Annotated in this window: 54 protein-coding genes (2 of these 54 running past the window's edge); 36 read left to right on the top strand and 18 right to left on the bottom strand. The window is 63.6% G+C overall.

The features are described 5' to 3' along the window. Positions 1–152, bottom strand: partial view of a CAP domain-containing protein gene (locus EN845_RS03050; protein ID WP_127869699.1) — the start only. The gene continues 364 nt to the left of window position 1, outside the view; the window shows 152 of its 516 coding nt (coding positions 1–152); it begins with the start codon at positions 150–152; its stop codon lies off the left edge, out of view. Positions 153–230: 78 nt separating this feature from the next. Next, on the bottom strand, positions 231–1,454 hold the full coding sequence (locus EN845_RS03045; protein WP_127278890.1) for a TadE/TadG family type IV pilus assembly protein: 1,224 nt from the start codon (positions 1,452–1,454) through the stop codon (positions 231–233). A gap of 251 nt (positions 1,455–1,705) precedes the next feature. Between EN845_RS03045 and EN845_RS03040 the strand changes: the two genes are divergently transcribed. Together EN845_RS03040 and EN845_RS03035 are read left to right on the top strand one after the other, a co-directional pair. After that, positions 1,706–2,530, top strand: coding sequence for a DUF2189 domain-containing protein (locus EN845_RS03040; protein WP_127869698.1), 825 nt, complete (start codon positions 1,706–1,708; stop codon positions 2,528–2,530). A 4-nt stretch (positions 2,531–2,534) separates the two neighbouring features. Next, the gene (locus EN845_RS03035; protein ID WP_245511621.1) at positions 2,535–3,443 is read left to right on the top strand and encodes a dienelactone hydrolase family protein; all 909 of its coding nucleotides are present in this window, start codon (positions 2,535–2,537) and stop codon (positions 3,441–3,443) included. Between the two features lie 12 nt (positions 3,444–3,455). On the opposite strand, the gene EN845_RS03030 is transcribed toward EN845_RS03035, so the two are convergent. Together EN845_RS03030 and EN845_RS03025 are read right to left on the bottom strand one after the other, a co-directional pair. Then, complete coding sequence (locus tag EN845_RS03030) at positions 3,456–4,088, bottom strand: LysE family translocator (protein ID WP_127278888.1); 633 nt, start codon at positions 4,086–4,088, stop codon at positions 3,456–3,458. Between the two features lie 121 nt (positions 4,089–4,209). Continuing rightward, complete coding sequence (locus EN845_RS03025) at positions 4,210–6,195, bottom strand: TadE/TadG family type IV pilus assembly protein (protein ID WP_189522862.1); 1,986 nt, start codon at positions 6,193–6,195, stop codon at positions 4,210–4,212. Between the two features lie 260 nt (positions 6,196–6,455). Between EN845_RS03025 and EN845_RS03020 the strand changes: the two genes are divergently transcribed. Together EN845_RS03020 and EN845_RS03015 are read left to right on the top strand one after the other, a co-directional pair. Continuing rightward, a complete protein-coding gene (locus EN845_RS03020; RefSeq protein ID WP_127869697.1) occupies positions 6,456–7,316 on the top strand; it encodes a TIGR01459 family HAD-type hydrolase in 861 nt (286 codons plus the stop codon). A gap of 6 nt (positions 7,317–7,322) precedes the next feature. Further along, entirely contained in the window at positions 7,323–8,303 is a 981-nt protein-coding gene (locus tag EN845_RS03015; RefSeq protein WP_127869733.1) for a bifunctional riboflavin kinase/FAD synthetase, read from the top strand. A 31-nt stretch (positions 8,304–8,334) separates the two neighbouring features. On the opposite strand, the gene EN845_RS03010 is transcribed toward EN845_RS03015, so the two are convergent. Beyond that, positions 8,335–8,889, bottom strand: a complete 555-nt coding sequence (locus EN845_RS03010; protein WP_127869696.1) for an HdeD family acid-resistance protein — start codon at positions 8,887–8,889, stop codon at positions 8,335–8,337. A 219-nt stretch (positions 8,890–9,108) separates the two neighbouring features. Here EN845_RS03010 and EN845_RS03005 point away from each other — a divergent pair, with 219 nt between their 5' ends. The 3 genes from EN845_RS03005 (at position 9,109) to EN845_RS02995 (ending at position 14,197) form a co-directional block, all read left to right on the top strand. Beyond that, positions 9,109–9,879 (top strand): MipA/OmpV family protein, encoded by a 771-nt coding sequence (locus EN845_RS03005; RefSeq protein ID WP_245511620.1) that lies wholly within the window; start codon positions 9,109–9,111, stop codon positions 9,877–9,879. A 284-nt stretch (positions 9,880–10,163) separates the two neighbouring features. Next, positions 10,164–13,148, top strand: coding sequence for an isoleucine--tRNA ligase (ileS, locus tag EN845_RS03000; RefSeq protein WP_127869694.1), 2,985 nt, complete (start codon positions 10,164–10,166; stop codon positions 13,146–13,148). Positions 13,149–13,519: 371 nt separating this feature from the next. Then, positions 13,520–14,197 carry a hypothetical protein gene (locus EN845_RS02995; protein WP_127276750.1) on the top strand — a complete coding sequence of 226 codons (678 nt, stop codon included), beginning with the start codon at positions 13,520–13,522 and terminating at the stop codon, positions 14,195–14,197. A gap of 36 nt (positions 14,198–14,233) precedes the next feature. On the opposite strand, the gene EN845_RS02990 is transcribed toward EN845_RS02995, so the two are convergent. After that, entirely contained in the window at positions 14,234–14,683 is a 450-nt protein-coding gene (locus EN845_RS02990; protein WP_127276748.1) for a nucleoside deaminase, read from the bottom strand. Between the two features lie 180 nt (positions 14,684–14,863). Between EN845_RS02990 and EN845_RS02985 the strand changes: the two genes are divergently transcribed. From EN845_RS02985 to EN845_RS02965, 5 genes are all read left to right on the top strand, one after another. Next, a complete protein-coding gene (locus EN845_RS02985; RefSeq protein WP_127869693.1) occupies positions 14,864–16,954 on the top strand; it encodes a pseudouridine synthase in 2,091 nt (696 codons plus the stop codon). Beyond that, positions 16,951–17,505 (top strand): 16S rRNA (guanine(966)-N(2))-methyltransferase RsmD, encoded by a 555-nt coding sequence (gene rsmD / locus EN845_RS02980; RefSeq protein WP_127276744.1) that lies wholly within the window; start codon positions 16,951–16,953, stop codon positions 17,503–17,505. The genes EN845_RS02985 and rsmD overlap by 4 nt, the downstream gene beginning before the upstream one ends. Before the next feature lie 119 nt (positions 17,506–17,624). After that, positions 17,625–19,013, top strand: coding sequence for a pitrilysin family protein (locus tag EN845_RS02975; protein ID WP_127869692.1), 1,389 nt, complete (start codon positions 17,625–17,627; stop codon positions 19,011–19,013). 2 nt (positions 19,014–19,015) lie between these two features. Then, positions 19,016–20,392, top strand: a complete 1,377-nt coding sequence (locus tag EN845_RS02970) for a pitrilysin family protein (RefSeq protein ID WP_127869732.1) — start codon at positions 19,016–19,018, stop codon at positions 20,390–20,392. Next, positions 20,389–21,255 carry a patatin-like phospholipase family protein gene (locus tag EN845_RS02965; RefSeq protein ID WP_127276737.1) on the top strand — a complete coding sequence of 289 codons (867 nt, stop codon included), beginning with the start codon at positions 20,389–20,391 and terminating at the stop codon, positions 21,253–21,255. Before EN845_RS02970 ends, EN845_RS02965 begins: the two co-directional genes overlap by 4 nt. A gap of 81 nt (positions 21,256–21,336) precedes the next feature. On the opposite strand, the gene efp is transcribed toward EN845_RS02965, so the two are convergent. After that, entirely contained in the window at positions 21,337–21,906 is a 570-nt protein-coding gene (gene efp / locus EN845_RS02960) for an elongation factor P (RefSeq protein WP_127276735.1), read from the bottom strand. A gap of 186 nt (positions 21,907–22,092) precedes the next feature. On the opposite strand from efp, the gene epmA reads away from it, so the two are divergent. After that, positions 22,093–23,139 carry an EF-P lysine aminoacylase EpmA gene (epmA, locus tag EN845_RS02955; RefSeq protein ID WP_127276733.1) on the top strand — a complete coding sequence of 349 codons (1,047 nt, stop codon included), beginning with the start codon at positions 22,093–22,095 and terminating at the stop codon, positions 23,137–23,139. 26 nt (positions 23,140–23,165) lie between these two features. Here the strand turns inward: epmA and EN845_RS02950 are convergent, their stop codons facing one another. Then, a complete protein-coding gene (locus EN845_RS02950) occupies positions 23,166–23,582 on the bottom strand; it encodes a VOC family protein (RefSeq protein WP_127276730.1) in 417 nt (138 codons plus the stop codon). 174 nt (positions 23,583–23,756) lie between these two features. Here EN845_RS02950 and EN845_RS02945 point away from each other — a divergent pair, with 174 nt between their 5' ends. The 6 genes from EN845_RS02945 to lpxK all read left to right on the top strand — a co-directional run bounded on the left by EN845_RS02945 (position 23,757) and on the right by lpxK (position 29,349). Then, a complete protein-coding gene (locus EN845_RS02945) occupies positions 23,757–25,100 on the top strand; it encodes a TldD/PmbA family protein (protein ID WP_127869691.1) in 1,344 nt (447 codons plus the stop codon). Next, on the top strand, positions 25,087–25,890 hold the full coding sequence (locus tag EN845_RS02940; protein ID WP_127280826.1) for a 3'(2'),5'-bisphosphate nucleotidase CysQ: 804 nt from the start codon (positions 25,087–25,089) through the stop codon (positions 25,888–25,890). The genes EN845_RS02945 and EN845_RS02940 overlap by 14 nt, the downstream gene beginning before the upstream one ends. Positions 25,891–25,966: 76 nt before the next feature. Continuing rightward, positions 25,967–26,212 (top strand): DUF4170 domain-containing protein, encoded by a 246-nt coding sequence (locus EN845_RS02935; protein WP_015318348.1) that lies wholly within the window; start codon positions 25,967–25,969, stop codon positions 26,210–26,212. 5 nt (positions 26,213–26,217) lie between these two features. After that, the gene (locus tag EN845_RS02930) at positions 26,218–27,009 is read left to right on the top strand and encodes a lysophospholipid acyltransferase family protein (protein ID WP_127280825.1); all 792 of its coding nucleotides are present in this window, start codon (positions 26,218–26,220) and stop codon (positions 27,007–27,009) included. Further along, positions 27,006–28,322 carry a lipid IV(A) 3-deoxy-D-manno-octulosonic acid transferase gene (waaA, locus tag EN845_RS02925; protein ID WP_127869690.1) on the top strand — a complete coding sequence of 439 codons (1,317 nt, stop codon included), beginning with the start codon at positions 27,006–27,008 and terminating at the stop codon, positions 28,320–28,322. Before EN845_RS02930 ends, waaA begins: the two co-directional genes overlap by 4 nt. A gap of 1 nt (position 28,323) precedes the next feature. Then, entirely contained in the window at positions 28,324–29,349 is a 1,026-nt protein-coding gene (lpxK, locus tag EN845_RS02920; protein ID WP_127869689.1) for a tetraacyldisaccharide 4'-kinase, read from the top strand. Here lpxK and EN845_RS02915 read toward each other — a convergent pair. Beyond that, positions 29,346–29,579, bottom strand: coding sequence for a DUF2093 domain-containing protein (locus EN845_RS02915; protein WP_127278225.1), 234 nt, complete (start codon positions 29,577–29,579; stop codon positions 29,346–29,348). The two genes, lpxK and EN845_RS02915, sit on opposite strands and share 4 nt — an antisense overlap. Before the next feature lie 114 nt (positions 29,580–29,693). Between EN845_RS02915 and EN845_RS02910 the strand changes: the two genes are divergently transcribed. Then, positions 29,694–30,287, top strand: a complete 594-nt coding sequence (locus tag EN845_RS02910) for a hypothetical protein (RefSeq protein ID WP_127278226.1) — start codon at positions 29,694–29,696, stop codon at positions 30,285–30,287. 112 nt (positions 30,288–30,399) lie between these two features. Here EN845_RS02910 and EN845_RS02905 read toward each other — a convergent pair whose 3' ends face one another. Then, positions 30,400–31,326 (bottom strand): LysR substrate-binding domain-containing protein, encoded by a 927-nt coding sequence (locus tag EN845_RS02905; protein WP_127278227.1) that lies wholly within the window; start codon positions 31,324–31,326, stop codon positions 30,400–30,402. A gap of 91 nt (positions 31,327–31,417) precedes the next feature. On the opposite strand from EN845_RS02905, the gene EN845_RS02900 reads away from it, so the two are divergent. Together EN845_RS02900 and EN845_RS02895 are read left to right on the top strand one after the other, a co-directional pair. Continuing rightward, the gene (locus tag EN845_RS02900; RefSeq protein ID WP_127869688.1) at positions 31,418–32,311 is read left to right on the top strand and encodes a DMT family transporter; all 894 of its coding nucleotides are present in this window, start codon (positions 31,418–31,420) and stop codon (positions 32,309–32,311) included. Between the two features lie 134 nt (positions 32,312–32,445). After that, a complete protein-coding gene (locus EN845_RS02895) occupies positions 32,446–33,207 on the top strand; it encodes a hypothetical protein (RefSeq protein ID WP_127869687.1) in 762 nt (253 codons plus the stop codon). A 22-nt stretch (positions 33,208–33,229) separates the two neighbouring features. Here the strand turns inward: EN845_RS02895 and mutL are convergent, their stop codons facing one another. After that, entirely contained in the window at positions 33,230–35,119 is a 1,890-nt protein-coding gene (gene mutL / locus EN845_RS02890; protein WP_127278230.1) for a DNA mismatch repair endonuclease MutL, read from the bottom strand. A gap of 68 nt (positions 35,120–35,187) precedes the next feature. Beyond that, the gene (locus tag EN845_RS02885; protein WP_127278231.1) at positions 35,188–36,090 is read right to left on the bottom strand and encodes a LysR substrate-binding domain-containing protein; all 903 of its coding nucleotides are present in this window, start codon (positions 36,088–36,090) and stop codon (positions 35,188–35,190) included. Positions 36,091–36,182: 92 nt separating this feature from the next. On the opposite strand from EN845_RS02885, the gene EN845_RS02880 reads away from it, so the two are divergent. The 7 genes from EN845_RS02880 to EN845_RS02850 all read left to right on the top strand — a co-directional run bounded on the left by EN845_RS02880 (position 36,183) and on the right by EN845_RS02850 (position 44,808). Further along, on the top strand, positions 36,183–37,733 hold the full coding sequence (locus EN845_RS02880) for a trimethylamine methyltransferase family protein (RefSeq protein WP_127278232.1): 1,551 nt from the start codon (positions 36,183–36,185) through the stop codon (positions 37,731–37,733). A gap of 45 nt (positions 37,734–37,778) precedes the next feature. Continuing rightward, positions 37,779–39,428: an ABC transporter substrate-binding protein gene (locus EN845_RS02875; protein ID WP_127278233.1), complete on the top strand. Its 1,650-nt coding sequence runs from the start codon at positions 37,779–37,781 to the stop codon at positions 39,426–39,428. 117 nt (positions 39,429–39,545) lie between these two features. Then, complete coding sequence (locus tag EN845_RS02870; RefSeq protein WP_127869686.1) at positions 39,546–41,528, top strand: FAD-dependent oxidoreductase; 1,983 nt, start codon at positions 39,546–39,548, stop codon at positions 41,526–41,528. 52 nt (positions 41,529–41,580) lie between these two features. Then, the gene (locus EN845_RS02865; protein ID WP_127869685.1) at positions 41,581–42,690 is read left to right on the top strand and encodes a mandelate racemase/muconate lactonizing enzyme family protein; all 1,110 of its coding nucleotides are present in this window, start codon (positions 41,581–41,583) and stop codon (positions 42,688–42,690) included. 124 nt (positions 42,691–42,814) lie between these two features. Beyond that, positions 42,815–43,291: a DUF3828 domain-containing protein gene (locus EN845_RS02860; RefSeq protein ID WP_127280283.1), complete on the top strand. Its 477-nt coding sequence runs from the start codon at positions 42,815–42,817 to the stop codon at positions 43,289–43,291. A gap of 4 nt (positions 43,292–43,295) precedes the next feature. Then, a complete protein-coding gene (locus EN845_RS02855; RefSeq protein WP_127280282.1) occupies positions 43,296–43,904 on the top strand; it encodes a hypothetical protein in 609 nt (202 codons plus the stop codon). A gap of 28 nt (positions 43,905–43,932) precedes the next feature. Beyond that, on the top strand, positions 43,933–44,808 hold the full coding sequence (locus tag EN845_RS02850) for an alpha/beta fold hydrolase (RefSeq protein ID WP_127869684.1): 876 nt from the start codon (positions 43,933–43,935) through the stop codon (positions 44,806–44,808). Between the two features lie 7 nt (positions 44,809–44,815). On the opposite strand, the gene queF is transcribed toward EN845_RS02850, so the two are convergent. Beyond that, the gene (gene queF / locus EN845_RS02845) at positions 44,816–45,277 is read right to left on the bottom strand and encodes a preQ(1) synthase (protein WP_127869683.1); all 462 of its coding nucleotides are present in this window, start codon (positions 45,275–45,277) and stop codon (positions 44,816–44,818) included. A 56-nt stretch (positions 45,278–45,333) separates the two neighbouring features. On the opposite strand from queF, the gene EN845_RS02840 reads away from it, so the two are divergent. Then, positions 45,334–47,379, top strand: a complete 2,046-nt coding sequence (locus tag EN845_RS02840) for an NADH:flavin oxidoreductase (protein WP_127869682.1) — start codon at positions 45,334–45,336, stop codon at positions 47,377–47,379. Positions 47,380–47,479: 100 nt separating this feature from the next. Here EN845_RS02840 and EN845_RS02835 read toward each other — a convergent pair whose 3' ends face one another. Continuing rightward, positions 47,480–47,887 carry a hypothetical protein gene (locus EN845_RS02835; protein ID WP_127280021.1) on the bottom strand — a complete coding sequence of 136 codons (408 nt, stop codon included), beginning with the start codon at positions 47,885–47,887 and terminating at the stop codon, positions 47,480–47,482. A gap of 127 nt (positions 47,888–48,014) precedes the next feature. Between EN845_RS02835 and EN845_RS02830 the strand changes: the two genes are divergently transcribed. Next, entirely contained in the window at positions 48,015–48,461 is a 447-nt protein-coding gene (locus EN845_RS02830) for a MarR family winged helix-turn-helix transcriptional regulator (protein WP_245511619.1), read from the top strand. A gap of 18 nt (positions 48,462–48,479) precedes the next feature. On the opposite strand, the gene EN845_RS02825 is transcribed toward EN845_RS02830, so the two are convergent. Together EN845_RS02825 and EN845_RS02820 are read right to left on the bottom strand one after the other, a co-directional pair. Further along, positions 48,480–49,220, bottom strand: coding sequence for a polysaccharide deacetylase family protein (locus tag EN845_RS02825; protein ID WP_127869681.1), 741 nt, complete (start codon positions 49,218–49,220; stop codon positions 48,480–48,482). Positions 49,221–49,293: 73 nt separating this feature from the next. After that, positions 49,294–51,366, bottom strand: coding sequence for an EAL domain-containing protein (locus EN845_RS02820; RefSeq protein ID WP_127869680.1), 2,073 nt, complete (start codon positions 51,364–51,366; stop codon positions 49,294–49,296). A 35-nt stretch (positions 51,367–51,401) separates the two neighbouring features. On the opposite strand from EN845_RS02820, the gene EN845_RS02815 reads away from it, so the two are divergent. The 3 genes from EN845_RS02815 to tdh are packed head-to-tail and all read left to right on the top strand — an operon-like array spanning position 51,402 to position 53,941. Continuing rightward, entirely contained in the window at positions 51,402–51,671 is a 270-nt protein-coding gene (locus tag EN845_RS02815; protein ID WP_127280017.1) for a hypothetical protein, read from the top strand. A 2-nt stretch (positions 51,672–51,673) separates the two neighbouring features. Further along, complete coding sequence (locus EN845_RS02810; protein ID WP_127869679.1) at positions 51,674–52,861, top strand: glycine C-acetyltransferase; 1,188 nt, start codon at positions 51,674–51,676, stop codon at positions 52,859–52,861. A gap of 45 nt (positions 52,862–52,906) precedes the next feature. Next, on the top strand, positions 52,907–53,941 hold the full coding sequence (gene tdh, locus EN845_RS02805; protein WP_127869678.1) for an L-threonine 3-dehydrogenase: 1,035 nt from the start codon (positions 52,907–52,909) through the stop codon (positions 53,939–53,941). An 8-nt stretch (positions 53,942–53,949) separates the two neighbouring features. On the opposite strand, the gene EN845_RS02800 is transcribed toward tdh, so the two are convergent. Continuing rightward, positions 53,950–54,408, bottom strand: coding sequence for a hypothetical protein (locus tag EN845_RS02800; protein ID WP_127869677.1), 459 nt, complete (start codon positions 54,406–54,408; stop codon positions 53,950–53,952). Between the two features lie 78 nt (positions 54,409–54,486). Continuing rightward, entirely contained in the window at positions 54,487–54,936 is a 450-nt protein-coding gene (locus tag EN845_RS02795) for a MarR family transcriptional regulator (protein ID WP_127869676.1), read from the bottom strand. 93 nt (positions 54,937–55,029) lie between these two features. Here EN845_RS02795 and hmgA point away from each other — a divergent pair, with 93 nt between their 5' ends. After that, on the top strand, positions 55,030–56,343 hold the full coding sequence (gene hmgA / locus EN845_RS02790) for a homogentisate 1,2-dioxygenase (protein WP_127869675.1): 1,314 nt from the start codon (positions 55,030–55,032) through the stop codon (positions 56,341–56,343). Positions 56,344–56,354: 11 nt separating this feature from the next. Continuing rightward, positions 56,355–56,549: the 5' portion of an MBL fold metallo-hydrolase gene (locus tag EN845_RS02785; protein ID WP_167531237.1), read on the top strand. It continues 660 nt past the right edge of the window; only the first 195 of its 855 coding nucleotides appear in the window; it begins with the start codon at positions 56,355–56,357; its stop codon lies off the right edge, out of view.

Here is a 56,549-nt window from a genome sequence, read left to right as displayed (position 1 = left end):
GCCGAGGAGGAGACCCCGGCGCCTTGCCCGGTCGGCAGCGAAACGGTGCCGCAGGCGGCCAGCCCGAGCAAGGCCGCGAGGCCGGCCGTCTTGAGCCAGGTGCGCCTATTCAGGTTCGCGATCCGGTCGCTTTCGAGTCTTGAAGTGGTCATGCCTGCCTGAGATAGTCGTGATCATGGCTTTTGCCGGGCAGGGTGATGAAAATCTGAAATCGAATGGCGGTCAGCCGCTTATTTCACAAGCGTGATGAGGCGGCCGGCATACATCTCGCGATTTCCGAACACGGCCGTGCAGTCGGTTTTGATGGACGAGTTGCCTGTCATCTGCACGGTCAGGCCAACAAGCCTCAGACAGTCGCCCTGACCGCTCATATCCGAGTTGCCGGCAAAGGAAATGGCCGCGTCAGGCGCATAGACGAACCCGCTGATCACGGAATTCGCGCCGCCATTCAGCGTCAAGGCCGATGTGTTGCCATGGTTCTCGAAAATGGTGATGCCTGCGTAGGGGCCACTGGTGGGCGGAGAAAGGTCCACCTTTTCATTGGCATTTATGTAGATCTGTGCGCCCTCCATCAGGAATATGGTGACGCCGTGGCCGGTCAGGCTGCCGTTGCCGCCCGGTTTCAAGGTCACGCCGCGCAAAATGTAGACGCCCGGGTTGAGCGTGATATTTCCCGACAATGTCTTGTCGCAATAGGTGCCGGGCGACAGCGTGTAGGTTTTGCCGTTCGGGACCGGCAGGCAGAATGTGTAGGGGGGAGGCACGATGTCGGCCAGGGGATCGAAGGACGCATATTGATGTTCGAGCGGCGCGCCGCAGGCGAGATTGGCACTGGGCGGTAAAAGCCCGGAAGTGCCGCCGACGGTCGAGACGCAACCCGCCGAAACCTGAGCGGAACCGCCTCTGCTGACGGCATCGGACGCGTCCGAGTTTGCCGCGATCACGCAATTGCTCATGGCGACGTCGGTCGAGCCCTGCAGGCTTGCCGCGGCCGACGCATGCGGATCGAGCGCCAGCACGCAGGCCTGTGCGCCCGGGTGCATCTTGACCGTCGCCGACCGGCGCGCTGGCCAGGGGGCCGCGCCATTGATGAAGCTCGGACGGTTGATGCCTGACGAAAGCGAGATGTAATAGGCGCTCGGGTCGCCGCTGGCTGTGGCCGAAAAAGCGGAGATGCTGTCTGAATATTCCTGTTGATCGGCGACGCTCATATTGGCCGCAAAGAATGTCAGCCCAAGCCCTTGGACATCACTCGCGCTCATGCTGGGCAGGTACTTCGTGCCGACGGCAAGCCCAGCCGCGTCCAGCGAGTTCTGCAATTGCGCGGCGTCATCGCTCGTGCCTGTCAGGTCGAGGGTACCGGCGACGACGGCCATTATCGGCAGCAGCGCTATGGCGGTCGCCATGGCAAAATTGCCGTGCTCCGAAGACCAGAAGCCCTTCAACGTGAACATCGCCCCTCGCCAAGGTTTGAAAAGCTTAGGTGATACACCTTGGGGTCTCTACGAGTAATTTAAGCAATAGCTAAAATGCATTGATTCTGAGATGAACTCGGTGGTTCGCCAAACCAAGGCCGCCCAGCAAGCATAACGAGACGCGGCGACAATCCCGGGAAGATCGGATATAATGCCAGCGTTCTTGAAGTGGCAGCTACGGGCGGCCACCCTAGGCGGTGGCCGCCCCCCGAGAAAAACGGAGGTAGGTTATGGCCGGCTTTCATGTCATGGCGGACGCGCACGGGATGCATGTGCAACCCGCGGTCCGCCGCATTTCCACGCCAGACCTCTGGGACGCATTGAGACTTGGCGCCGAGGACTTCTGGGCCAAGCCCTCGCATTACGTGTTCCTGTGCCTGATCTATCCGGTTGTCGGCCTGATCCTGACGCGGTGGACCTCCGGCTCCAACGCCATCCAACTCGTCTATCCCTTGATGTCGGGCTTTGCCCTTGTCGGCCCGTTCGCCGCGATCGGACTCTATGAGATCAGCCGCCGGCGCGAGCTCGGCATGAATACCAACTGGCGGCACGCCCTCGACGTGCGCCGCTCACCGGCGCTGCCCTCGATAGCGGTCATCGGCATCATGCTGTTCGCGCTGTTCCTGTTGTGGCTGTTCACGGCGCAGTCGATCTACACCAGCCTTTTTGGCAGCGAGCCGCCGGCTTCGGTCGGGGCCTTCCTGCGCGATGTGCTTACGACCAAGAAGGGCTGGACACTGATCCTTCTCGGCAATGCGGCCGGCCTGGTCTTCGCAGTGGTCGTGCTGGCGACCACGGTCGTTGCCTTCCCGCTTTTGCTTGATCGTGACGTCGGCGCCGTTTCGGCGATTGAGACCTCGGCCCGGGCGGTCATGGCAAATCCGCTGCAGATGGCGCTCTGGGGTCTGATCGTCGCCGTGCTGCTGGTGATCGGCTCTATCCCGCTGTTTGCCGGTCTCGCCGTCGTCATGCCGATCCTCGGCCACGCGACCTGGCACCTCTACCGCAAGGTGGTCGAGCCCGCGCAGATCCGGCCCCCGCGCCGTCCGATGTGAGCAAGTGTCCGGCCCGGTCAACGCGGTCAAAGGACAAACCGAAGCCTGGCTGACGATGGGCAAAGTGTTGGATTTGCTCAAAGGAGTTGGCCTGGCGTGCCTTTGTCTTGCCGGCGACTTCGATGCGGCGCCCGCCTGGGCCGACGAGATGGTGCAATTTGAAAGCGCGGCCGTGAAGCCGACGCCGTTTCAGGAGCGCAATGCGCAGGAAAGAGGCGAGACCACGAAGTCTGTTCCCGGCATTCCGCTGCGAGGATATCTGACACGCCCTCCGGGTGAGGGGCCGTTCCCGGCTATAGTCGCTCTGCACGGATGCGCTGGTGTGCTTGCGAATGACAGGCAGGTTTGGCCGCAGCGGCTGTCTTCCTGGGGTTATGTTGTTCTCGTTGTCGACAGCTTCGGCACGCGCGGCATAAAGGATACCTGTCACAGCCTGCTCTCCGATCGCGTCTATGACGCCTACGGCGCCCTGGAGTTTCTGTCGAAAGCCAGTTTTGTCGACCCGCGACGCATCGCATTGATGGGGTTCTCCGCCGGCGGCATCGCAACGCTCGAGGCGGTCCAGCTTGGTGGCGCAGAGCGGCTGATGCAGCACAAATTCAGCGTGGCGATCGCCTACTATCCGAACTGTTCGGTGGCGAGCGGTAACATGGCTGTGCCGACATTGATCCTGATTGGAGAGCTTGATGATTTCAGCCCCGCCCAGAAATGCCGGGAGATGGTGGCGCAACGCAGGGACAAGGGAAGCCCAGTGCAGCTAAACGTCTACGAGGGTGCCCGGCACGCGTTCGACGCCGAGGAGTTCAAGACCGGCGTCGAGGCCTACGGCCACCGGGTCGAGTACAATGCGGCTGCGGCCGATCGATCGGAAAGCGACGTGCACGCCTTCCTGAAGCAGGCCTTCGGCGATTGACGCCAGGCGGCCTCAGCGCTGCGCGTCGGTCGCCATCTTCAGCGCCAACGCCGTCAGCACGGTTCCCATCATCCAGCGCTGGATCACCAGCCATAGCGGCCGTCCGGCGAGGAAGGTGGCGATCGAGCCGGCGGTCAGCGCGATGATGGCATTGACGCTGAGGCTGATCGATATCTGCGTCGCGCCCAGCACCAGGAGCTGCGACAGGACATGGCCCTTGCCGGGGCTGATGAACTGCGGCAGCAGCGAAAGATAGAGAACGGCCACCTTGGGATTGAGCAGATTGGTCATCAATCCCATGGCGAACAGCTTGCGCGGCCGGTCCTTCGGCAGGTCGCGCACCTGGAACGGCGAGCGTCCGCCGGGTTTCACCGCCTGCCAGGCCAGCCACAGGAGATAGAGCACGCCGGCAAAGCGCAACACGTCATAGGCATAGGGCACCGCGATCAGCAGCGCCGTGATGCCGAACGCGGCCGACAGCACGTAGAACAGGAAGCCGACCGCAACGCCGCCAAGCGAGATCAGTCCGGCCTTCGGCCCTTGCGACAGCGAGCGCGAGATCAGGTAGATCATGTTGGGGCCTGGCGTCAGCACCATGCCGAGGCAGACCAGCGCGAAGGCGAGATGGTTGGCGGTGTCGGGCATTGTTCGTTCCCCAGCGTGCCGCGATGGATGAGGGACCGCGCGGGCGGTCAATCTGTGCCCGTCACGGCGGCCGTCTGCAAGGGCTTGACGCCGCCAGGCGTTGCGCCAGGAACGATCCTGGTTAGCCGACCACGCGCAGGTTCGACAGTTCGTTGCCGATTTCCTTGAAATCGTTTGCCAGGCTGGCGCCGGTCGCATTCCAAAACAGCTTCGCCGGTTTGCTCGGATCCGTCGCATCCTTGCGGAAGCGCGAATTCGACGAGCAGGATTTCAGCGCATCGATCGCCAGCTTGTCGCTGGCCTTGGTCGTCGACAGGTCGAGCGCCACCGTCATCACCATGATGTTGGCTGCCTTGGCGTTGTTGCAAAGCGTGGCCATCTGCTCGTTGAGCGCGTTGGTGTAGTTGCCGTTCGAATAGTCCAACTGACCGATGGCGCTCGACGTGCCCATGAACAGGCGGCCGACCGAAGTGCCGTTGTAACCGGGGTTGAGATAGCCGTAGGACGCATAGGTCGATTTCGAATTGGCGGGATCCGAGTAGCCCAGCGAGGAAGGTGTATAATAGGTGTTGGCGCCGTCGGTCAGCACGATCACCACCTTGTCGTTGCCTCTTTCGGTTTCCGGGCGCCCTTGCGTGAACGGCTCTCCGCTCGAAACCACCCGCCAGCCCCAGGCCATGCCCTCGGGGACGTTGGTGCCGCCATTCGGCTGCATCAGGTCGATCGCCGCCTTGATCGAGGTGAGCCCGTCGGCGACGCTGACATCGGTCAGCGGCGTGATCGGGTTGGTGGTGCAGCTGTAATTCGGCCCGTTCCCGGCGGGCAGCGCCGGCGCATCGATCGGCCGCGGCTGGAAATACTTGGCCATGTTGCGCAGCCGCGATTGGCCGCTGCTGCTCGATGGATCGTCGTTCCACCAGCTGTTGAGGGCGCCATAGGTTGCCGGCGCGGCCTCGTCGGGATCCTGGGTGAGCTTCCAGTGATTGCCCGGTTCGTCGGGGGCGAACATGGGCACAAACATCGTTGCCGGATCGCCGACGCCGATGCCGGTGTTGGCCGAGCCACCGGACGGCGTGGCGTCGTTGATGTTGTAGGGGTAGGGCCTGGCCTCGACGCAGCCTTGCCAACTGGCGAACGGACCATAGGAATCGATATAGTCATATTCGTCGTGGCTGCTTTTGCAGGTGTTGTTCGAATTGTATTGGTCGCACACGACCCGTTTGCTGTTGACGACCCGCTCGTGGTTGGTGACGACCTGCATGTCGCGGTAGAGCGAGAACCGGGTCAGCATCTGGCCTTCCCCGGTTCCCCAGCCGGTCCCGCGCTTGTACCAGATGCCGTTGGTTTGCTGGGCGTACTTGTTGGCGGCGTTCAGCGTCGACCAGTCGAAATTCTCGTTCGACACCGGCGACAACCCTTCGGTGTCCATCCACGATGCGTTGCCATTCCCGGGGCCGACATTGACCGAGGCGGCAAAAGGGACGAGGCCGAATTGCACCGGCTTGTCGACCTGCTTGATCATGATCGCCTGCTGGGCCAGCGTGTCGACTAGCTGCTTGGAAGCAGTCTTGAGAAGATCGATGCGCTTTTGCCCCGAGCCCGTGCCAAGCGTGGTCATCGATCCGGAATTGTCGAGCACCAGGGCGACTTCCAGCGTGTTCTTCAGCCGCACCTGCGAGGTGACGTTGAAGCTGAGCCTCTGGTTCGCATCGGTCGCCGATTTGCCGACGAATTGGGCGAAGGCGGGGTAGAAATAGGGTTTGTAGTTGAGCTGGGCGGTCATGGTGAGCAGGCCGCCGCCGCTGGTGTTGCTTGGCAAGATGACGTTGAGCGTGGCGCTGGCGGGATCGATATCGTTCAAATTGGCGTTGAAGAAGTCGAGCGCATAGGCTCTCAACTGGTCGTCGGTCGCACCTTCCGTCAGCCGGCGGGCCGTAGCGAAGTTGGCGGCGTCGAGCGCGTTCATCAACATCTGCTTTTCGCGGTTCATTTCCGTGAAGTCGACAGCGAGCGCCAGACCGCCCATCAGCGGCACCATCGCCACAACCGTCATAAGAGCATAGTTGCCGCGCCTGTCGCGGCGGAACTGACGCCAGATTTCATGCATGTCTTGAAGCGGCCCCCGCCGACGGATTCTCGGTCGGCGCGAGCTTCCCACAGAACGCTGAAGGACGGGTTTGGGAAACCGCTCTATTGCTTGGTTGGCGCTTCACCAACCGCTAACCAATCAAAGGCCGCGGCTTGCGCCGCAATTCGTGCCGATGCGGGTGAAAGCTGGTGACAGCATGGGCCGGTTCGGATAATTCGAACCGGCTGCGGCGAACCGTCGGCCGCCGCACCCGCAACGATCATACTGAAGGAAACGGCATGGCGGATTCGCCCGAAATCGTCGGCTCGCTCGAAGACGTGTCGAAAGCCTATTCGGCAATTCTCTGCGACGTCTGGGGCGTGGTGCACAATGGCGAGTGGCATTTTCCGGCGGCCGCGGCCGCGCTGGCGGCGGCAAGGGCGACCGGCATTCCTGTCGTTCTGATCACCAATTCGCCACGCCGCAGTGCCGATGTCGTGGCACAGATGAGCGTGATCGGCGTTCCGCCGTCAGCCTATGACCGTGTGGTGACCTCGGGCGACGTGACCCGCGACCTGATCGCGGAGGGCCCACGCAAAGTCTTCCACATCGGCGCCGACCGCGATTTGACCCTTTACGATGGCCTCGATGTCGAACTCGTCGAGGAATTCGAGGCCGCCGGCGTCGTGTGCACCGGGCTGTTCGACGACGAGGTTGAAAAACCCGAGGATTACACCGACCTGCTGCGCCGGTTGCGCGCCAGGAACTTGCCATTCATCTGCGCCAATCCCGATATCATGGTTGAACGCGGCGAACGGATCATCTGGTGCGCCGGTGCACTCGCACGCGACTACGCGCAGCTCGGCGGCCGCACGCTGATCGCCGGAAAACCCTATGCGCCGATCTACGAGGTCGCGATGAAGGAGGTGGCCGAGATCCTCGGCCAGCCGGTTGAGCGTTCGCAAATACTGGCGATCGGCGATGGCATGATGACCGACGTCAAGGGCGCGGCCGACAATGGTTTCGACGTCCTCTATGTCTCCGGCGGCATTCACGCCCGCGACTACGGCGATCCATCCCGGCCGGATCCGGCAAGGCTTGGGCTCTTCCTGGAGCGGCACGGCTATCGTCCGGTGGCCGTCATCGCAAGGCTGCAGTAGGTGGCAATGGTCGCGTTCCAGCATCTTGCGACAACCGCGCCGCTGCCCGCCGATCTGCGAGGCGGCGTCGTTGCGATAGGCAATTTCGATGGCGTCCACCGTGGCCACCAGGCCGTTCTCGAACGGGCATTGGCGGAGGCCAAGCGGCGTGGCGTGCCGGCCCTGGTGCTGACCTTCGAACCGCACCCGCGAACGGTTTTCAAGCCTGATTTGCCGCTTTTCGTGCTGACGCCGCCGCCGATGAAGGCGCGGCTCTTGTCGCTGCTGGGCTTTGCCGCGCTCGTCGAGCAACCTTTCACGCGCGATTTCGCCTCGCTGTCGGCGGAAGCCTTCGTCACCGATGTGCTGGAGAGGACGCTGGGCATCACCCATGCCGTGACCGGATTCGATTTCCATTTCGGCAAGGACCGCCAGGGCGGGCCGGCCTATCTGATGGCTGCCGGCGAGCGCCATGGCTTCGGTGTCACACTCGTCGACGCCTTTCGCGACGAAGGCGCCGAGGTGGTTTCGTCGAGCCGCATCCGTGCCTTGCTTTGCGAGGGCGAGGTGGCCGGGGCCGCCGGTCTGCTCGGCTATCGCTTCACGGTGGAAAGCGAGGTTGTCGGCGGCCAACAACTCGGGCGAACGCTCGGCTTTCCCACCGCCAACATGAGGCTTCCGGCGGCAGCCACGCTGAAGGAAGGTATTTACGCCGTCCGCTTCCGGCGCGCCGACGGCACGCTGCACGACGGCGTCGCCAGCTTTGGCCGCCGCCCGACCGTCGACGACAACGGCGCACCGCTCCTGGAAACCTTCGTCTTCGATTTTTCCGGCGATCTCTATGGCGAGACTTGCGAAGTGTCGTTCTTCGGCTTCCTGCGCAGCGAGATCAAGTTCGACGGGCTCGATGCGCTGGTGGCGCAGATGAAGCGCGATGAAGCCGAGGCACGCGCGCTGCTTGACGGCGTCAAGCCGCTGTCCAGCCTGGACGCCGCGGTGGCGTTCTGAAGCATGACCCCGAAATGGGGGAGGCGAGTTCCTACCTCTTCAATGCAAGACCGACGGCGATGAAGGTCCAGCCCTGGAAGATCAGGTCGATCGCCAGGAACAGTCCGAGCACCCACAGGCTGTTGACCGGCCAGCCCATGGCGATGATCAGGCCCGCGAGCACGCTGATGAGACCCGCCGCGACAATCCAGCCCCAGCCGCGCTCCGGGCGGTGGCTGTAGCCGACCCAGGCCCGCAGCGCGCCGGAAGCGACGAGCGCGACGGCCAGCAGGAAGGTCAGCACCGCCGAGGCCAGCAGCGGATTGTCGAAAGCGAAGAATCCGGCGACCGCATAAAGCAGTCCGCTGAGCAGCCAGTAGAAGAAGCGTCCCCAGGTCTTGACCCCGAAAGCATGCATGATCTCGATGATGCCGGCCACCAGCATCAGCCATCCAACGACATAGACGGAAGCCACCGTGGCGATGAACAGATTGCCGAAGGCGATGCCGCCGAGGATCAGCAGCACCACGCCCAGGCCGACGAACCATCCCCATTTGTCGCGCGTCTGGCCGATCGCGTTCTTCAGAGTATCGCCGTGCAAGGTCATGTCCATGCCTCCATTGAGGGCCGCCAGCATGCAAGGACGTTACCCTCGGCGCCAACCCGCGTCCAGCCGGTCGCGGACGCGATGGTGCAGGCAATGCGAGCCGGTTGTCTCGTCCTTAAATCAAATTTTACCAAAGCCTCGTCAAAGCTGTCGCCGTATCGCGTTAGTGGAGTGGCCATGAGTCCGGTCGGGAAGATTTCTGCAGCCTTGGCTACCGTCATGCTGGCTACGTCAGGCGCGGCCGAGGCCGGCGATGGCGCTTTCGGCTGGCTGTCCGGCGATTGGTATCTGATGGTCGGCGCGACCGGCATGGTGGCGCCCAATTTCGAGGGCGGCAAGAAGTACATGCTGAGCGCCCAGCCCATCATTTCGCTGGGCAAGGCCGGTCCCCAGGCGCGTTTCACGTCGCGCAACGACAACATTTCGCTGGCGCTCGTCGACGATGGCGGTGTCCGTGCCGGCCTGACCGGCAAGTTCCTGTTCTCGCGTGACGACGGCGATGCCGACGAACTCAAGGGGCTGGACCCGGTGCGCTGGGGCGGCGAGGTCGGCGGCTTCTTCGAATTCTACCCGACGGACTGGATGCGCGCACGTGCCGAATTGCGGCACGGCATCCGTGCCCATAATGGCTTTGTCGCTGATATCGCCGCCGATGCTTTCTACGACGTCACGCCAACCGTCAGGATTTCGGGTGGCCCACGCGTGTCCTTTGCCTCGGCGAACTATTTCGATGCCTACTATGGCGTCAACGCGCAGGAAGCCGTGGCCTCGGGGCTGAGCCAGTACAATCCCGGCGGCGGCCTGAAATCCGTCGGCCTCGGCGGCGCCGTGACCTGGAAGGTGACCGATCCGATGACCGCCAGCCTGTTTGGCGAATATTCGCGCCTCGAAGGTCCGGCGGCCGATTCCAGCCTGGTCAAGGAGCGCGGCGACCGCAACCAGTTCATGGTCGGCGTGTCGACCACCTATCGCTTCGACTTCAAGATGTAAGTGAATCGAACGAGACGCTTTATTCCTGCGCTCTTCTCCGCTAAAAGCCCAGCAATGACGAGCTTTTCGCGCCTTCGCGCGCCGACGATACGAATTACCAGCCCGGTGTTCCCGGCAGCCTGAAGGCTGTTGGAGCAGCCGGGACTATTGCGCGCGGCCTCTCGCGCTTTTCCAGATCATCAAGGCATGTCGCCCAGAAGTGGCCCGGTTTGGGAAAACGGCATGCGTATAAAGTAAAATTCCAAGCCGCAAGCCACGTGGCCCGGCATGCACATGGCAGACCAATGACCGACCAAAACCAATCAACGATCGACTATTCCAAGACCCTTTACCTGCCGCAGACGGAGTTTCCGATGCGCGCCGGCTTGCCCGAGAAGGAGCCCGTGCTTGTCAAGCGCTGGCAGGACATGGACCTCTACCGCAAGCTGCGCGAGAGCGCGGCCGGGCGCACGAAATACGTGCTGCATGACGGCCCGCCCTACGCCAACGGCAACATCCACATTGGCCACGCGCTGAACAAGATCCTCAAGGATGTCATCACCCGCTCGTTCCAGATGCGCGGCTATGACTCCAATTATGTGCCCGGCTGGGATTGTCACGGCCTGCCGATCGAATGGAAGATCGAGGAACAGTACCGCGCCAAGGGCAAGAACAAGGATGAGGTGCCGGTCAACGAATTCCGCAAGGAATGCCGTGAATTCGCCGCGCACTGGATCTCGGTGCAGGGTGGCGAGTTCCAGCGGCTTGGCGTCATCGGCGACTTCAAGAACCCTTACACGACCATGGCCTTCCACGCCGAGTCGCGCATCGCCGGCGAATTGCTGAAATTCGCCATGTCTGGCCAGCTCTACCGCGGTTCGAAGCCGGTGATGTGGAGCGTCGTCGAGCGCACGGCGCTCGCCGAGGCCGAGATCGAGTACCAGGATTACGAGTCCGACACGATCTGGGCGAAGTTTCCGGTGGCCAATCTCGTCCTCGCCAGTGTTGTGGACGGGCAGCCGGCGGAGCTCGATCCGGACCTGAGCGGGCGCTCGCTTGACCTGCTGGATGCCCATGTCGTCATCTGGACGACGACGCCATGGACCATCCCTGGCAACCGCGCCGTCAGCTATTCGCCGCGCGTCGCCTATGGCCTCTACGAGGTGACGGCGGCCGAGAATGCGTTTGGCCCGCAGCCGGGCGAGAAGCTGATCTTTGCCGATGCCCTGGCCGAGGAAAGCCAGGCCAAGGCCAAGGTCACGTTGAAGCGCCTTCACGGCATCAGCGCAGAACAGCTTGGAAATCTTGTGCTTTCGCATCCCTTCAAGGGCCTCGGTGGCGGCTACGAGTTCCCGGTTGCGATGATCGCCGGCGAGCATGTCACCGATGATGCCGGCACGGGCTTCGTGCACACGGCTCCCGGCCATGGCCGCGAGGACTTTGATGCCTGGATGGATGCCGCGCCGGCGCTGCGCCAACGCGGCATCGACACCGAGATCCCGTTCACCGTCGACGATGCCGGCTTCTTCACCAAGGACGCGCCGGGCTTTGGCCCGGACCGCGAAGGCGGACCAGCGCGCGTCATCGACGACAACGGCAAGAAGGGCAACGCCAACCAGGCGGTCATCGACGAACTGATCAAGCGCAACGCGCTGTTCGCGCGCGGCCGGCTGAAGCACAGCTACCCGCATTCATGGCGTTCGAAGAAGCCGGTCATCTTCCGCAACACGCCGCAATGGTTCGTCTACATGGACAAGGACCTCGGTGATGGCACCACGTTGCGCAGCCGCGCGCTGAAGGCGATCGACGAGACGCGCTTTGTCCCGGCCGCCGGCCAGAACCGTATCCGCGCCATGATCGAGGAGCGCCCCGACTGGGTGCTGTCGCGCCAGCGCGCCTGGGGCGTGCCGATCGCCGTCTTCGCCGACGAGGACGGCAACGTGCTGAAGGACGAGGCGGTCAACCAGCGCATCATGGACGCCTTCGAGGCGGAGGGCGCCGACGCCTGGTTCGCGCCCGGCGCCAAGGAGCGCTTCCTCGGCAATCACGATGCCTCCAAATGGCGGCAGGTGATGGACATTCTTGACGTCTGGTTCGATTCGGGCTCGACCCATGTCTTCACCCTGGAAGACCGGCCCGACCTGAAGTGGCCGGCGGATGTCTATCTCGAAGGCTCCGACCAGCATCGCGGCTGGTTCCACTCCTCACTGCTCGAAAGCTGCGGCACCAGGGGCAGGGCGCCTTACGACACCGTCGTCACCCATGGCTTCACCATGGACGAGGATGGCCGCAAGATGTCGAAATCGCTCGGCAACACGGTCGTGCCGCAGGATGTGATCAAGCAGTCCGGCGCCGATATCCTGCGGCTCTGGGTGGTGACGACCGACTATTGGGAAGACCAGCGGCTCGGCAAGAACGTGCTGCAGACCAACATCGATGCCTATCGCAAGCTGCGCAACACCATCCGCTGGATGCTGGGCACGCTCGCCCATGACGATGGTGAGGACGTGCCCCTGGAGACGATGCCGGAGCTGGAGCGGCTGATGCTGCACCGGTTGGCGGAGCTCGACGAGGTGGTGCGCCAGGGCTACGACGCCTTCGAGTTCAAGCGCATCACGCGCGCACTGCTCGATTTCATGGTGGTCGAGCTGTCGGCCTTCTATTTCGATATTCGCAAGGACGCGCTCTATTGCGATGGCCCGTCGAGCGTGAAGCGCAAGGCCTCGGTCCAGGTGGTGCGCCATCTCTTCGACTGCCTGGTGAGATGGCTGGCGCCGATGCTGCCCTTCACCATGGAAGAGGCCTGGCTCGACCGTCATCCCGATGCGGTCTCGGTACATCTCGACCAGTTCCCGCACATCCCTGCGAATTGGAAGAACGAGGCGCTGGCGGAGAAATGGCGCAAGGTCAGGCAGGTGCGCCGCGTCGTCACCGGCGCGCTCGAGATTGCGCGTGCCCAGAAGGTGATCGGCTCCTCGCTGGAGGCTGTACCGGTGGTCACGATCAACGACGCGGCGCTCGAGGCGGCGATATCGGACGTCGACATGGCTGAAATGGCGATCACCAGCGATCTGGTCATTGCCCATGGCCAGGCGCCGCAAACCGCCTTTGCCCTCGACGATGTCAAGGGCGTCGCCGTGGTGGTCGAGAAAGCGGAGGATCGCGGACTGGTCAAATGCGCGCGTTCCTGGCGCTACACGGCCGATGTCGGGCAGGATCCGGAATTCCCGGATGTTTCGGCACGTGATGCCGCCGTGCTGCACGAGTTGAAGGCGCTGGGAAGGCTCTAGTGCCTGTCGCCCAAAAGTGCGTAGCGGTTTTGGGATAAACGACAGGCACCAGATCAAGCGCGTGCCTGTCGCCCAAAAGTGCGTAGCGGTTTTGGGATAAACGACAGGCACCAGATCAAGCGCGTGCCTGTCGCCCAAAAGTGCGCAGCGGTTTTGGGACAAACGACAGGCACCAGATCAAAGAAGTGCACAAATGCCACGCCGAACGGTGGAGATCCGGCCGCGCGTTGCCCTTAACGAGTGGTTGAGGTAAACACGCGAAACTCCGGAAGACAAATTGTCGCCGGATTTCCGTCGCAAGTGCTTGCAAGATGGGGACCGGATACAAAGCCGGTGCGATCGAGAGGCTGTCTAGAGTGGGACTTTTTGGCATGACCGAGAGATATAACGCGCGCCTTGCGCTGTTGGCGCCGCTTGTCGTATCGGGCCTCGCTTTGTCCGGCTGCATGGGCTCTCCGACCTATGGCACCGACAAGACCGCTGCCGAACAGTTGGCCGGCGATCTGACAGGCGCCGTGTCCTTCGCGCCGAAGCACAAGGACCCGATCGACTACAAGCCGCGTCCCACTCTGGTGAAGCCGGCACCCGGCCAGAAGGAAGCGCTGCCTGCCCCGCAGGAAAGCATTCAGACGGCGAACGCCGGCTGGCCCGAGTCGCCCGAGCAGCGCCGCGCGCGCCTGCGCGCCGACGCCACCGCGCACCAGAATGACCCAGCCTACCAGGCGGAGATCGTCGACGACGTGCAGACGGATCCGGCTTCGGTGAAAAGGGCGATGGCTGAATCAGGATCTAGCCACCCGCCGGCGTGGAAACCCGCCGATTCCGACAAGGGCCGCGCTGCCGAGATCCAGCGCCGCCTTGCCGAAAGCAAGCAGGGCGACCCCAATACGCGTAAATATCTCAGCGAGCCGCCATTGCCCTACCGTGTCGCCTCCGATGCCGCGCCGCAGAACGAACTCGGCGAAGACGAGTACAAGAAGGAGCGCCGCCTCAAGGCAAAGGCCGAGGGCAAGAAGGGCGGCTGGTTCGACTGGTTGCCGTCGCTGTAAGAACAGTCGCGCCGCCTTGTCGTGCGCGGCCTTGGCTCAGTCTCGACGCCCCCTGAAAAAATCCTTCAGCAGCAGGCCCGCTTCGGTTTCGGCCATACCCGGATAGATATCGGGTGTGTGATGGCAGGTCGAAGAAGTGAAGAAGCGTACGCCGTTGACCACGGCGCCGCCCTTTTCGTCGGCGGCGCCGAAATAGAGACGGCGCAGCCTGGCGAAGGAGATGGCTCCGGCGCACATGGCGCAAGGTTCCAGTGTCACATAAAGATCGTGGCCGGTGAGCCGCTCGCTCGAGAGTTTGCCGCAGGCTTCACGGATCACTAGCATCTCTGCGTGCGCCGTCGGGTCGGCAAGCTCGCGCGTGCGGTTCCCGGCACTGGCAATGACCGTGCCGCCATTGGCGATCACCGCGCCGACCGGCACTTCGCCGCGCAAGGCTGCAGCTTCGGCCTCCTGCAGCGCCAGCGCCATGAAATCCGGCCTCTTCAAGCGGTTTGTCTTCCCATTATATCCTCGCCACCCGGCGGTGATCCTGTTATGGAGCGCATCAACCCGAAAATCGGACTCGATTTTCGGGAATGATCATGCGCCAAATCAAAAATGCTACAGCGTTCGTTGCGCGCCGAACGGATGTGCCACGCTGTAGCAGCGCAAACGGACAAAGGCCACATGGACGACAACGACAAGAAATCTCCGCGCAAAGGCGGCCCGGGCAGGAGTGGCCCGAAATCGGCAGGTGCACGTGGCCGCGACGCCAGCAAGGGCGGGAAGCCGTCCTTTGGTACGAAAAAGCCTTATGCCCCGCGTGGCGATCGGCCGATGGCCGCCGATGGGGACCGGCCGAAGCGGGACTTCAAGGGCGGTGACAGGCCGTTCAGCAAGGGACCGCGCCCAGAAGGCAAGCCTTACGAAAAGCGCGAAGGCCCGCGCAAGCCCTACGCGCCTCGCGGCGACCGTCCGATGGCGGCCGAAGGCGAGCGCAAGCCTTATGAAAAGCGCGAGGGGCCGCGCAAGCCCTATGCCCCGCGCGGCGAGCGTCCGATCGCCGCCGAAGGCGAGCGCAAGCCTTATGAGAAGCGTGAAGGGCCGCGCAAACCCTATGCCTCGCGTGGCGACCGTCCCATGGCGGCCGAAGGCGAACGCAAGCCTTATGAGAAGCGTGAAGGCCCGCGCAAACCCTACGCGCCGCGCGGCGACCGTCCGTTTTCTGCTTCGGCCGACGGCGGCGAAAAGCGCTTTGACCGTCCCAAGCGTGATTTCACAGATCGTCCGAAGCGGGATTTTGCTGACCGTCCAAAGCGCGACTTTGGAGGCGACAGACCCAAGCGTGATTTCGGTGATCGGCCCCAGGGTGCATCGGGCGGTGGTTTCAAGCCACGTCCGCGACCAGCCGAAGGAACCGAAGAAGCCGGCGAGCGCATCGCCAAGCGGCTGGCACGCGCCGGGCTCGCCTCGCGCCGCGATGCCGAGGAACTGATCGCCGCCGGCCGCGTCAAGGTCAATGGCCGGGTGCTGGCCTCGCCGGCGTTCAACGTCATGCCCAATGACATCATCCATCTCGACGGCATGGAAATCCCGCCGATCGAACGCACGCGCCTGTTCCTGTTCCACAAGCCGGCCGGCGTCGTCACCACCAACCGCGACCCCGAAGGCCGCAAGACCGTCTTCGACGTGCTGCCGGCCGAGCTGCCGCGGCTGATGACCATCGGCCGGCTCGATATCAACACTGAAGGCCTGCTGCTGCTGACCAATGATGGCGGCCTGTCGCGCGTGCTCGAACTGCCGGCCACCGGCTGGCTGCGCCGCTACCGCGTGCGCGTCCACGGCAAGGTCGAGGAAAGCGCGCTCGCCGGCCTGCGCGAAGGCATTGCCGTCGACGGCGTCTTCTACGGCGCCATCGAAGCCAGCCTCGATCGCGAGCAGGGCTCCAACGCCTGGCTGACGATCGGCTTGCGCGAGGGCAAGAACCGTGAGGTCAAGAACATCCTCGGCGCGCTCGGCCTCGACGTCACGCGGCTGATCCGCATCTCCTACGGCCCGTTCCAGCTCGAGGATCTCCCCGAAGGTCATGTGCTGGAGATCAAGGGCCGAGTGCTGCGCGACCAGCTTGGCGAGCGCCTGGTCGAGGAATCCGGCGCCAATTTCGACGCCGAGATAACAAAACCGTTTTCCAACCAGCCCGTGCGGCGCACCGAAGTCCGCGAGGCCGAGCCCGAACGGCCGAAGTTGACGCGAGACGGCGAGCGACGGCCGATCGGCGAGGGCGGGCTGATCAAGAACCGCAAACGCCGGGAAGGCAGCCGCGACGAGGCGCTCGGCAAACTGTCGACGAGTCCCGACAGAGGCGAGAGAGCAGAAAAGAGCTTCGGCGATCGCGGTCCGCGACCGGAGCGTGGCGGCTTTGGCGATAAGCCGCGTGGAAGTTTCGGCGACAAGCCGCGCGGCGGATTCGGTGACAAGCCTCGCGGCGGCAAGAAATCCGAACGCGAGCAACGGCCGATCGAGCCGCCAGGCCAGCGCAAGGCCAATGTCTGGATGGCGCCGGGAGCCCGGCCGATCGGCAAGGGCAGGGCGGAGGCCGATGCGGCCAAGGCGGCCGAGAACAAAGCGCGCAAGGCCTCGTTCAAGCCGTCATATGGCAAGCCCGCCGACAAACCAGGCGGTGCGAAGCCATTCGGCAAGCCGCGTGGCGAGCGTCCAGGAGGCGCCGGTGGCGGTGAGCGGCCGCGCGGCGGCCCCAAGGGTCCCCGCACAAGATGAGAATCGTCGGCGGTGAGTTTCGCGGGCGTCCGCTGGCGACGCCCCGCAGCAGCGCTATCCGCCCGACGACCGACCGGACCCGCGAGGCCGTCTTCAACGTTCTGGCGCATCGCTTCGCCGGGCAAGTGGAGGGCGCGCGCGTGCTCGACCTGTTCGCCGGCACCGGCGCGCTTGGTTTGGAAGCCCTGTCGCGCGGGGCATCCTATGGCGTGTTCATCGAGGAATCGGCCGAAGGCCGGGGCCTGATCCGCGACAATGTCGAGGCCTTCGGCCTGACCGGACGCACCAAGATCTTCCGCCGCGATGCAACCGGCCTTGGCGAGGCGGGCACGCTGGCGCCGTTCGGTCTCGTCTTTGCCGATCCGCCCTACGGCAAGGGCCTTGGCGAGCGCGCCCTGCGGTCCGCCAAGGATGGCGGCTGGCTGCGCCCCGGCGCGCTCTGTGTGGTCGAGGAGACGGCGGCGGTTCCCTTCGAGCCAGGCCCGGGCTTTTCCGTGCTCGATGAGCGCAACTATGGCGAGACCGTCATCCGCTTCATCGAGGCTGCCTGACAGGACCGCTTCAGCAGTGGCCTCTTTGCCGCCGCCTTTGCCGGCAAGATGACCAACAATTCACTTTGCTTGTCGCCAGCGCCTTGCCTATCGTCGCTGCATGAAAACCGGAGCCATCGATGACATCCAGGACTGAATGGCTGCGGCCGGCGCTGCTGGCGACCTCGCTGGCCTTGTTCATCGCCGGGCCTGTCCTGGCCGACAGTTCTGCGTCGCCCAAGACTCTGCCGGCCGAGTTCAAGGTCACGGATTTCCTGCTCGACAACGGTATGGAAGTGGTCGTCATTCCCGATCACCGCGCGCCGATCGTCACCCATATGGTCTGGTACAAGATCGGTAGCGCCGACGAGCCGCCGGGCAAATCCGGCATCGCCCATTTCTTCGAGCATCTGATGTTCAAGGCGACAGCTCATCACGCGGCCGGCGAGTTCGATCGCGCCGTCTCCGACATTGGCGGCTCCAACAACGCCTTCACCTCCTATGACTACACCGCTTTCCACGAGACGGTGGCCCCGTCGGATCTCGAGCTGATGATGAGCTTCGAAGCCGACCGCATGCGCAACCTCATCCTCACCGACGACGTCATCAAGACCGAGCGCGACGTGATCCTGGAGGAGCGCCGCTCGCGCATCGACAACAATCCGCAGGCCGTGCTCGACGAGGAGGTCGATGCCACACTGTGGCAGAACCAGCCCTATCGTATCCCGGTCATCGGCTGGATGCAGGAGATGGAGCAGCTGAACCGCACCGACGCCGTCGCCTTCTACAACAAGTACTACCGGCCCAACAACGTCGTGCTGATCGTGGCCGGCGACGTCGAACCGGAAACGGTGAAGGCGCTGGCCGAGAAGACCTACGGCAAGGTGGCCCGCGGGCCGGATCTGCCGCCGCGGGTGCGCCCGGTCGAACCGGAGCAGAATACCAGGCGCACCGTCACGCTCTCCGACGCCCGCGTCAGCGTGCCGAGTTTCTCGACACAATGGGTCGTGCCTTCCTATCACACCGCCAAGCCGGGTGAGGCCGAAGCGCTCGATCTGCTCGCCGAGATTCTCGGCGGCGGCAACCGCAGCCGGCTTTACCAGGCGCTTGTCGTCAAGCAGGGCATCGCTTCCAGCGCCGGCGCTTACTTCCAGGGCACCATGCTCGACGACACCAATTTCACCGTCTATGGCGCGCCGCGCGGCGACGCCAAGCTGGCCGACGTCGAAGCCGCGGTCGATGCGGAGGTGGCGCGCCTCGCCAGCGACGGCGTCACATCGGATGAGCTCGAAAAAGCCAAGGACCGCTATGTCAGGTCGATGATCTTTGCCCGCGACAAGCAGGATTCCATGGCCAACATCTATGGCTCGACGCTCGCCACCGGCGGCAATGTCCAGGACGTGCAGCAATGGCCGGATCGCATCCGCAAGGTCACAACCGACGAGGTCAAGGCCGTGGCCGCGCGCTATCTTGTGCCGGCCCGCTCGACGTCAGGCTATCTCTTGCCGCAGCAACAGGCGGGGAATTGATGATGATGAACGAGCATCTCCGCGCTTTTCCTTCTCCCGCAAGGGGAGAAAGGAAGGCCCTGCACGCCCTCGCGACCCTCTTCCTCTCCATCCTCTTCCTGGTCCTGCCGGCGCTTTCCGCCCGCGCCATGGAGATCCAGTCCGTCACCTCGCCGAAGGGCGTCACGGCCTGGCTGGTCGAGGACTATTCCGTGCCGGTTGTCGCCATCCGCCTCGTCTTTGGCGGCGGCTCGACTCAGGATCCGCCGGGCAAGGAAGGGCTGGCCAATCTGATGACCGGTCTGTTCGACGAAGGCGCCGGCACTCTCGATTCGGAAGCTTTCCAAATCAGGCTCGACGATGCCGGCGCCGAGATGAGCTTCGACGAGACCCGCGATGGCATCTACGGCTCCATGCGCATGCTGGCCGAACAGCGCGACGAAGCCTTCGACCTGTTGCGGCTGGCGGTCAACGAGCCGCGCTTCGATCAGGCGCCTATCGACCGCATCCGCGCCCAGGTCCTGTCCGGCATCATCGCCAACGAGAACGACCCAGACACGGTGGCGCAGAACCGATGGGCGCGCGCCGTCTATGGCGACCACCCCTATTCGCGCTCCGATCAGGGCACCAGGCAGAGCGTCGCCGCCATCACTCAGGCCGATCTCAAGGCCCTGCACAAGGCGGTATTCGCGCGCGGCGGCCTGCATGTCGCCGTGGTCGGCGCCATCGACGCCGAGACGCTGAAGAAGAAGCTGGACATGGTGTTCGGCGATCTGCCGCCGAACCAGGCGCTCGCCCCTGTCGGCGATATCGAGCCCAGGCTGGCGCAGCATATCGAGGTCAATTACGACCTGCCGCAGACCTCGCTGCAGCTCGCGTGGCCCGGCGTGAAGCGCACGTCGCCGGATTTCTTCCCGGCCGCGCTGATGAACGAAATCCTTGGCGGCGGCACCTTCACCTCGCGCCTGTTCCAAGAGGTGCGCGAAAAGCGCGGGCTGGCCTACAGCGTCAATTCCTCGCTGGTAAACCAGGACCACGCCGACGCACTGATCGTCACCACCGGAACGCGTTCCGACCGCGCCGCCGAGACGCTCGGCATCGTGCGCGACGTCGTCAAGCGGCTGGCCGAGGACGGCCCGACCGAGGCCGAACTGGCGGCGACCAAGAAATATCTGATCGGCGCCTATGCGATCAACAATCTGGATTCGTCGAGTTCCATCGCCGCGACGCTGGTCGAACTGCAACTCGACGATCTCGGCATCGACTACATGCAGCGCCGCAGCGGTTACATCAACGCGGTGACGTTGGATCAGGTCAAGGCGGCGGCGAAGAAGCTACTGACGGCGGAGCCGACCATCATGGTGATCGGGCCTCCACTGGCGGGAGCAGGCAAGGGATGAGCCCCACCTTTGGCATAGCTTTCGGCGGCGGCGGCGCGCGCGGCCTGGCGCATATCCATGTCATCGAGGCGCTGGACGAGCTTGGCATCAAGCCGGTGGCGATAGCCGGCTCGTCGATCGGCGCCATCATGGGCGCCGGCATGGCCGCCGGCATGACCGGCAAGGATATCCACGACTATGCCCGCTCGATCCTTGGCCGCCGCGCCGAGGTGGCGAGCCGCATGTGGCGGGCGCGGCCGGGCACGATCGCCGAGGCCATGCAAAATGGTATCCGCGTCAGCCAGTTCAATGTCGAACGCATCCTCAAGGCGTTTCTGCCCGAGGCCATTCCCGAAACCTTCGCCGAATTGAAAATCCCGCTGAAGGTGACGGCGACGGACTATTTCGGCCACAAGCTCGCTGTCTTCGACGACGGCGACCTGCACTCGGCCCTTGCCGCTTCGGCCGCCATTCCCGCCGTCTTCCGCCCGGTGACGCGCGACGGCAGGCTGCTGATCGACGGCGGCATCTACAACCCCGTGCCGTTCGACCTGATCGAGAAGGATGCCGACATCATCATCGGCGTCGACGTGGTCGGCGCGCCGGAAGAGGCCGACCGCAAACAGCCGACCTCAGTCGACCTGATGTTCGGCGCCACGCAGCTGATGATGCAGTCGATCATCGCCAACAAGCTGAAACAGTGCCAGCCCGACATACTGGTCCGCCCGGCGGTGTCCAAATACCGGGTGCTCGATTTCCTGAAGATCGACGCCCTGATGAACGAGACGGTTGAAATCAAGGATCGGCTGAAGCGCGAGGTGGAGGCCGCAGTTGAACAGCGCGCCGCCAAAGCGAAAAAAAGAAGGGTTGCAGCCAAAGCGTGATCGCTATCAGCGACTACGTCTGCAAGACCGTGAGGGTTGTTTGTGCCGCCTCGGCGGTGAAGCAGTGCCGAGGGCTTACCCTCAGTCCTTCGCCCGCTCCACATAGGACCCGTCGGCGGTCATCACCACCACGCGGGTGCCAGGCGCGATGTGCGGCGGCACGGTGGTGCGCACGCCGTTGGAAAGCACGGCCGGCTTGTAGGAGGACGACGCCGTCTGGCCCTTGGTCGTCGGCTCGGTGTCGACCACTTCGAAGGTGGCGCGCTGCGGCAGCACCAGGGCTATCGCGATGCCGTTGAACTGCGACACCTGCACCGGCATGCCTTCCTGCAGATAGGGGGCTGCGTCGCCGACCACGGCTTCCGTCACCGCCACCTGGTCGTAGGTTTCCGGGTTCATGAAGTGATAGCCTTCGCCGTCGGCGTAGAGGAAGGTGTGCTCGCGCTCCTCGACATAGGCACGCTCCACCTGCTCGGTGGTGCGGTAGCGCTCCGACACCTTCACCCCGTCGCCGATGCGCCGCATGTCGAGCTGGGTCACGGGCGTGCCCTTGCCTGGGTGAATGTTTTCGGCAAAGAGGATCACATAAAGCTTGCCGTCCTTGTCGACGACATTGCCTTTGCGGAGCGAACTGGCGATGACTTTCACCACGGTTTTAAATCCTGCAAGAGTTGACTGGCGTTTGCCGGCTTGTGCGGCGCTGGATGGGGGCCTAGCGCATCTTGGCGCGAACCGCCAGCCCCCCAATGCGAACTGGCATGGGGCGAACTGGCATGGGGCGAACTGGCATGGGGGGCGAACTGACATGGGGCGCACCGCCATGCCTTCAATCCGCTCATGACCGCCGCGTCGCCCTGGTGGACGCCGCATGTCCACGCCGATCGCCGCCCGCGCCTTATGCTGCGCAACAAGCTGACGGCGGCCTTGCGCGACTGGTTCGCCGGTAACGACTTCATCGAGGTGGAGACGGCGGCGCTGCAGGTCTCGCCCGGTAACGAGGCACATCTGGCGGCTTTCGCCACGGAAGCGGTAGGGCCGGATGGCGTCCGCTCGCCGCTTTATCTCCACACCTCGCCGGAATTCGCCTGCAAGAAACTGCTTGCCGCGGGGGAGCAGCGCATTTTCAGCCTGGGTCCGGTCTACCGCAACCGCGAGCGCGGTCCTTTGCACCATCCCGAATTCACCATGCTCGAATGGTACCGGGTGGGCGAAACCTACGAAAGCCTGATGCGCGACTGCGCCGATCTGCTGGCGCTGGCCGCGACACGGGCAGGGGCCACGCGCTTTTCCTTCCGTGGCCGCGATTGCGATCCGTTCGCCAAACCGGAGCGGCTGACCGTGGCGGACGCCTTCAGCCACCATGCCGGCATCGATCTGCTGGCCACGGTCGCCGTCGACGGCGGCACGGACCGGGACGCGCTTCATGCCGCGCTGGTCCAAGCCGGCCTGCGCACAGCGCCCGACGACACCTGGGCGGATTTGTTCAGCCGCGTGATGGTGGAAAAGATCGAGCCGTTCCTCGGGCAGGGGCGGGCGACCATCCTGTGCGAATATCCGGTCGCCGAGGCGGCGCTCGCCCGTCCGAGCCCCGGGGATCCACGCGTCGCCGAACGGTTCGAACTCTATTGCTGCGGTGTCGAGCTCGCCAACGGCTTTGGCGAGTTGACCGACGCGGCCGAGCAGCGCCGGCGCTTTATCATCGAGATGGACGAGAAGGAGCGCATCTATGGCGAGCGCTACCCGCTGGACGAGGATTTCCTGGCTGCCCTTGCCATCATGCCGCAGGCCAGCGGCATCGCGCTCGGCTTCGACCGCCTGGCGATGCTGGCGACCGGCGCGCAGAAGATCGAGGCCGTTATCTGGACACCCGTCGCGACATCTTGAACGAGAGCCGCTACCAGGCTCTCTTTTCAATGCGCGAAAACCTGCTCCAGTGAGCGAAAACCCTTGAATTCCAGGGCGTTGCCTGATGGGTCGCGAATAAACAGCGTCGCCTGTTCGCCGGGCTCGCCCTGGAAGCGGACCATTGGCCGCTCCAGCCAGTCTATGTCGTCGCGCGCTTCCAGCCGCGTCGCCAGGCGCTGCCAGTCATCCATTAAGAGCACGGCGCCGAAATGCGGAATCGGCACCAAAATGCCGTCGACCTTGCCGTCACTGGCGGCTTGCGCGGCCTGCGGCCGCAGATGCGCCGACATCTGGTGGCCATAAAGGTCGAAATCGACCCAGGTCGCCGACGAGCGGCCGATCGCGCAGCCCAGCACCTCGCCATAGAAAGTTCGCGTTTCATCGAGATCACGAACCGGAAAGGCAAGATGGAAAGGCGTCATGGCGAAGGCTCCAGATAGGCAAAAACTGCGGCGTCCGCTCCTGGCGGGCGCTTCGATGGCGATTTGGTCGCGACATCCTGATTGCCCTTCTGCCATTGCACAAGCGGCATTGGAACAATAGATGGTGCGGCAGCACCTGCCTTCCGGACAGGCTGAAGAAACAGGATCAAGTGCATGACCGACAAGCTCGACGCCGCGAAATTGACGGACCGCGTCGCGGCCCTGGTCGAGGCCGCCAAACGCGCTGGCGCCGATGCCGCGGACGCCGTCGCGGTGCGTGGCCGCTCGACCGGTGTTTCGGTGCGGCTTGGCAAGGTCGAAAACACCGAAGCATCCGAGGGCGACGATGTTTCGCTGCGGGTCTTCGTCGGCCAGCGTGTGGCCAGCGTATCGGCCACCGCCGCGTCCGATCCGAAGGCGCTTGCCGAGCGTGCCGTTGCCATGGCCAAGGTGTCTCCCGAGGATCCCTACCAGGGTCTTGCCGACCCTGCGCTGCTCGCCAGGCAGACGCGCGACCTGGACCTGTTCGACGCGACCGAAGTGTCGGCCGACCAGTTGAAGGAAGCGGCCCTTGCGGCCGAAGCGGCGGCTCTCGCCGTCAAGGGCGTGACCAATTCGTCCGGCAGCAATGCCAGCGCCGGGCTGGGCGGGATGGTTCTGGCCACCTCGCACGGTTTTCTCGGCCAGTATGTCGCCTCGCGCTTTTCGCGCTCGGCCAGCGTCATTGCCGGCGAGGGCACCGGCATGGAGCGCGACTATGAATTCTCCTCGCGCCAGCATTTTGCCGATCTCGACGCGCCCGAGGATATCGGCCGCATGGCCGGCGAACGGGCCGTGCGTCGTCTTGGCGCGCGCAAGGCGGCGACCGGACCGGTCGACGTGGTGTTCGACCCGCGCGTCGCGCGCGGCATTGCCGGCCATATCGCCGGCGCCATCAACGGTGCTTCCGTTGCGCGAAAAACCTCGTTCCTGCGCGACATGATGGGCAAGCAGGTGGCCGCTGCCGCCATCACCGTCACCGACGAGCCGTTGCGGCGCCGTGGCCAGGCCTCGCGTCCATTCGATGGCGAAGGCGTCGAGGGCGAGAGGCTCCTGATGATTGAAAAGGGTGTCCTCAACCACTGGTTCCTGTCGACGTCGGCGGCGCGGGAGCTCGGCCTTGTCACCAACGGTCGCGGCGCGCGCGGCGGCTCCTCCGTCTCGCCGTCGTCGACGAACCTTGCCATCGAGGCGGGCGAGCGCTCGCCGGAGGATTTGATCGGCTCGCTCAAGACCGGCTTCTACGTCACCGAAGTGTTCGGCCAAGGCGTGGACATGCTCACCGGCGAATACAGTCGCGGCGCCTCGGGCTTCTGGATCGAAAATGGCGCGCTCGCCTATCCGGTCGCCGAAGTCACCATCGCCTCGAACCTGAAGACGATGTTCCTCAACATGGTGCCGGCCAATGACCTCGACCGCAATTTCGGCACCGCGGCCCCGACGCTCCTGATAGAAGGCATGACCCTTGCCGGAGCATGACCTGACCACTGCCGGTGCCGATCAGGACTTGCCGCTGCTGCGTGACGCCGCCCGCGAGGCCGGTCTTATCGCCATGCGCTACTTCGGCAACAATCCGCAGGTCTGGATGAAGGGCGGCACCTCGCCGGTCAGCGAAGCTGATCATGCCGCCGATGCGTATCTGCGCCAGACGCTGCTTGCGGCACGGCCGGATTATGGCTGGCTGTCGGAAGAGACGGCCGACGATCCGGCACGGCTTTCGGCGCGCCGCACCTTCGTTGTCGACCCGATCGACGGCACGCGCGGCTTCCTCGAAGGCCAGCGGACATGGTGCGTCAGCGTTGCCGTCGTCGAGAATGGCCGCACGCTCGCCGGGGTGCTCGAATGTCCGGCGATGGATGAGACCTACTCGGCGCTGCCCGCTCAGGGCGCCTTCCGCAACGACAAGCGCATCGCGGTGCGCAAGCCTGGGGACAAGGCTGAAATTTCAGGATTGAAGCAGTTGATCGACCTGGTGCCTGCCGCCTGGCAGCAGCGGCTGCAGCGGGCACCCTACATCCCCTCGCTCGCCTACCGCCTGGCGATGATCGCCAACGGGACGCTCGACGCAACGTTCGTCAAGCCGAACGCGCATGACTGGGACATCGCAGCCGCCGATCTCATCCTGCGCGAGGCGGGCGGTCAACTGCTCGACCCGAATGGCCGCGCGCCGCTCTACGCCGGCGAGGTGATCCGCCACGGCGCGCTCGCCGCCGGCAGCGGGGACCTGCTGGCGGTGCTTGTCGATGTCATCGCCGGGCTGGATGCCTGAAAGCGTTTTCGAAGGTTCCAAAGTCGGCGGCTTTGGTCTAGACCTGTCACAAACTCACGATATGTGAAGGACCGACATGGCCGCGGAAGACGGAAAGAAACAGCTTTTGCATCTGGTGTTCGGCGGCGAACTCAAGAAGCTTGGCGGTACCGAGTTCAGGGATCTCGACGCGCTCGACATCGTCGGCGTCTATCCCGACTATCAATCCGCGCACACTGCGTGGAAAGCCAAGGCGCAAGCCAGCGTGGACAATGCTCATATGCGTTATTTCGTCGTTCATCTGCACCGCCTGCTGGATCCTGATAGCAAGGCCGCCGGTTGACCTCGATGGAGCATGATCTGGCGAAACAGCCAGCCAGCGAGGCCGCGCCCACGGGCAGGGGCGGCAGCCGCACGACCAAAGCCTTCTGGCGCCGCATTCGCGAGCCGCTCGCGCAGTCTCGATTCGTCAAGAACGCCATTGCCAGCCTGCTCGCGCAGTTCGTGCGGCTGGTTCGCCTGACCAGCCCCCTGGTCGCCGGATCGGCGCGCTTTTCGGGCGGCGCCTACGCCGAGTTCGAGCCGGGTATCATTGCTCTGTGGCATGGCCAGCATCTTTTGACACCGGCCTATTACCCCAAGCGCAAACCCCTGGTTGCCATGGTGTCGCGCAGCGCTGATGCCGAACTCAACGCGCTGATGCTGGAGAAGTTCGGCATCGAGGCGGTGCGCGGTTCGGGTGGGCGTGACAATGCCAGGCATCTGGACAAGGGTGGGGCCAAGGCGCTGATCGCCCTCAAAAAGTCGCTCACCGCAGGCAAGAACGTTGCCATGATCGCAGACATTCCCCACGGTACCCCGCGCGATGCAGGGCTCGGCATCGTTCTCCTGGCTCGCCTCTCCGGCCGGCCGCTCCTGCCCGTCGCCATAGCCACCAGCCGCCGCAAGGTGCTGGAAAAGAGCTGGGACAAGACCACCATCAACCTGCCCTTCGGCCGCTCCGCCGTGACCATCGGCGCGCCGATCTTCGTGGCGGCGGATGCCGACGACGCCGAAATGGAACGCAAGCGCCTGGAAGTGACGGCCGCCCTCAACGCCGCGACCGCCGAGGCCTACCGTCTCGTGGACGGTCCTCGATGAGCGGCCGCTGGGCCCGCACCATGCTGTCGGCATATCGATTTGCCGGCGCGGCCGCCTATCCGCTGGTCGGACCCTATGTCGCCTGGCGCACTTCGCGCGGCAAGGAAGACCGCAACCGCCGCCGCGAGCGCTACGGCGTCGCCGGCCGGCCGCGCCCCGAGGGGCCGGTGATCTGGATCCATGCCGCGAGCGTCGGCGAGACCTTGGCCGTCGTGCCGCTGGTCGAAAGCATCCTCGACTACGGCGTCAACATCGTGCTGACGACCGGCACGGTAACCTCCGCCCAGGTCGTCGACGAGCGGCTCGGCGACCGCATCATCCACCAATATGTGCCGCTCGATCTGAAGCCGGCGGTCAGCCGCTTCCTCGATCACTGGAAACCGGATCTGGCGATCATCGCCGAATCCGAGATCTGGCCGATGACCATCCTCGAACTCGGTGCTCGCCACGTGCCGCAGGTGCTGGTCAATGGCAGGCTCTCCGATCGCTCGTTCACGTCGTGGAAGAAGCGGGCCAACATCGCCGAGGCGCTGTTCGAGAATCTGGCCCATGTCGTTGCCCAGTCCGACGTCGACGGCGAGCGGTTTCGCGCGCTCGGCGCCCGGCCGGTCACGGTGTCGGGCAACCTCAAGGTCGACACCAACCCGCCTCCGGTCGACGATCGCGCGCTCGGCATTTTGCAGCGGCAGATCGGCGATCGGCCGACCTGGGCGGCGATCTCGACCCATGATGGCGAGGAAGTGGTCGCGGCGGAAGTCCACGCGACGCTGCACAAGCGTCACCACGGCCTTTTGACGATCGTCGTTCCGCGTCACCCCGATCGGGCCGAAGCCCTTGCCGCGCAGATTTCCGGCATGGGGCTGAAGGTCGCGCGGCGCAGCAAGGGCGACCGTATCGGACCCGACACGGATATCCTGCTTGGCGATACGATCGGCGAAATGGGCTTGTACCTCCGCTTGACCGAAATCGCTTTCGTCGGCCGCTCGCTGACCTCCGAAGGCGGCCAGAATCCGCTCGAGCCGGCCATGCTCGACACCGCCGTTTTGGCCGGGCGCAACGTGCAGAATTTTCGCGAGGCCTATCAGCGCCTGCTCGACAGCGGCGGCGCCAAGCTGGTGCGCGACCGCGACATGCTGGCTGGCGCCGTCAATTTCCTCCTGACCAACGAAGTGGCGCGCCACGAGATGATGGCGGCGGGGATCGCGACCGTCGACGAGATGCGCGGCGCACTGGCACGTACGCTCAAATCGCTCGAACCATATATCCAGCCGCTGGTGGTCAAGGCGCGCCTGAAAGGCGCGAACGGGCGTTAGCGTGGCCACCGAAGCACCGCCCTTCTGGTGGGAAGAGCCGGACTGGAAGGTCCTGGCGCTGTCGCCGCTGTCGACCGTCTACGCGCTGGCCGCCGGCCGCGGCATGCGCAGGGCCCGGCGCGAGAAGATCGACGCGCCGGTTTTGTGCGTCGGCAATTTCACCGTTGGCGGCACCGGCAAGACGCCGGTGGCGATCGCGCTCGCCCAACAGGCCAGGCGCATGCAGCTGAAGCCCGGTTTCCTGTCGCGCGGCCATGGCGGCTCCTTTGCCGAGCCGCATGTCGTCGATATCAGCCATGACAGCGCCAGACATGTCGGCGACGAACCGCTGCTGCTGGCCGAACATGCTCCGGTGGCGGTGACGCCCAATCGAGCCGCCGGCGCCCGGCTGCTGCTGGAAAAACACGGCTGCGATTTCCTGATCATGGACGACGGCTTCCAGAGCGCGCGCATCCATATCGATTATGCGCTGGTCGTCGTCGATGCCCGTTACGGGATCGGCAATGGCCGCGTCATCCCGGGCGGTCCTCTCAGGGCCAAGATCGTCGACCAGCTGGTCTTCACCAGCGGGCTGCTCAAGATGGGCGAGGGCACCGCTGCCGATGCCGTGGTCCGCCGGGCAGCGCGTGCCGGCCGGCCGATCTTCGAGGCCCACACCGAGCCGAGCAGCAAGGCCGGGCTTGCTGGAAAGCGGTTTCTGGCCTTTGCCGGTATCGGTCATCCCGAAAAGTTCTTCGACACGGTGCGCGAGGCCGGCGGCGAAGTGATCCTGTCCAGGCCCTTTCCGGATCATCACTTCTACGCGGAGGACGAGCTCGCCGAACTGGCCGCGACGGCGCGGACCGAAGGCCTAGGGCTGATCACCACCGCCAAGGACGCCGCCCGGTTGCGCCACGGCGCCCCGCGGGATTTTCTCGACCGTCTTGACGTGCTGGAAATCGACACCGTGTTCGAGCTTGATCACGTGCCCGAACGCATCATCGAGGAGACGCTCGATGCCTGGCGGCAGCGCAAGCTGAAAGGCTAGCCCCGTTTGCGCAACTCCGGGTGCATCTCGATTTCGCGGCGCAGCGAGGCAGTGGCGTTCACATAAGGCTCCTGCCTGGCGACGCTCCAATATTTCAGCTCGTCCAATGGGATGTTTTCGCCCGTCACCGCGCAGCGCACGAACGAGCCGGGGCTGGTGACCTGGAAATCGCCATCGAGGTAGCGGATGCGGGCTTCCTTGCCGCCGGGGCCTTCGAAACGGTTCATCATGCAATGGCACTTGAGTTCATCGGGATTCAATCGCCATAAATCGTCGGCAAGGTCAAGCTTGGCGCAATGCTCATGTAATATTGCCCTATGGCACAATGGTTGTCAGGAAGCGCCATGGACATCGCCAATGCAAGCGTGCCGTCTTTGCTGAAAGAAGCGCTCACGCCCCAGCCGGTTCCTTCGCCCAAGGCCGATCCGGCGACCGCGGCGCTGGTCAAGGAGCTCGTCCAGCCGCCGGCGCCCGCTATGGTGCAATCGGCGCAGTTCGCCACCCAGGTGCTGCAGAGTTCGCTGCCGCGACCGGCCGCTCAAACCTCGCAACGCCTGTCGTCCTCCGAGATCGAGGATGCTTACCGGGCCGTCATGGAACCTGACGCCGTCCACCATGCACCGGCCCGAGCCTCGGCGGGTGGGGCAGGGGCGGATACCGATCAGGCTTCGCGCGGCTTCGCGCCGTCGCAGACAACGGCCACCGACAGCACACCCAAACTGGCGCCGGCCCTGTCCACATTTTCGCCGGCCGTCGCTTCCGCGGCGGTCCTGGTCGCGGCCAATGCCAACGCGCCGCAACCGCGCGGCGCCTCCATCCGTCCGGCTGGCCATGCGCCACGATCCGAGCCAGCTCCGTTGTCGCTGTGGACCATATCGATCGTGACGGCCATCGTCTCGGCCGTGACCACCATGATCGTGCTCTTGCTGTTCCGTTAGGCAGGGTTCACGCGATTTCCGACAGGGAGCCGCCACGCATTTTCCCCTGGGGAATTGCACTGAAGTACATATGTCCTGAAAGCGGGCCGGCGATGGCCGGATGCCTTCGAGCCTAATCGTCATCCTGCAGGAAAGCTTCCAGCCTTGCCGAAGCAAGCCCGGCCTGTTCGGCAATGCGCCTGGCGAGATCGGCGGCGGCCGCGCGCGGCCGGCCGACCGGACGATCCAGCCAGTAGGAAACCGGATTGAGCGTGGTGCGATCGTCGACGGCGACGAGGCGCCCCGATTCTATCTGGTGCTCGGTGAGCGGCGGCCGGGCCAGCGCGATGCCGAGGCCATGGGCTGCTGCATCGAGTACCAGATTGTAGTCCTCAAAGCGGCGGTCCTGCGGGCGCGGCCGGTAGTCCACGTCCTGCGCGGCGAACCAGGCACGCCAGCCCGACGCGTCGGAATCGTTGATCAGCGGGAATTTGAGCAGCCGGGCCGGGTCACCACCGCCGATCTCCCGTGCAAGGTCTGGCGAGGCGATCGGGAAGAGATGTTCCTCGAACAGTTGCACCGAGACGCGGCCCGGGATGCGGCCGCGACCGCAGCGGACCGAAAGATCGATGCCTTCGTCGGCGAGATCGGCCTGACGGTTGTCGACGTCGAGCACGATGCGCAGGCGGGTAGGGTCGTTTTCCAGCGTTGCCATGCGCGGCATCAGCCATAGGCCGCTCACCGATGGAATGGAGGCCAGACGCACCACCGCGGTGCCACGCGGCTCCACCCAGCGGTCCGAATCGACCGAGATCAGGGCGAAAGCTTCGGTGGTCCTGAGATGCAGGCGATTGCCTTCGTTGGTCAGCGTCACGCCGCGCGCGCCACGTTCGAACACCTTCAGACCAAGCCAGTCCTCGAGCTTGGCGATCTGCCGGCTGACGGCGCCATGGGTAAGGTTGAGCTTTTCGGCGGCGGCCGAAAAGCTTCCCGTGCGCGCCGCGGCGTCGAAGGCGCGCAATGTCTCCAGCGGCAGCATAGTGTTCGAGCTGTGATCCATGCTCACAGGTGACCCTCGATTTGGTCGTTTGTCAATCGACCCGGAAAGGCGTTTTCTGCTCTCGAAACTCGAAGATTCCGAGGGCACAGAGATGAGCACGACGACAGGCACGTTGAATTCGACACAGCGGATGGACACCACGGCCGCCATCGCCGTGGCGCTGACGGTGATCGGCTGGGCTTCCGCCTTCCCGGCGATCCGTGCCGGACTCGCCACCTTCCAGCCGCTGGAGCTTGGCGCCCTGCGCTTTGCTATCGCCGCCGTGCCGGCGGCGATCTACCTTGCCGTCAAGCGCCCGGCACTGCCCCGGATCGGTGATTTGTGGCGCCTCGCCTTCGGCGGCGCCATCTTCGTCGCGCTCTACACCGCGATGCTCAATTTCGGCGAACTGACCGTCTCGGCTGGAGCCGCCGGCTTCATCATCAATGTCAGCCCTATCTTCACCGCCATCATGGCGATGGCGCTGCTTGGCGAGCGTTTCTCCGGCATAGCCTGGATCGGTACGGTCATTTCCTTCGCCGGCATCGGCATCATTGCCATCGCCGACGGGCATGGCCTGCATTTCAATGCCGGCGCGCTGCTGGTGCTCGGCTCGGCACTCTGCTCGGCCGTCAACACCATCGTCCAGAAGCCGCTGTTTGCCCACCATCATCCGCTGACCATCGCGGCGTCCAACATGGTGCTCGGCGCGCTCTGCCTGGCGCCCTTCCTGCCCGCCGCTCTCCAGCAAGCCGCCGTCGCCAACACCGCCGGCCTCGGCGCCGTCATCTATCTCGGCATCGTGCCAAGCCTGATCGCCTATGCGGCCTGGGCGACCGCGCTGTCGCGCCTGCCCGCGGCGCGTGCTTCGAACTTCTTGTACCTGGTCTCGCCGATGTCGGCGCTGATCGGCTTCTTCTGGCTGGGCGAAGTGCCGACGCTGCTCGGCATCCTCGGCGGCGCGCTGGCGCTCGGCGGCGTTATCGTGGTGAATTTGAAACGCTAAATCAAAAGGTTGCGGTCTTTCCCTGACTCGTATCAAGAACCGCGGATTTCATCGCCAGTTGACGGCCGCCCCAACGCAAGGCAACCGTCACGTGGTCTTGGCGGATTGTCATCGCGGAGCGCAGCGAGGTTGGGATGGGAAGACGTTTTATCTCAACGGTCGTTTGCTTGTTGCTGCTCAACGCAAAAGCCGTTGCGGGTTGGTATCACGTGGAAAACTACGAGGGTTTCCTCGGGTCGTCTCCTATCCATTTCTCCATACAGACATATGACAGCTTGGGCAGCGCGCCAAGGGTCGATGGAAGCTACTTCTACGACGCGAAGCAAATCCCGATTGCGCTGTATGGCATCGTCAGCGGTACCAGGTTCGTACTGTGCGAGATTACAGACGATAAGGAGCTTTATCGGATAATGGTGCAGGGACCGAGACCCCCTGTCGACACCACGAGGTGCCCGTTCTCCCTTGACCTCAATGAAGGCGTTGCGACAGGAAGCTGGAGCAAGGGCACGGATAGATATCCCGTCACCCTCAAGAAAATTGCGAGCCTGGATGACACCGGCGAGGGAAAGATCGACGGCACCGTCGAGATTCCGTTCTGGGCGCAGACAGCCACCGACAGGTTCTCGGGAGTTTACACGAATACCAGCGCCGGCCTTTGCATGGAAAAAATGCAGGTCATCAAAAAGAGCAGCCGCAAGGTTGTCCAGGAAATTGCCTTCGCCGATGACGACGCTTGCAGTGCCGGCATGCTGATGACGACCATCTACATGAACGTCGAGAAATGGGTGGAGCGAGGCAAGGACATTATTTCCGTGAATTTTCGAGGCGGCGGCGCCGGAACCGCGGTCGATTACGTCTTCAATTCACGAACAAGGAAATATCAGCAGAGCAAGTGAGGACTGGGCCGTTGAAACCGGTTCACCGCCGCCCGAACAGCCGCTCGATGTCCGCCAGCTTGAGTTCGATATAGGTCGGCCGGCCGTGGTTGCAGGTGCCCGAGCCGGGCGTCGCCTCCATCTGGCGCAGCAGCGCGTTCATCTCCTCGGCCTTGAGCAGCCGGCCGGAGCGCACCGAGCCGTGGCAGGCCATGGTGGCCGCGATCGTGTCCAGCCGTTCCTTGAGTGTCTCGACCGTATCGTTGTCGGCGATTTCGTCGGCGAGGTCGCGCACCAGTTGACCGACATTGGTTTCGCCCAGCATCGACGGCGTCTCGCGAACGGCAACCGCGCCCGGGCCGAAACGCTCGATGCCGAGGCCGAAGCGGGCGAGTGTTTCGGAATGCATGGCGAGGCGCTCGGCGTCCTCTTCCGGCAGGTCGATGATCTCGGGCAGAAGCAGCATCTGCGAGGGCACCGGCCGCGAGTGGAGGGCGTTCTTCAGCGCCTCGTAAACCAGCCGTTCATGCGCCGCGTGCTGGTCGACGATGACGAGTGAATCCCTGGTCTGGGCGACGATGTAGTTCTCGTGCACCTGGGCGCGTGCCGCACCCAGCACCGCGCCGAGCAGCGTCTCGGTTGCCTCATTCTGCCCCGCACGCGCATCGGCGCTGGCGAGCGGGCCGGCATCGAATGCCGCCTGGTCGCTCTCGCCGAAGCCGCCGGTTCTTGCGTTGCCGCGTTCAAAGCCTGCGCCTGCGAATTGCATGTCGAGCGGCCGCTGCGGCGAGCGCGAAGGGTCGAAGCCCGTGGGGCCGGACGCATGGAAAGCCGCTTCGTAGCTGCGATGGCCATTTGTCGGGCCACCGTGATCATAAGATGCGGCGCCCGGACGGAACGCAGCCATCATGCCGGCTGCACCCGTGGTGGCGGAGCGGATGCCGGCCTCGGCCAACGCCTGCCGGATTGCGCCGACGATCAGCCCGCGCACGAGACCCGGATCACGGAAGCGGACATCGGCCTTGGCCGGATGGACATTGACGTCGACGATGGCCGGGTCGAGCGAAAGAAACAGCACGGTCACGGCGTGGCGGTCGCGCGGCAGGACATCGGCGAATGCGCCGCGAATGGCGCCGGCGATCAGCTTGTCGCGCACCGGCCTGCCATTGACATAGGCATATTGCTGCAGCGCGTTGGCGCGGGTGAAGGACGGGATCGACACATGGCCGGTCAGATGCACGCCTTCGCGCATCGCGTCGATGGCAATGGAATTGTCGGGAAAGTCGGCGCCCATCACCTGCGCGACACGACGCAGGCTGCCGTCCGCGCTGTCCTCGGCCGCCGGCAGGTCCAGCGTCGTGCGGTCGGATCCGGCCAGCGTGAAACGCACCGTGGGGAAGGCGATGGCGATGCGCTTGACGATGTCGCTGATGGCCGAGCTCTCGGCGCGTTCGCCTTTCATGAATTTCAGCCGCGCCGGCGTGGCGAAGAACAGGTCGCGCACCTCGACCGTGGTGCCTCGATTGGCGGCCGCCGGCTTGACCGGCAGGACGCGGCCGCCGTCGATGCCGATCTCGGCGGCGCTGTCGCCCGAAGCGGTGCGCGAGCGGATCGACAGTCGCGACACCGAGCCGATCGACGGCAATGCTTCGCCGCGAAAGCCGAGCGAACGGATGTCATGGATATCCTCGGCGAGCTTGGAGGTGCAATGGCGCGCGATGGCCAGCGCCAGTTCCTGTTCGGGAATGCCGAAGCCGTCATCGGTGACTCGGATCAGGTTCAGCCCGCCGCCCGCTGTGACGACCTCTACCTTGCTTGCACCGGCATCGAGCGCGTTCTCGACCAGTTCCTTGACCACGCTCGCCGGACGCTCGATGACTTCGCCGGCGGCGATCTGGTTGATCATCGTTTCGGAAAGCTGGCGGATGGGCATGACGATAGTATAGGCGGATTCGTGTCGTGCGGGCGAGGGCGAACTGCGGCCGAAACGGTGAAACGACTTCACGCCTGCGCCAGCAGCCAATCCCTTACCTTGCGCGCATTGTCGCTGAGCTCGCGGTTCTTCGGCCAGATGACGTAGAATGCCGTGCCTGTCTTCATAACGTGGTCGGTGACCGGCACAAGCAGCCCCGTCGACAGCAGCCGCTCGACAAGGTGGCGCCAGCCGAGCGCGATGCCTTGCCCTTCCATGACGGCCTGGATCACAATCGCATAATCATTGATGCGCAAGCCACGCTCGGCATTGCGGAGACTGGCTCCGGCCGACTGGAACCATTCGTCCCAGTTCGGGGCCTCGCGATATGGCTCCTCCAGATGAATGAGGCGGTGTGTCGCTAGTTGTTCCACGGTCTCGGGCCTGCCGAATTTCGCCAGATAGCTGGGGCCGGCGACCGGAAAGATCTCTTCGTCCGAGAGCGACAGCGAATGATAATCCGGCCAGTCGCGCGGCACGCCGCCGCGCACCCCGAGCGGAATCCCCTCGGCGATGATGTCGAGGTCGCGATCGGCGGTCTGGATGCGCAGATCGACGCCCGGCAGTTCGTCGCGGAACTGCTGCAGGCGCGGCATCATCCAGAACGAGCCGAAGGCGGTCGAGGCAGCTAAAGTCACATGGCCGCCGGTCGCCTGCAGGCGAAGGTCCTCCGCGGATTTGCGGATATGCGACAGGCCGAGCGACACATCGGCATGGAAGCGCTCGCCGGCCTCCGTCAGGAGCACCTGGCGATGGCGGCGCTGGAAGAGCTGGGCGCCGAGCTGTTCTTCCAGCCCGCGCACCGCATAGGAAACGGCGGCCTGGGTCATGCCGAGCTCGCGCCCGGCGGCAGTGAAACTCGACAACCGGCCTGCCGCCTCGAAGACGATCAGGCTGCCGGCGGAGGGCAATAGATGGCGCAGGCTTCGCATAAGCACAGCTTATACAAGAGATCAGGATTTTCCAGCGTCACATCTATATTTCCCCTCGCTAAGTTGATCAGGATCGAAGGGATGGAGGCTCCATGAACGCACCGGCCGCTGAATTGACCGAACAGACCCACCGCCGTGGCGGCGGCCGTCTCGGGCGCAAGGCGCTCCGCAGCGCACCAATTGCCTCCTTTCCGACCCTGGTACGGCAGATTCCCGTCTATCAGATGGTTCCGGACGAGGCGGTGGAACTGATCCATGAGGAGTCGCTTTCGATCCTGGAAGAGGTCGGCTGCGAATTCCGCGACGACGAGGCCATTGCCTTATGGAAGGCGGCCGGCGCCGACGTCCGGGAAACGCGGGTCCGCATCGATCGCGCGCTGCTGATGGAACTCGTCGCCAAGGTTCCCTCCGAGTTCACGCTGAACGCGCGCAATCCCGAGCGCACCGTGCGCGTCGGAGGCAAGAATTCGATCTTCGTGCCGATGTATGGCGCGCCTTATGTGCGCGACCTCGACAACAACAGGCGCTACGGCACGCTCGCCGACCTCAATAATTTCCACAAGCTCGCCTACATGGCCCCGGCGCTGCACTCGTCGAGCTCGATCATCTGCGAGCCGATGGAAATTGCCGTGCCCAAGCGGCACCTGCACATCATCCATTCGGCGCTGAAATATTCCGACAAGCCGTTCATGGGCATCGTGACCTCCAAGGAGCGGGCGGAAGATACCATGGCGATGGCCGGCATCGTGTTCGGCGAGGAGTTCGTCCGCGACAATCCGGTGCTGGTGGCCATCACCAACTGTAATTCGCCGCTGGTCTGGGACGCCACCATGCTGGACGCCATGAGGGTGTATGCGCGCCACAACCAGCCGCTGATCCTGGCGCCCTTCGCGCTCTGTGGCGCCTCGACCTCGGCGTCCGCCGTCGGCGCGGTCGCGCAGGTCAATGCCGAGGCGCTTGCCGGCGTCGCCTTCACCCAGCTCATCCGTCCGGGCTCGCCCCAGATCTACGGCCAGTTCATGGTCACGGTCGACATGAAGACCGGCGCTCCCATGGGCGGCACGCCGGAGGCCGCCCAGATGATGTATCTGATGGGTGCGCTGGCGCGGAAATACAAACTGCCGTGGCGCACGTCCGGCTTCCATGTCGGCTCGAAGCTCAACGACGCCCAGGCGGGTTACGAAGCGAACATGCTGATGCATGCCGCCATTCTCTCCGGCGCCAATTATATCTGGCACTCGGCAGGATGGCTGGAAGCGGGTCTCACCTGCGGCTATTCAAAATTCGCCACCGACTGCGAACAGCTTGTCGGCTGGTACAAATATGCGGGCGGGCTGCCGTTCGACGATTTCAAGGAGGCCATGGCGGCAATCCGTGAGGTGGGGCCGCAGGGCCATTTCCTCGGCACCCAGCACACGCTCGACCATTTCGAGTCCGCGTTCTTCATGCCCAGTATCATGGACTTCAATTCGTTCGAACAGTGGAAGGCCGAGGGAGCAAAGGACCATGACACGCGCGGCCGCGAGAAAGCGCGCAACATGCTCGCCGATTATGAGGAGCCGAAACTCGATGAGGGCATCGCCGATGGTCTCAAGGATCTGATCGCGCGGCGCGAGGAAAAATTGCCCGACAGCGTTAGTTGAGGGAACGGGCAAAGACCCGACGGGAACAACAAGGGAGGAATGGACATGACGATTTTCAAAAGCAACGGCGATCGTGTGCCGCAGGCTATCGAAGCGATGGCCGCGGAGGCGCAAGCAGGCCGTGTCGACAGGCGCGAATTCCTGGCGCTGGCCAGCGCGCTTGGGGCATCAACGGCATTTGCCTATGGCATGATCGGCCTTGCCGCGCCGACACAGGTTTTGGCCGAGGAGCCGAAAAAGGGCGGGACGCTGCACGTCTCGATGTCGGTCAAGGCGCAGAAGGATCCGCGCACTTACGACTGGGTGGAACTGGCCAACATCTCGCGGACCTGGCTGGAGCCGCTGGTGCGCTATACCAAGCAGTTTACCTTCGAGCCCGTGTTGCTCGAAAGCTGGGACATTAACGACGACGCCACCGAGTACACGCTGCATGTGCGCAAGGGCGTCACCTGGAACAATGGCGATGCCTTCAACGCCGATGACGTGGTGCACAATGTGACGCGTTGGTGCGAGAAGGGCGTCGCCGGCAACTCGATGGCGGCGCGCGTCGGTGCGCTGATCGATGCCAAGACCGGCAAGGCCAGGGATGGCGCCATCACCAAGGTCGATGACAACACGGTCAAGCTGAAGCTCAGCGAGCCCGACATTTCGCTGATACCCAATTTCACCGATTATCCGGCACTCGTCGTGCACCGCAATTTCGACGCCGATGGCGCCGATCCGATCAAGAAGCCGATCGGCACGGGAGCGTTTGAGCTGGTGTCTTACGACGTCGGCCAGAAGGCGGTGGTCAAGCGCCGCGAGAACGGCAAATGGTGGGGAGGCGAGGCGCCGCTCGACGGGATCGAATTCATCGATTACGGCACCGACTTCAACGCTACGGTCAATGCATTCGATTCCGGTGAAATCGACCTCAACTTCGAGTCGCCCGCCGACTTCATCGACATTCTCGACAAGATGGGGCTGCAGAAATCGGAGGTCGCGACCGCCACCACGCTGGTTGCCCGCACCAACATCACGCACAAGCCTTATGACGACCAGCGCGTTCGCAATGCCCTGCAGATGGCAGTCGACAACAATGCGGTGCTGCAGCTCGGCTATAATGGGCGCGGCACGGTCGGCGAGAACCACCATGTCAGCCCGATCCATCCTGAATATTATCCGCTCCCCAAGAAGGAGCGCGATGCCGCCGGCGCCAAGAAGCTGATGGCGGACGCTGGTCAGGCCGACTTCGAGCATGAACTGATTACCATCGAGGACGACTGGCAGAAGAACACCGGCGATGCGATCGCCGGCCAGTTGCGTGACGCCGGCATCAAGGTCAAGCGCACCGTGCTGCCGGGCTCCACCTTCTGGAACGATTGGACGAAATATCCCTATTCGATGACCATCTGGTACATGCGCCCGCTGGGCGTCCAGGTGCTGGCGCTGGGCTACCGCACCGGCGAGGCGTGGAACGAATCGGCTTATTCCAATCCCGATTTCGACGCCAAGCTCAAGCAGGCGCTCTCGCTGATCGATGTCGCCAAGCGCAAGGAGGTGATGAAGGATGTCGAGCAGATCCTGCAGGACTCCGGCGTCATCATCCAGCCGTTCTGGCAGAAGCTCTACAGCCATACGAACAAGAAGGTGAAGAACTACGGTGTCCACCAGACCTTCGAAATGGATCTCCAGAACGTCTGGCTGGACGCCTAGCTTCAAGGATCGTGGCAAAGCCGGCACCCCCGAGGTGTCGGCTTTCCGGCAAAGAGCGACTTGGGTTGCGAGCGCTGGCGCCCGGGTGCCGCCGCCAAGGCTTTGAAGGAGCGGTGCATGTCTGGGCGGGTCTTCAACCGGTTGTTCACGCCGGCTACTCTGCGCGGCAAGACGTTGCGCAACAGGATCGTGTTCGGAGCCCACACCGCCAATATGGCGGTGGAGGGGCTGCCGACCGCGCGGCATGTCGGCTATTACGCGGAACGCGCCATCGGCGGCGCCGGCATGATCGTGGTCGAGCCGATGCCCGTGCATCGGGCCGCCGTGCTGACACGCGGCAACTTCAGCCCTTCCGATGACCGCGTCATCCCGCATTTTCGCAAGGTGACAGAGGCGATCCGCGGCAACGGCGCCGTCGCCATCCAGCAGCTCTATCATGTCGGTCAGCACGCGGACGCGGACAACTCGTTCCATGCCGGCTGGTCGCCTTCCGGCCTGCCGAGTTATCACGACTCCGACGGCTCGCATCGGATGTCCGAAGCCGAGATTGAGGAAACGATCGACGGCTTTGTCCAGGCGGCGCGCCGCTGCCGCGAGGCCGGCTTCGACGGCGTCGAGGTCTGGGCGGCGTACCATTCGATGCTGGACCAGTTCTGGACGCCCTGGTCGAACCGCCGCGACGACCGGTGGGGCGGCAGCCTTGAAAACCGCACGCGGGTGAGCCGTGAGGTGATGACCAGGATTCGCCGGGAATGCGGCGATGATTTCATCATCGGTCTTGCGGTCAATGACGAACCGGAAGTCGAAGTGGCGCTGAAGCGCGAAGCGCTGGCCGAGATAATCGACCTCCACGACCGCGATGCCTTGATGGACTATGTGACTTGTGGAACGGGTTCCTACTTCGATTTCTACAAGATCATGCCGACCTTTGTTTATCCCGAAAAGCTCGGCGCGGATCTTGCGGCGGTGCTCAAATCCACCGTGCGCCACGCGCTGATCACCGCCGAAAGCCATATCCGTACCCCCGAGAACGCCGAGAGCGTGCTGAGCGAAGGCCGCGCTGACCTCGTTTCCATCGTGCGCGGGCAGATCGCCGATCCGCATCTGGCTGCAAAGGCTGCCGCCGGACGGCCGCAGGACATTCGCGGCTGCCTGTCCTGCAACCAGATGTGCTGGGGCCGGCGCAGCCGCGATTACTGGATCAGCTGCGTCGTCAATCCCTCGGCGGGGCGGGAATGGGAGTGGGGCGGAGATCGCTTCGCTCCGGCCGCCCAGCCGAAGCGCGTGCTGGTCGTCGGCGGCGGCCCGGCCGGCCTCGAAGCGGCGCGCGCCGCGGCCGAGCGCGGTCATCGCGTCACACTGGCCGAGGCTTCCGACCGCCTTGGGGGGCAGTTCCGTCTTGCCGGACTGCAGCCGCGCCGTGCCCAGATTCTGGATCTGATTAGCTGGTACGAGCGTCAGCTCGGCCAGCTTCAGGTCGACATCCGTTACGGGCAGTATGTCGAAGCCGATGATGTCGAGCACGAAGGCGCGGATCACGTCATCATCGCCACCGGCTCGATGCCGCCAGACGGCGCTTTCCAGCGGGCCTTGCCGCAGTGGGACAGCATTCCGGGCGGTGGCCCGGTGCTCTCGGCCGAGGCGGTGATGGCTCGTGAGGCGAGGCCGGGAAAAAATGTTCTGTTGCTGGACGATGGCGGCAATTGGAAAGGCTGCGGCACCGCCTGGAAACTCGCCGAGGACGGTCACGATGTGACGCTTGTGACCCCGGACGCCCTGGTCGGCAAAGAGCTTCAGCGAATGGCCGTCGACGCGCCGCTGCGCCGAGCGCTCGCCAAACTGCGCGTGCGGTTCGTGACCGAGAGCGCCATCGTGCACTGGGATGGCAGGATGGCCAGGATTGCTTCGCTGCTCGACGGGACCGAGCAGGAGGTCGAGGCCGACGCTTTGGTCTTCGCCGCCACCAGCATGGCGCAGCACAGCCTGTCCATCGAGCTCGAACGGCGCGGAATTGCGCATACCTCCATCGGCGATTGTACCGCCTCCAGACAGGCGGCATTTGCCATTCATGACGGGCGCAAGGTGGCGCTTGGTCTTTGATGATCGCGAAAGGCGCCGGACCAGGCAAGGCATGAACGGGGCTGATGTCTGAATGCGTATCCAGTCAATCAAAGTCTATCAGGTGCTTCTGCCTGTCAAAGGCGGTGCCTACCGGATGGCCAGTGATAGCGTGCGGAATTTGGACAGCACGCTGGTTGAAGTGACCACCGAGGATGGACTGTCAGGCTGGGGTGAGACGTGCCCGATCGGCCCTGTTTATCAGCCCCAACATGCGCTGGGCGCGAGAGCGGCAATTGCCGAAATAGCGCCTGGACTTGTCGGCGAGGATACAACGTCCATGCGCCGCCTCGCCAAAAGAATGGACGAGCGGCTGAACGGGCACAACTATGCCAAGGCGGCCTTGGATATAGCTTTCCTCGACCTCACCGGCCAGCGGCTGGGCGTCCCGGTCTCAGCCCTTCTCGGTGGTGCGCTCACCGATCGTGTGCCGTCTTACTACTCGACGATCGTCGGTGCTCCCGACGAGACCGCGCGTATTGCCGCCGATAAGGTCAACGCCGGATATGCACGGCTTCAGATCAAGATCGGCGGGCGGGATCTCGAACAGGACGTCGCCACCGTGCACAAAGTATGGGAGGCCGTTGGCTTCAAGGCCCGGATAGCCGTCGACGCCAATCGTGGCCTGACCGCTGCCGCGGCGCTGCACATCGATCGGCTTTGCCAGGCAATCCCATTCGTGTTCGAACAGCCTTGCAACACCATGGAGGAAGTGGCGGGTCTCAAGGGACGCGTTACACATCCGATCTATCTCGATGAGAATACCGAGGATTTGAATGCCGTGTTGCGGGCAGTTTCGTCAGGTATCGCGGATGGATTCGGATTGAAGGTCACCCGCCTCGGCGGCCTCACCAAGATGGCCACGGTCCGCGACCTGTGTGCGATACGATCTCTTCCGCACAGTTGCGACGACGCCTGGGGCGGAGACGTCATCGCCGCGGCCTGCGTGCACCTCGCCGCTACCGTCGAGCCGAGACGTTTTGAGGGAGCCTGGATCGCGCAGGAATACATCGAAGGGCATACCGATCCCGTAAACCCGATCGTGATCGAGAACGGGCATATACGCGTCCCGCAGATCCCAGGGCTCGGCGTCAGGCCTGAGCGCTCCCAACTCAACGCGCCGATCGCTACTTTCGGAGACTAAGGATCGTTGGATGTGATCTATGCAAGTAGACGAGCCACCCGAAGGCTTCATGAGCCGCAAAAAAGCCGATATGCACGATGCGTGGTATTGATTGCTTTCCGCAGCCAAACATTCGGGGAAATCCATGAAACTGCTGCTCGCCGCCGTCTTGTCGATTGCCGCACCAGCCGCCGCATTGGCCGGTCCGGCGTCCGACGCCGTGAAGTTCTTCTATGTCCCGCAGGTCAAGTTCGAGGCCGACGCGCAATACCGCGATCGCTTCACCGAGCCGGTGACGAAACTGTTCGACCTCAACGACCAGGCGACCAAGAAGAATCCGGACCAGGTCGCCTGCATCGACTTCGACCCGGGCCTCGACGCGCAGGATTTCGACCAGAAGACCATCTCCAAGACCTTGAAATTGTCCGAGACGGTGGATGGCGACGCGGCACAAGTGGTGGCGAATTTCAGTCTCTTGCCGGAAGGAGACGATTCGCAGCGCGAAATGCACTGGTCGCTGAAGAAGGTCGACGGCAAGTGGAAGATATCGGACATTGCATCGAAGACCAGCGCCTGGACGCTGAGCCAGCTCGAATGCATGGCAGGCCAAGATCCGGAGTGATGCAATGGCCGGTCGCGCGCTCCTGTTATTGTCGGCCATGTGCCTGCTGGCGGCTGGCTTGAACGGCGCGGCTGCTCAGGGCCTGTTAGGCGCGCCGCCGGCAAATGCTCCGGCCGGGACCGCGCCCGATGACAGCGGCACGCCGCCGGCGACCGCGCCTGGCGGAGCTGCGGAGCCGGCGACGCCACCTGTCGCATGGCCGCCGAGCGGGCCCGCCACCCCCATCCAGCCGGGATCGCCGACAGCGGTTGTGCGGCCGTTCTACGATCAGGTCGGCCTGGAGATCGATCCGGCTCAGCGCGGCCATTTCATCGACCCGGCGAAAACCGTGCTCGACAAAAGCGATGCCTTGCGCAAATCCGGGCAGGGCGAGTGCCTGGACCCCAACATGGCGTTCGACAATGCGGACTATGACAAGGCCGAGATCGACAAGAGCCTGAAGACGCTCGAATCAATCAATGGCGATCAGGCCAAGGTCATCGTCGCCTTCGTCGTCGCCGGCAACCCGCACCGCCTTGAATGGAAGTTCAAGAAGGTCGACGGCGAATGGAAGATATCGGACCTTTTGTCGGTGACCGGCGAATGGGCGCTCAGCCAGTACCAGTGCGAATGAGCCGTCGTCAGCTTCCGGGTGGTCGGCAATGAAGCTTGGCGGTTTGCTCGCGATAGCGCTAGTCGGACTCGGCGCTGCCGCTTGCGTCGTCGATTGGCGGATCGGCACGATGCTGATCGCCCGCGAACCCTGGCAAGCTTTGGCGCTGCCCGGCGACTTGCCCGTCGAGCGCGTCGTGCTCGACCAGCCCGGCGCGCCCGAACTGGTTGGCTGGGTGGCCGATCGAAAGGGCAGTTGCGGTACGATCGTTCTACTGCACGGCCGCGGCGCCAACAGGCTCGCTTTGGTGCAAAGGGCAAAATTGCTGCTCGACGCCGGTTATTCCGTCATCCTGTTCGATCTGTCGGGGCACGGCGAGAGCGGCGGGGCCGTTCAAGGTTTTGGCTACAGTGAAGGCCAGGATGCGATCCGCATCATGGCCTTCGCCAGGCAAAGGTTTCCCGACCAGAAGCTTGGCGCCGTCGGCTCATCGCTTGGTGCCGCCGCTCTCGTCTTTGCCGCCCCGCAAGCGCCTGCCGATGCCTATGTGCTGGAGCAGCTCTACGCGACCTTGCGCGAAACAACGGCTTGGCGAATGCCTTTCCACTTCTGGCGCGGTTTCCAGGCCGACGTCCTGCTGGCGCAGATGCCGCTTCGCCTCGGGTTGAGCGCCGATGACGTCAGGCCGGTCGACCGTCTCGGCAAAATCGGCAGGCCGCTGATGCTGCTCGCAGGTAGCATCGATCCCTTCATCGATCGCGGTCAGGTACTGGCGCTGCGGAATGCTGCCGACGGCTCTCAACTGGTCTGGTTCGAAGGGGCAGGTCACGTTGACCTGCTGCGCTACGACCAGCCGCGCTATCGCGATGCTGTCCTCCCCTTCCTTGCAACAAGCCTTTGCCGGACCGGTGCCGGCAATGGCTGACATCAGCTCAGCCGCGCCCGCGATAGGGGGCGACGCCGGTGTCCGGCAGCCAGGCGCCCTCGGGCGGAGTGCCGGTCTGCCAGAAGACATCGATCGGAATGCCGCCGCGCGGATACCAATAGCCGCCTATGCGCAACCACAACGGCTTGGTCGCGGCCACGATGCGACGGCCGATCATCACCGTGCAGTCTTCATGGAAAGCGCCATGGTTGCGAAACGAGGTCATGAACAGCTTGAGCGACTTCGATTCCACCAGGGCCGCGTCGGGTGCGTAGTCGATGACGATATGGGCGAAATCCGGCTGTCCGGTCACCGGACAGAGCGAGGTGAATTCCGGGACGGTGAAACGCACGATCGCCGGCGGTCCGTCACCGCGCTGAAACGGCACGGTTTCCAGGACCGCAGCTTCGGGACTCTGTGGCGTCTCGACGTGCGTGCCGAGTTGGGTGAGATTTTTGGTATCGATCATGAGCGGTTTCCTTGGATTTGCCGCTCATTAGCACAAATTAAAACGGCAGGAAGACGATGACGAGCAACGACCCGCTTCTCCAACCCTACCAGCTCAAGCATTTGACGCTGAAGAATCGGGTGATGTCGACCAGCCACGAGCCGGCCTACTCGGAGGACGGCATGCCGAAGGAGCGCTATCGGCTCTACCATGCCGAAAAGGCCAAGGGCGGCATGGCGCTGACCATGACCGCCGGCTCGGCCATCGTTTCGCGCGACAGTCCGGCCGCCTTCGGCAATCTGCACGTCTATGACGACCGCATCGTGCCGTGGCTGGCCGAACTCGCTGACGCCTGCCACGAGCATGACTGCAAGGTGATGATCCAGATCACCCATCTCGGCCGCCGTACCGGCTGGAACAAGGCCGACTGGCTGCCGGTGCTCTCGGCCTCGCCTGTGCGCGAGCCGGCGCATCGTGCTTTCCCCAAGACCATAGAGGAGTGGGACATCGAGCGCATCGTCGCCGACTATGCATCGGCCGCCCAGCGCTGCCAGGCAGCCGGTCTCGACGGCATCGAGTTCGAATCCTACGGCCATCTGATGGACGGCTTCTGGTCGCCTGCCACCAATCATCGCGACGACGAGTATGGCGGTTCGCTCGACAACCGGTTGCGCTTCACCAACATGGTGCTCGATGCGGTGCGGGCGGCGGTTGGCGACAAATTCGTCGTCGGCATCCGCATGGTCGCCGACGAGGATTTCGAGAAAGGCCTGTCGAAGGAGGAGGGCGTCGAGATCGCCAGGCGACTGGCCGGCTCCGGCAAGGTCGATTTCCTCAACATCATCCGTGGCTCGATCGAGACCGACGCGGCACTGACCAAGGTCATCCCGGTGACTGGCATGCGGTCTTCGCCGCATCTCGATTTCGCCGGCGAGGTGAGGGCGGCGACGAAATTCCCGACCTTCCACGCTGCGCGCATTTCCGACGTCGCCACCGCGCGCCACGCGATCGCCACCGGCAAGCTCGACATGGTCGGCATGACGCGTGCCCACATCGCCGATCCGCACATCATCAAGAAGGTGATGGAGGGCCGCGAGCACGAGATCCGTCCCTGCGTGGGCGCCACCTATTGTCTCGACCGCATCTACGAGGGCGGCGAGGCGCTGTGCGTCCACAATGCGGCGACCGGCCGCGAGGCGGATATTCCGCACGTGATCGCCAAGACGGAAGGGCCCAAGCGTAAAGTCGTGGTCGTCGGCGCAGGGGCAGGCGGACTGGAGGTGGCGCGGGTCGCGGCCGAGCGCGGCCATGAAGTAACGATCCTGGAAGCATCATCACAAGCGGGTGGGCAGGTCCGTCTGGCGACCCAGAACCCGCGCCGTAAGGAATTGATCGGTATCATCGACTGGCGTCTGGCCGAACTCGACCGGCTCGGCGTCGAGATCCGCTACGACACATGGGCAGAGAAGGACGACGTCCTGGCCCTGGCCCCTGACGTGGTGGTCGTCGCCACCGGCGGACTGCCGCAGAACCCGCCGCTGGCCTCCGGTGACAATCTCGTCACGTCGAGCTGGGACATCATGGCCGGCAGCGTCAAGCCGGCCGAGAATGTTCTTCTCTTTGACGACAATGGCGGCCATCAGGGCATGGGCGCGGCCGAACTGATTGCCAACAGCGGCTCGAAGCTGGAACTGGTTTCACCGGAGCGGTTCTTCGCCCCCGAAATGGGCGGCATGAACCACGTTCCGTACATGCGGGCCTTCCAGGAAAAGGGCGTCACCATCACCATCAACACGCGCCTGCGCTCGGTGCGGCGCGAGGGCAATCAATTGGTCGCTGAACTCGCTTCGGACTTTGCCGATGGCTGGCACGGCGAACGCAGGGTCGACCAGGTTGTGGTCGAACACGGCACGCTGCCGCTCGACGATCTGTATCTGTCGCTGAAGCCGTTGTCGAAGAACACTGGGGCGGTCGACTACGAACGTCTGGTCAATGGAGGCGACGTTTTTCCCCAACGCAACCCCGAAGGGGGCTTCGTGCTGTTGCGCATCGGCGACGCGGTTGCCTCCCGCAACATCCACGCCGCCATCTATGACGGGATCAGGTTCGGGATCAGGATTTGATTACGATCAGGTGGCGCGCAACGGCCTTTGCAAGGAGAGCCACCTGCCGCTCTGGTCCGTTGCGCGCCGCGCATGATCGGCTTTCACCGGCCGTGCGATTCTAAAACAATTTGGCGGTCGCCATGCAAAGTACGGTGATGACCAGCAGTCCGCCGGCGATGCGTTCGCCCCTGGTCATTTTCGCGCGCAGCTCCGTTTGGGTCGCTGCATCGGCGCCAGCGAGCTGCCTGCTGGCGGAGCCCACAAGCGCGCCTTGCACACCGGCGGCGATTAGCGCCGTCAAAATGCCGAGCGCCAGTACCTTCTCCATCGAGCCGAAAGCACCCTCATGAAAGAAATACCAGAGCAGCAATCCGGTCAGAAAAGCCAAACCGGCCGCGCCCATTTGCGGCCGGAAGAACCGCTCTGCTCGGATGTCCGGATCGCGGGCAACCGCGATGGTCGTGCCAGCCCAGAATACGCCGGCCATGACGTGCAGGCCGATGACGACGATATAAACATATTGCATGACTGCATTCCTCTCATTCGCCCGCCGCCTGCGCGCCGCAACCATGCCGCGATGCCATCAATAAGACAAAGTTAGATATCTAACGGTTAGATGTCAATCATGAAGCCGAGTTTCACGTTCCCACTGCTTGCTCTACTGTCAGATCATGACACCGTTTGAACGCCCGCCGGTTGGTATGAACCTTGGCCGTACCGCCAAGCTTGTCGCACAGGCTTTCGACGCCGCCTTGGTTGAAGCAGGCGGCACATTGCCGGTCTGGCTCACGCTGCTGTCGGTCAAGTCGAGCGAGCTCGCCAATCAACGCGAACTTGCCGGCATGATCGGCATCCAGGGTGCGACGCTGACCCATCATCTCAATGCGATGGAGGCGCAGGGCCTGCTGACGCGGCAGCGCGATCCCCTCAACCGCCGGGTTCATCTGGTCCGGTTGACGGAGGCGGGAGAAGCGCTGTTCGAAACGTTGCGGCAAGCAGCACTTGTCTTCGACAAGCGGCTTCGCACAGGACTACCCGACGAACGTCTCGCGGAGTTTGCGCGGGTGCTGGCCGTATTGCGGGAGAATGTGGAGTGCTAGGAGTGCCGACCTGATGGCTTAGTTATCATAGCTCGGGATTGTTCCAAACGCATAGTGGCGCAGTTTCAGTGCGGTGATCAGCTTGGTCAGTTGCGTCTTGCCGTCAAAGCCGTCCTGGAACATCTGGTCATGCATCAAAAGGATCAGCTTGCCGGGCTTGGCAAAGTGGCCGTAGCCGAACAAATGATCGATCTCGCTGACCAGATGATCGACGCTCTGGACCGGCTCGCCGCTGTCCTTGTGCACCCACTCGTGGTCCCATCCATAGAGATAAAAGCCGGACGCTGCGACGAACTCATAGTCGGGGTCTTCGCGCCCGGCTTGCGCTTGCCCAAGCGAATTGTCGTTCTTCGACATCGAAGGCAGCCGGAACACGTCGCGCCCCGGCAGGCGGGCGTGCACCGCGGACTTCAGGCCCAGAACGGCATTGGCCATGAGCATGTCGGCAACCACGCCTTCCGTATCGCCATAGAAATGCCGGTAGTGATTGTAGGCGTGACTGTAGCTGTGGTTGCCGATCGTCACCAGCGGCATCGCCTTGGCGCGCCGCACCAACGTCTTGTTGGACGCACTGGCCTCGGCATGCATGCCGACCATGAACAGCGTTGCCGGAACCTGCGCCGCCTCCAAGACGTCGAGGATGTTGCTTGTGCCGTTCAGAGGACCGTCGTCGAAGGTGAGGTAGATGGTGCGATCCGCGCCATGGGCCGGCAACGCCGACATCAACATGGCTGCCAGGGCAAGCCGAAAGAATGTCATGGGCCACTACCCGTTTGCGATCAGGACAGGCCGCCATTTCATCGGCTGGTTGTCAAGCCAGGCCCGGCTCCGCCTACGCCAGGCTTCCCTGCAATACCGTCAGCCTGGCCTTCTTCGGCATGCGGGCGGTCAGCCATTCCAGCGCCTTGTCATGCGGCATCGGGAAGGCGATGGAATAGCCTTGCACCTGGTCGCAGCCGATCGCCATCAGCGAGTCGAGCTCCGCCTCGGTTTCGGCGCCCTCGGCGACGATGGAGATGCCCAAACCCCGTGCAAGTTCGGTGATGGCGCGCACGATCTTGGAGTTGTCGCCATTTTCGTGGATGTTCTGGACGAAGCGGCGGTCGATCTTGAGCCGGTCGATCTCGTTGGGATTGACGTGGCTGAGCGACGCATAGCCGGTGCCGAAATCGTCGAGTTCCAGATGGACGCCGGCCGCCCGGATGTGCCGCAGCTTGGCCGCGATGCCTGTCTTCTCGTCGTCGAGGATGACGGATTCGACGATTTCCAGCGACAGTTTCTGCGGCGGCAGCCCGGCTCTCTCCAGCGTGTCGAACAGAAACGCATCGAAATCGTGCTCACGCAACTCGGTGCCCGAGACGTTGACGGCAAGCCGGCCGAAGGCAATGCCGGCACGGTTCCATTCGGCGGCTTCGTTGATCGCCTTGCTGATCACGATGCGGCCGATCTCCGGCATGAAGCCGCATTTCTCCGCGACCGGGATGAATTCGCCCGGCGAGATCATGCCGCGCTCGGGATGGTTCCAGCGCACGAGGGCCTCTATGCCGCTGATGGTGCCGTCGGTTAGCGAAACCTGTGGCTGGAAATAGACTTGGAACGCTTTTTCGGAAATGGCGACCTTGATGTCGTGTTCGAGCTGCTTGCGGTAGTCGAGTTCCCTTCGCAGTTCCTCGGAGAAGAACGAGAAGTTGCCGCCACCCATCTTCTTGGCGGAATAAAGCGCCAGATCGGCGTGGACCAGCAGGTCTTGCGCATTGTCGGCGTCGATTGGATAGACGGCGATGCCGCCGCTGGCGCCCGGAAGAATGGTGGTGCCCTGGAACACGATCGGCTCGTTGATGTGCACCAGTATGCGCCGTGCCAGCATGTTGATGTCCTCGGTGCTGCCGGCTCCGTTGAGGATCATCACGAATTCGTCGCCACCAAGCCGCGCGCACAGATCCGACGCCCGGCAGGAATCGCGCATGCGCTGTGCCGTCACCACCAGGACATAGTCACCGGCGGCGTGGCCCAGCGTATCGTTGATCTGCTTGAAGCGGTCGAGGTCGAGCTGGACCACGGCCAGGCGCTCGCGCCGGCGATGCGCGCCTTTGATCAGCGTCTCGAAATGGTCGGTCAGGAAGGTGCGGTTGTGCAGGCCCGTCAGGCCGTCATGCACCGCGATGAAGGCCATCGAATTGCGAGCGTCGACCAATTCACGCGTTTTGCGCAGGATCGCGTTGGACATCGGCCTGAAGATGAACAGCGCCACCAGCAGGATGACGCCGAGGGTGGCATAGAACAGCGTGCGGTGGAGAGTGAGCAACTTTTCGGAGCGCTCGTCGGCGTCGGCACTGATGCGCTGGCCGAGCGCGGCATAGCCCGACAGCGTGGCATTGGCGACAGAGGCATCGAGGTTGACGCGTTCGGCGCCGCCCTTGTAGCCGCCATTGTCGCCAAGGTTGAGCTGCGATTCCAGTGCAGAGATCAGACGATCGCCGTTGGCGATCAGGCCAACCGAGAAATAGTCGAGATGGAAGGGTTTGGCGAAAAGCACGCTCTCGATCGACTTCGGATCGAGCTTGGCAGGCGATTGCGGATCCGCGCCTGTCTGCTTGAGCAGCAGATCGTAGTTCGTCTCGAACTCCGCCGTGGCCTGCTTCAGCGCGCTGACCAGCGCCGGCTGCTTGTCGCGCGAGGCGACGCCTGTCGCGCTGGCAAGGAAGACGATGCGCTGCGACAATGTCTTCTGCGTGCCGACGATGTCGAGCAAGGTGTTGTTGTGCTGCTGCGTGGCCATCGTCTGCTGCAGCAAAACGAAGGAGGCTGCCACCATGGCGGCAATGATCAGCAGCGCCAGCCAGTAGCCAGCCTTGATCAGCAGTATGAGCTTGCCTGAAACGGTTTGCACCGGCTGCTGAGACATGTTCGGGGGCGGCCCTCTCGCCAACGGATTTCTGTATGAGCACCATTGAACTGCAAACGTTAACAGGACCGGAAGTCGACGGCTGGCCGGCAAGGGGGAGGCGCGGAAAGATCGCGAAATGGTTATCGGGTTCTTTCGCGGCCGGCCCGCATTTGAGCATTCGTCAATCCATGCGTGCCGGATGGTCGCTTGGGCAATGTCCATCGCGTCCCCCTGATGCTGCCCGGCCACCTGATCCGGTCGCTTTTGCGATGGATTTTTTGCGCGGGCCGGACGACAGTCTGCCCACGTCAAACGAGGCCTGATCATGACCGCAGCATTTCTCTCCCATATCGACAGTGAGCTTGCAGGGCTGAAATCCGCCGGCCTCTACAAGTCCGAGCGGGTGATTTCCTCGATGCAGTCGGCCGAAATCGAGGTGGGCGGCGAGAAAGTGCTGAATTTCTGCGCCAACAACTATCTCGGCCTCGCCGACAGCGCGGACCTGCGCGCTGCGGCCACGCAGGCGCTCGACCGCTACGGCTACGGCATGGCGTCGGTGCGCTTCATCTGCGGCACGCAGGAGGAGCACAAGCAGCTCGAGGCGACGATTTCATCCTTTCTCGGCCTGGACGACACGATCCTTTATGGCTCTTGCTTCGATGCCAATGGCGGCCTGTTCGAGACGCTGCTGGGCGAGGAGGACGCGATCATTTCCGACGCGCTCAACCACGCCTCGATCATCGATGGTGTCCGGCTGTCGAAGGCCAAACGCTTCCGCTACGCCAACAACGACATGGCCGATCTGGAGGCGCGATTGAAGGAAGCGAAGGATTGCCGCTTCCGGCTGATCGCCACCGATGGGGTGTTTTCCATGGACGGCATCATCGCCAATTTGAAGGGCGTCTGCGATCTCGCCGAAAGGTATGATGCCATGGTCATGGTCGATGACAGCCATGCGGTCGGCTTCGTTGGCAGGAATGGTCGTGGCTCGGCGGAACATTGCGGCGTCGAGGGCAGGGTGGACATCATCACCGGCACGCTCGGCAAGGCGCTTGGCGGTGCTTCCGGCGGCTATACCTCGGGCAAGAGGCAGGTGGTCGACTGGCTGCGCCAGCGCTCGCGGCCCTATCTCTTTTCGAACACGCTGATGCCGGCGATCGCCGGCGCCTCGATCAAGGTGTTCGAGCTGATCCGCAATGGCGATGCCTTGCGCGAGCGCCTATATGCCAATGCGGCGCGGTTCCGGTCTCAAATGGGCAAGCTTGGCTTTACTTTGGCCGGGGCTGATCATCCGATCATACCGGTGATGCTGGGCGATGCGACGCTGGCGCAGGAGATGGCCGCGCGCATGCTGAAGCGCGGCATCTATGTCATCGGCTTCTCTTTCCCGGTGGTGCCGAAAGGCCAGGCACGCATCCGCACCCAGATGTCGGCGGCGCATTCCAGCGCCGACATCGACCGCGCGGTGGAGGCCTTCGGTGCCGTCGGCAAGGAATTGGGCGTGATTTCCTGAGCGTCGAAAAGCGATTCCGGATCAAGAGATTCAAGGGACAAAAGAATGTCGAACATGATGAAGGCGCTGGTGAAGGCCAAGGCCGAGCCGGGCATCTGGATGGAAGAGGTGCCGGTGCCGGAAATCGGCCCCAACGACGTGCTGATCAAGGTCAAGAAAACGGCGATCTGCGGCACCGACGTCCACATCTACAATTGGGACCAGTGGGCGCAGAAGACGGTGCCGGTGCCGATGGTGACCGGCCATGAGTTCGTCGGCACCGTCGCCGATTTCGGCGCCGCGGTCACCGAATACAAGGTCGGCCAGCGCGTCTCGGGCGAAGGCCACATCGTCTGCGGCCATTGCCGCAACTGCCGCGCTGGGCGAGGGCATCTGTGCCGCAACACGCTCGGCGTCGGCGTCAACCGTCCGGGTGCCTTTGGCGAATATCTGGCCATTCCGCAGCACAATGTCGTGCCGATCCCCGACGACGTGCCGGACGAGATCGCGGCCATCTTCGATCCCCTTGGCAATGCCGTCCACACCGCATTGTCCTTCGACCTGGTAGGCGAGGATGTGCTGGTCACCGGCGCGGGGCCGATCGGCATCATGGGGGCGTTGGTGGCGCAGTGCGTCGGCGCACGCAAGGTCGTCATCACCGACATCAACCCGGTGCGGCTGGCGCTGGCGAAGAAGCTCGGCGTCCAGCACGTCGTCGACGCCTCGAAGGAAAAACTGCGCGACGTCATGCCGGCGCTCGGCATGACCGAGGGGTTCGACGTCGGGCTGGAAATGTCGGGCGCCGCGCCCGCCTTCCGCGACATGATCGACACCATGAACAATGGCGGCAAGATCGCCATCCTCGGCATCGCGCCGACCGGCTTCGAGATCGACTGGAACAAGGTCATCTTCAAGATGCTGCATCTGAAGGGCATCTATGGACGCGAGATGTTCGAGACCTGGTACAAGATGATCGCGCTGGTGCAAGGCCCGCTCGATGTGACCGGGCTGATCACGCATCGCATCGGTATCGATGATTTCCAGTCGGGTTTCGACGCGATGCGCAGCGGCAGTTCGGGCAAGGTGGTGATGGATTGGTAGGCGGCCGCCTACCCATCTTTGCAAATGCTGAATGAGTTTGTGACCTTCATATCAAGCTTGGCATCCCAACTCTTGATCATGAGATTGCGGGCGATATGGGCCAATTCGTAAGATGCGGTCCGAAGGTCGTCGAAAGGCAGGGCAGGGATTTCAGCCTGCTTCGTCGGCGGTATGATCTCCCCCAACTTTACCATGCAATTCTCGACACGAACATCTTCGACCAAACTCAACGGACCCCAGTAGAGAGTCCAGAAGCGTGAACGAGCGTTCTTCCAGACAGCCGGATCTGTGGTATTCGCTAGGGTTGAAACGGTTTCACTGGCTTCAAACAACAGCCTGGTCTGCTCTTTAAGGAACGGCTCGCGATTTGCCTGGGCCTGTTTGTCAGAATATTGCCAGATACCGAGCAAAACGGTCGCGATGCTAATCGCCCAAGGGACAAATGTCTTCCAATCAAGGTGGTCCATCACGACCTCTCCAAGCGGAAAGAAATACCTCGACTTTATGACCGTATAGCGAAAATGAAAATGGTCTTGCCCGCTATTTCAGAATTGCGCTTCGAGTTTCGCGATAGCTGCGAGAATTAGGGAGCGGTCCGATAAATCGAGCCGCGCTAGCAACTGTGACTCGAACGCCTTCGCCAACGGCACCATTTCGCGATATGCGGCAAGGCCCGCTTTGGTCAGCGTCAGATGCTCGACGCGCCGGTCGCTCTCATCCGGCGCGCGGGTCAGCCAGCGCCGCCGTTCGAGTTCCGCGACGGCACGCGAGACTTTGGTCTTGTGCATGGCTGATTGCTCGCCAAGCGCCGTCGCGGTCATCGTGCCGCGTTGTCCCAAGCCCGACAGCGTGCGCCATTCCGGTCGGGTCAGCCCCAGGCGGTCGCTGTAGATTTTCGAGAATTCCCGGCTGACCGCATCCGCAAGCCGGTAGAGCCGGTAAGGCAGGAAACTTTCCAGCTCCAGGATCTCGGGATCGGTCGCTTTGCTCGTCATGTTTCAGCGCTCGCATATGTCTCGCGTCGCCATTGATAGTTACATTTTCGATGGTTACAAATGAAACCAGTTTGGTCAATCCGGGAGGAAGCGATGGCCTTTTCCTATATGCCGGGCTTCGGCAACGATTTTGAGACCGAGACATTGCCCGGTTCGCTGCCGCAGGGGCGAAACTCGCCGCAGCGGCCGGCCTACGGCCTCTATGCCGAGCAGCTTTCCGGCTCGCCCTTCACCGCGCCGCGCGGCACCAATGAGCGTTCCTGGCTCTATCGCATCCGGCCAAGTGTCAAGCACACCGGCCGCTTCAAGGCAGCCGGCTACCCGCTGTGGAAGACTGCCCCCAATGTCGGCGACCACGAACTGGCGCTTGGCCAGTACCGCTGGAATCCGGTGCCGATGCCGAAGGAGCCGACCGATTTCATCCAGGGCATGCGCAGCATCACCACGGCCGGTGACGTGCTCGGGCAGACCGGCATGGCCGCCCATGTCTATGTCGCCAATCGCTCGATGGTCGATGATCATTTCTTCAATGCCGACGGCGAATTGCTGGTCGTCCCGCAGGTGGGCAGCTTGCGGCTGGTCACCGAGATGGGCGTCATCGAGCTTCGACCCGGCGAGATCGCCGTGCTGCCACGTGGCCTCGTCTTCAAGGTCGAACTGGCCGACACCGAAGTGCGCGGCTATGTCTGCGAGAATTACGGCGCCAAGCTGACACTGCCTAACCGCGGCCCCATCGGTGCCAATTGCCTGGCCAACCCACGCGACTTCAAGACGCCCTGCGCCTGGTTCGAGGAGAAGGAGACGCCGTGCCGGCTGATCGTGAAATGGTGCGGCAATTTCCATGTCACCGAGATCGGCCATTCGCCGCTCGACGTGGTGGCTTGGCACGGCAACTACGCCCCCTACAAATATGATCTGGCGACGTTTTCGCCGGTCGGCGCGCTGCTGTTCGACCATCCCGATCCATCGATCTTCACCGTGCTGACCGCGCCGAGCGGCGAGGAGGGCACGGCCAATATCGATTTCGTCATCTTCCCGCCGCGCTGGCTGGTGGCGGAAGATACGTTTCGGCCGCCCTGGTATCACCGCAACATCATGAGCGAGTTCATGGGTCTGATCCACGGCCAGTACGATGCCAAGGAGGAAGGCTTCGTTCCCGGCGGCATCAGCCTGCACAATCTGATGCTGGCCCACGGCCCGGATGCGCCTGGCTTCGAAAAGGCCTCGCGCGCGGACCTGAGACCGGTCAAGCTCGACAACACCATGGCCTTCATGTTCGAGACCCGCTATCCGCAGATGCTGACCCGATACGGTGCCGAACTGGAAACCCGGCAGGACAATTATATCGACTGCTGGGCCGACCTGAAGAAGCGCTTCAACGGCACGCCCGAGGGCGACTGGTCTTGAGCGGCAATTCAATGCCGGACCGGCTGGTGCTGTTGGGCTCCAAAGGCGGCCCTGCGCTACGACCGGGCGGGCCGTGGCCGAGTTCGTCGCTGCTCGAGATCGGCGGGCGGGCCATCGTCGTCGATTGCGGGCTCGGCGTCACGCGCGGCCTTGTCGATGCCGGTGTCAGCCTGAAGGCGCTCGACCTGATCTTCATCACGCATCTG

Source organism: Mesorhizobium sp. M8A.F.Ca.ET.202.01.1.1 (assembly GCF_004791595.1).
GTDB lineage: Bacteria > Pseudomonadota > Alphaproteobacteria > Rhizobiales > Rhizobiaceae > Mesorhizobium.
The sequence above is the reverse complement of the archived record's forward strand: the minus strand, read 5'-3'. Positions and strand labels throughout refer to the sequence as shown.

Bases quoted from the DNA above. Each gene is read 5' to 3' on its own strand.
- EN845_RS02985 (WP_127869693.1), top strand. From the start codon at position 14,864: ATGGACGACAACGACAAGAAATCTCCGCGCAAAGGCGGCCCGGGCAGG.
- EN845_RS03020 (WP_127869697.1), top strand. From the start codon at position 6,456: ATGGCGGATTCGCCCGAAATCGTCGGCTCGCTCGAAGACGTGTCGAAA.
- EN845_RS03010 (WP_127869696.1), bottom strand. From the start codon at position 8,889: ATGACCTTGCACGGCGATACTCTGAAGAACGCGATCGGCCAGACGCGC.
- hmgA (WP_127869675.1), top strand. From the start codon at position 55,030: ATGGCCTTTTCCTATATGCCGGGCTTCGGCAACGATTTTGAGACCGAG.
- EN845_RS02860 (WP_127280283.1), top strand. From the start codon at position 42,815: ATGAAACTGCTGCTCGCCGCCGTCTTGTCGATTGCCGCACCAGCCGCC.
- queF (WP_127869683.1), bottom strand. From the start codon at position 45,277: ATGATCGATACCAAAAATCTCACCCAACTCGGCACGCACGTCGAGACG.
- EN845_RS02855 (WP_127280282.1), top strand. From the start codon at position 43,296: ATGGCCGGTCGCGCGCTCCTGTTATTGTCGGCCATGTGCCTGCTGGCG.
- EN845_RS02820 (WP_127869680.1), bottom strand. From the start codon at position 51,366: ATGTCTCAGCAGCCGGTGCAAACCGTTTCAGGCAAGCTCATACTGCTG.
- EN845_RS03025 (WP_189522862.1), bottom strand. From the start codon at position 6,195: ATGCATGAAATCTGGCGTCAGTTCCGCCGCGACAGGCGCGGCAACTAT.
- EN845_RS02870 (WP_127869686.1), top strand. From the start codon at position 39,546: ATGTCTGGGCGGGTCTTCAACCGGTTGTTCACGCCGGCTACTCTGCGC.
- EN845_RS02975 (WP_127869692.1), top strand. From the start codon at position 17,625: ATGACATCCAGGACTGAATGGCTGCGGCCGGCGCTGCTGGCGACCTCG.
- EN845_RS02880 (WP_127278232.1), top strand. From the start codon at position 36,183: ATGAACGCACCGGCCGCTGAATTGACCGAACAGACCCACCGCCGTGGC.
- EN845_RS02905 (WP_127278227.1), bottom strand. From the start codon at position 31,326: ATGGATCACAGCTCGAACACTATGCTGCCGCTGGAGACATTGCGCGCC.
- epmA (WP_127276733.1), top strand. From the start codon at position 22,093: ATGACCGCCGCGTCGCCCTGGTGGACGCCGCATGTCCACGCCGATCGC.
- EN845_RS02965 (WP_127276737.1), top strand. From the start codon at position 20,389: ATGAGCCCCACCTTTGGCATAGCTTTCGGCGGCGGCGGCGCGCGCGGC.
- ileS (WP_127869694.1), top strand. From the start codon at position 10,164: ATGACCGACCAAAACCAATCAACGATCGACTATTCCAAGACCCTTTAC.
- EN845_RS02815 (WP_127280017.1), top strand. From the start codon at position 51,402: ATGAGCACCATTGAACTGCAAACGTTAACAGGACCGGAAGTCGACGGC.
- EN845_RS02935 (WP_015318348.1), top strand. From the start codon at position 25,967: ATGGCCGCGGAAGACGGAAAGAAACAGCTTTTGCATCTGGTGTTCGGC.
- waaA (WP_127869690.1), top strand. From the start codon at position 27,006: ATGAGCGGCCGCTGGGCCCGCACCATGCTGTCGGCATATCGATTTGCC.
- EN845_RS02800 (WP_127869677.1), bottom strand. From the start codon at position 54,408: ATGGACCACCTTGATTGGAAGACATTTGTCCCTTGGGCGATTAGCATC.
- EN845_RS02915 (WP_127278225.1), bottom strand. From the start codon at position 29,579: ATGATGAACCGTTTCGAAGGCCCCGGCGGCAAGGAAGCCCGCATCCGC.
- EN845_RS02885 (WP_127278231.1), bottom strand. From the start codon at position 36,090: ATGCGAAGCCTGCGCCATCTATTGCCCTCCGCCGGCAGCCTGATCGTC.
- tdh (WP_127869678.1), top strand. From the start codon at position 52,907: ATGTCGAACATGATGAAGGCGCTGGTGAAGGCCAAGGCCGAGCCGGGC.
- EN845_RS02950 (WP_127276730.1), bottom strand. From the start codon at position 23,582: ATGACGCCTTTCCATCTTGCCTTTCCGGTTCGTGATCTCGATGAAACG.
- EN845_RS02995 (WP_127276750.1), top strand. From the start codon at position 13,520: ATGACCGAGAGATATAACGCGCGCCTTGCGCTGTTGGCGCCGCTTGTC.
- EN845_RS02865 (WP_127869685.1), top strand. From the start codon at position 41,581: ATGCGTATCCAGTCAATCAAAGTCTATCAGGTGCTTCTGCCTGTCAAA.
- EN845_RS03015 (WP_127869733.1), top strand. From the start codon at position 7,323: ATGGTCGCGTTCCAGCATCTTGCGACAACCGCGCCGCTGCCCGCCGAT.
- EN845_RS02970 (WP_127869732.1), top strand. From the start codon at position 19,016: ATGATGAACGAGCATCTCCGCGCTTTTCCTTCTCCCGCAAGGGGAGAA.
- EN845_RS02875 (WP_127278233.1), top strand. From the start codon at position 37,779: ATGACGATTTTCAAAAGCAACGGCGATCGTGTGCCGCAGGCTATCGAA.
- EN845_RS02930 (WP_127280825.1), top strand. From the start codon at position 26,218: ATGGAGCATGATCTGGCGAAACAGCCAGCCAGCGAGGCCGCGCCCACG.
- EN845_RS02835 (WP_127280021.1), bottom strand. From the start codon at position 47,887: ATGCAATATGTTTATATCGTCGTCATCGGCCTGCACGTCATGGCCGGC.
- EN845_RS03005 (WP_245511620.1), top strand. From the start codon at position 9,109: ATGCTGGCTACGTCAGGCGCGGCCGAGGCCGGCGATGGCGCTTTCGGC.
- EN845_RS02895 (WP_127869687.1), top strand. From the start codon at position 32,446: ATGGGAAGACGTTTTATCTCAACGGTCGTTTGCTTGTTGCTGCTCAAC.
- rsmD (WP_127276744.1), top strand. From the start codon at position 16,951: ATGAGAATCGTCGGCGGTGAGTTTCGCGGGCGTCCGCTGGCGACGCCC.
- EN845_RS02825 (WP_127869681.1), bottom strand. From the start codon at position 49,220: ATGACATTCTTTCGGCTTGCCCTGGCAGCCATGTTGATGTCGGCGTTG.
- EN845_RS02945 (WP_127869691.1), top strand. From the start codon at position 23,757: ATGACCGACAAGCTCGACGCCGCGAAATTGACGGACCGCGTCGCGGCC.
- EN845_RS02795 (WP_127869676.1), bottom strand. From the start codon at position 54,936: ATGACGAGCAAAGCGACCGATCCCGAGATCCTGGAGCTGGAAAGTTTC.
- EN845_RS02850 (WP_127869684.1), top strand. From the start codon at position 43,933: ATGAAGCTTGGCGGTTTGCTCGCGATAGCGCTAGTCGGACTCGGCGCT.
- EN845_RS02910 (WP_127278226.1), top strand. From the start codon at position 29,694: ATGGACATCGCCAATGCAAGCGTGCCGTCTTTGCTGAAAGAAGCGCTC.
- EN845_RS03030 (WP_127278888.1), bottom strand. From the start codon at position 4,088: ATGCCCGACACCGCCAACCATCTCGCCTTCGCGCTGGTCTGCCTCGGC.
- EN845_RS02840 (WP_127869682.1), top strand. From the start codon at position 45,334: ATGACGAGCAACGACCCGCTTCTCCAACCCTACCAGCTCAAGCATTTG.
- EN845_RS03040 (WP_127869698.1), top strand. From the start codon at position 1,706: ATGGCCGGCTTTCATGTCATGGCGGACGCGCACGGGATGCATGTGCAA.
- EN845_RS02810 (WP_127869679.1), top strand. From the start codon at position 51,674: ATGACCGCAGCATTTCTCTCCCATATCGACAGTGAGCTTGCAGGGCTG.
- mutL (WP_127278230.1), bottom strand. From the start codon at position 35,119: ATGCCCATCCGCCAGCTTTCCGAAACGATGATCAACCAGATCGCCGCC.
- EN845_RS03045 (WP_127278890.1), bottom strand. From the start codon at position 1,454: ATGTTCACGTTGAAGGGCTTCTGGTCTTCGGAGCACGGCAATTTTGCC.
- EN845_RS02900 (WP_127869688.1), top strand. From the start codon at position 31,418: ATGAGCACGACGACAGGCACGTTGAATTCGACACAGCGGATGGACACC.